At 70.7% G+C, this 57,042-nt stretch carries 53 protein-coding genes, 1 tRNA gene and 1 pseudogene (1 of these 55 only partly in view); 21 read left to right on the forward strand and 34 right to left on the reverse strand.

Annotated features, from left to right (window positions below; translation table 11 throughout):
• From ASE15_RS04365 to ASE15_RS04385, 5 genes and pseudogenes are all read left to right on the forward strand, one after another.
• A pseudogene (locus tag ASE15_RS04365) lies at window positions 1–181 on the forward strand (thioredoxin-disulfide reductase); the annotation flags it as partial.
• Window positions 178–501, forward strand: a complete 324-nt coding sequence (gene trxA, locus ASE15_RS04370; RefSeq protein ID WP_056761829.1) for a thioredoxin — start codon at window positions 178–180, stop codon at window positions 499–501. The pseudogene ASE15_RS04365 and the gene trxA, both read left to right, overlap by 4 nt.
• Entirely contained in the window at window positions 498–1,619 is a 1,122-nt protein-coding gene (gene arsB, locus ASE15_RS04375; RefSeq protein ID WP_056761832.1) for an ACR3 family arsenite efflux transporter, read from the forward strand. Before trxA ends, arsB begins: the two co-directional genes overlap by 4 nt.
• A complete protein-coding gene (locus tag ASE15_RS04380) occupies window positions 1,616–2,626 on the forward strand; it encodes a metalloregulator ArsR/SmtB family transcription factor (RefSeq protein ID WP_056761834.1) in 1,011 nt (336 codons plus the stop codon). The genes arsB and ASE15_RS04380 overlap by 4 nt, the downstream gene beginning before the upstream one ends.
• A 24-nt stretch (window positions 2,627–2,650) precedes the next feature.
• Window positions 2,651–3,097: an arsenate reductase ArsC gene (locus ASE15_RS04385; RefSeq protein WP_056761836.1), complete on the forward strand. Its 447-nt coding sequence runs from the start codon at window positions 2,651–2,653 to the stop codon at window positions 3,095–3,097.
• A gap of 54 nt (window positions 3,098–3,151) precedes the next feature.
• Here the strand turns inward: ASE15_RS04385 and ASE15_RS04390 are convergent, their stop codons facing one another.
• Together ASE15_RS04390 and ASE15_RS04395 are read right to left on the reverse strand one after the other, a co-directional pair.
• Complete coding sequence (locus ASE15_RS04390) at window positions 3,152–3,658, reverse strand: GNAT family N-acetyltransferase (RefSeq protein WP_056761838.1); 507 nt, start codon at window positions 3,656–3,658, stop codon at window positions 3,152–3,154.
• Window positions 3,655–5,085: an FAD-dependent oxidoreductase gene (locus ASE15_RS04395; protein ID WP_056761840.1), complete on the reverse strand. Its 1,431-nt coding sequence runs from the start codon at window positions 5,083–5,085 to the stop codon at window positions 3,655–3,657. Before ASE15_RS04395 ends, ASE15_RS04390 begins: the two co-directional genes overlap by 4 nt.
• Window positions 5,086–5,160: 75 nt before the next feature.
• Between ASE15_RS04395 and ASE15_RS04400 the strand changes: the two genes are divergently transcribed.
• From ASE15_RS04400 to ASE15_RS04410, 3 genes are all read left to right on the forward strand, one after another.
• Entirely contained in the window at window positions 5,161–5,544 is a 384-nt protein-coding gene (locus ASE15_RS04400) for a metalloregulator ArsR/SmtB family transcription factor (RefSeq protein ID WP_056761843.1), read from the forward strand.
• A 33-nt stretch (window positions 5,545–5,577) separates the two neighbouring features.
• Window positions 5,578–6,099, forward strand: coding sequence for a hypothetical protein (locus tag ASE15_RS04405; RefSeq protein ID WP_056761846.1), 522 nt, complete (start codon window positions 5,578–5,580; stop codon window positions 6,097–6,099).
• Between the two features lie 187 nt (window positions 6,100–6,286).
• A complete protein-coding gene (locus ASE15_RS04410) occupies window positions 6,287–6,862 on the forward strand; it encodes a recombinase family protein (RefSeq protein WP_056761848.1) in 576 nt (191 codons plus the stop codon).
• Window positions 6,863–6,972: 110 nt separating this feature from the next.
• Here the strand turns inward: ASE15_RS04410 and ASE15_RS04415 are convergent, their stop codons facing one another.
• From ASE15_RS04415 to ASE15_RS04425, 3 genes are all read right to left on the reverse strand, one after another.
• Window positions 6,973–7,578, reverse strand: a complete 606-nt coding sequence (locus tag ASE15_RS04415) for a hypothetical protein (RefSeq protein WP_056761851.1) — start codon at window positions 7,576–7,578, stop codon at window positions 6,973–6,975.
• 409 nt (window positions 7,579–7,987) lie between these two features.
• Window positions 7,988–9,085, reverse strand: a complete 1,098-nt coding sequence (locus ASE15_RS04420; RefSeq protein ID WP_056761853.1) for a tRNA-dihydrouridine synthase — start codon at window positions 9,083–9,085, stop codon at window positions 7,988–7,990.
• A 154-nt stretch (window positions 9,086–9,239) separates the two neighbouring features.
• Entirely contained in the window at window positions 9,240–10,136 is an 897-nt protein-coding gene (locus ASE15_RS04425; protein WP_056761856.1) for a helix-turn-helix domain-containing protein, read from the reverse strand.
• Between the two features lie 155 nt (window positions 10,137–10,291).
• On the opposite strand from ASE15_RS04425, the gene ASE15_RS04430 reads away from it, so the two are divergent.
• The 3 genes from ASE15_RS04430 (at window position 10,292) to ASE15_RS04440 (ending at window position 12,759) form a co-directional block, all read left to right on the forward strand.
• Window positions 10,292–11,137 (forward strand): SDR family oxidoreductase, encoded by an 846-nt coding sequence (locus ASE15_RS04430; RefSeq protein ID WP_056761858.1) that lies wholly within the window; start codon window positions 10,292–10,294, stop codon window positions 11,135–11,137.
• 235 nt (window positions 11,138–11,372) lie between these two features.
• On the forward strand, window positions 11,373–12,350 hold the full coding sequence (locus ASE15_RS04435) for an aldo/keto reductase (RefSeq protein WP_056761861.1): 978 nt from the start codon (window positions 11,373–11,375) through the stop codon (window positions 12,348–12,350).
• 28 nt (window positions 12,351–12,378) lie between these two features.
• Complete coding sequence (locus ASE15_RS04440; protein WP_056761863.1) at window positions 12,379–12,759, forward strand: DUF2255 family protein; 381 nt, start codon at window positions 12,379–12,381, stop codon at window positions 12,757–12,759.
• Window positions 12,760–13,243: 484 nt separating this feature from the next.
• Here the strand turns inward: ASE15_RS04440 and ASE15_RS04445 are convergent, their stop codons facing one another.
• The 13 genes from ASE15_RS04445 to ASE15_RS04505 all read right to left on the reverse strand — a co-directional run bounded on the left by ASE15_RS04445 (window position 13,244) and on the right by ASE15_RS04505 (window position 25,976).
• Window positions 13,244–13,951 (reverse strand): zeta toxin family protein, encoded by a 708-nt coding sequence (locus tag ASE15_RS04445; RefSeq protein WP_056761865.1) that lies wholly within the window; start codon window positions 13,949–13,951, stop codon window positions 13,244–13,246.
• 254 nt (window positions 13,952–14,205) lie between these two features.
• Entirely contained in the window at window positions 14,206–15,543 is a 1,338-nt protein-coding gene (locus ASE15_RS04450; protein ID WP_082618212.1) for a site-specific integrase, read from the reverse strand.
• A 391-nt stretch (window positions 15,544–15,934) separates the two neighbouring features.
• Window positions 15,935–16,011: transfer RNA gene (locus ASE15_RS04455), tRNA-Pro, on the reverse strand.
• Window positions 16,012–16,388: 377 nt separating this feature from the next.
• On the reverse strand, window positions 16,389–17,975 hold the full coding sequence (gene der / locus ASE15_RS04460; RefSeq protein ID WP_056651616.1) for a ribosome biogenesis GTPase Der: 1,587 nt from the start codon (window positions 17,973–17,975) through the stop codon (window positions 16,389–16,391).
• Window positions 17,976–18,066: 91 nt separating this feature from the next.
• Window positions 18,067–18,750, reverse strand: coding sequence for a 1-acyl-sn-glycerol-3-phosphate acyltransferase (locus ASE15_RS04465; protein ID WP_056761870.1), 684 nt, complete (start codon window positions 18,748–18,750; stop codon window positions 18,067–18,069).
• The gene (gene cmk / locus ASE15_RS04470; protein WP_056761873.1) at window positions 18,747–19,547 is read right to left on the reverse strand and encodes a (d)CMP kinase; all 801 of its coding nucleotides are present in this window, start codon (window positions 19,545–19,547) and stop codon (window positions 18,747–18,749) included. The genes ASE15_RS04465 and cmk overlap by 4 nt, the downstream gene beginning before the upstream one ends.
• Window positions 19,544–19,906, reverse strand: coding sequence for a chorismate mutase (aroH, locus tag ASE15_RS04475; protein ID WP_056651607.1), 363 nt, complete (start codon window positions 19,904–19,906; stop codon window positions 19,544–19,546). The genes cmk and aroH overlap by 4 nt, the downstream gene beginning before the upstream one ends.
• A 90-nt stretch (window positions 19,907–19,996) precedes the next feature.
• Complete coding sequence (locus ASE15_RS04480) at window positions 19,997–20,944, reverse strand: pseudouridine synthase (RefSeq protein WP_082608944.1); 948 nt, start codon at window positions 20,942–20,944, stop codon at window positions 19,997–19,999.
• Window positions 20,941–21,735: an SMC-Scp complex subunit ScpB gene (locus ASE15_RS04485; protein ID WP_157277146.1), complete on the reverse strand. Its 795-nt coding sequence runs from the start codon at window positions 21,733–21,735 to the stop codon at window positions 20,941–20,943. Before ASE15_RS04485 ends, ASE15_RS04480 begins: the two co-directional genes overlap by 4 nt.
• Before the next feature lie 11 nt (window positions 21,736–21,746).
• A complete protein-coding gene (locus ASE15_RS04490) occupies window positions 21,747–22,844 on the reverse strand; it encodes a ScpA family protein (protein ID WP_157277149.1) in 1,098 nt (365 codons plus the stop codon).
• Between the two features lie 31 nt (window positions 22,845–22,875).
• The gene (locus ASE15_RS04495; RefSeq protein WP_056761924.1) at window positions 22,876–23,703 is read right to left on the reverse strand and encodes a ParA family protein; all 828 of its coding nucleotides are present in this window, start codon (window positions 23,701–23,703) and stop codon (window positions 22,876–22,878) included.
• Between the two features lie 200 nt (window positions 23,704–23,903).
• Window positions 23,904–24,926, reverse strand: coding sequence for a site-specific tyrosine recombinase XerD (gene xerD, locus ASE15_RS04500; RefSeq protein ID WP_082608941.1), 1,023 nt, complete (start codon window positions 24,924–24,926; stop codon window positions 23,904–23,906).
• 51 nt (window positions 24,927–24,977) lie between these two features.
• Window positions 24,978–25,976, reverse strand: coding sequence for a heme o synthase (locus tag ASE15_RS04505; protein WP_255354245.1), 999 nt, complete (start codon window positions 25,974–25,976; stop codon window positions 24,978–24,980).
• Window positions 25,977–26,391: 415 nt separating this feature from the next.
• Here ASE15_RS04505 and tkt point away from each other — a divergent pair, with 415 nt between their 5' ends.
• The 5 genes from tkt to pgl all read left to right on the forward strand — a co-directional run bounded on the left by tkt (window position 26,392) and on the right by pgl (window position 33,268).
• Window positions 26,392–28,554: a transketolase gene (gene tkt / locus ASE15_RS04510; protein WP_056761876.1), complete on the forward strand. Its 2,163-nt coding sequence runs from the start codon at window positions 26,392–26,394 to the stop codon at window positions 28,552–28,554.
• 96 nt (window positions 28,555–28,650) lie between these two features.
• Window positions 28,651–29,784, forward strand: a complete 1,134-nt coding sequence (tal, locus tag ASE15_RS04515; protein WP_056761926.1) for a transaldolase — start codon at window positions 28,651–28,653, stop codon at window positions 29,782–29,784.
• A 181-nt stretch (window positions 29,785–29,965) separates the two neighbouring features.
• Window positions 29,966–31,507 carry a glucose-6-phosphate dehydrogenase gene (gene zwf, locus ASE15_RS04520; RefSeq protein ID WP_056651600.1) on the forward strand — a complete coding sequence of 514 codons (1,542 nt, stop codon included), beginning with the start codon at window positions 29,966–29,968 and terminating at the stop codon, window positions 31,505–31,507.
• A gap of 67 nt (window positions 31,508–31,574) precedes the next feature.
• Complete coding sequence (gene opcA, locus ASE15_RS04525; RefSeq protein ID WP_056651597.1) at window positions 31,575–32,492, forward strand: glucose-6-phosphate dehydrogenase assembly protein OpcA; 918 nt, start codon at window positions 31,575–31,577, stop codon at window positions 32,490–32,492.
• Complete coding sequence (gene pgl, locus ASE15_RS04530) at window positions 32,489–33,268, forward strand: 6-phosphogluconolactonase (protein ID WP_056761878.1); 780 nt, start codon at window positions 32,489–32,491, stop codon at window positions 33,266–33,268. Before opcA ends, pgl begins: the two co-directional genes overlap by 4 nt.
• A 203-nt stretch (window positions 33,269–33,471) precedes the next feature.
• Here the strand turns inward: pgl and ASE15_RS04535 are convergent, their stop codons facing one another.
• The 9 genes from ASE15_RS04535 to uvrC all read right to left on the reverse strand — a co-directional run bounded on the left by ASE15_RS04535 (window position 33,472) and on the right by uvrC (window position 43,169).
• Window positions 33,472–33,822, reverse strand: coding sequence for an RNA polymerase-binding protein RbpA (locus tag ASE15_RS04535; RefSeq protein WP_056651591.1), 351 nt, complete (start codon window positions 33,820–33,822; stop codon window positions 33,472–33,474).
• Window positions 33,823–33,897: 75 nt separating this feature from the next.
• Complete coding sequence (gene secG, locus ASE15_RS04540) at window positions 33,898–34,140, reverse strand: preprotein translocase subunit SecG (RefSeq protein ID WP_056651589.1); 243 nt, start codon at window positions 34,138–34,140, stop codon at window positions 33,898–33,900.
• Between the two features lie 262 nt (window positions 34,141–34,402).
• Window positions 34,403–35,200, reverse strand: coding sequence for a triose-phosphate isomerase (gene tpiA / locus ASE15_RS04545; RefSeq protein ID WP_056651586.1), 798 nt, complete (start codon window positions 35,198–35,200; stop codon window positions 34,403–34,405).
• A gap of 44 nt (window positions 35,201–35,244) precedes the next feature.
• Window positions 35,245–36,444, reverse strand: coding sequence for a phosphoglycerate kinase (gene pgk / locus ASE15_RS04550; protein WP_056761880.1), 1,200 nt, complete (start codon window positions 36,442–36,444; stop codon window positions 35,245–35,247).
• Between the two features lie 131 nt (window positions 36,445–36,575).
• Window positions 36,576–37,580, reverse strand: a complete 1,005-nt coding sequence (gene gap / locus ASE15_RS04555; RefSeq protein ID WP_056651581.1) for a type I glyceraldehyde-3-phosphate dehydrogenase — start codon at window positions 37,578–37,580, stop codon at window positions 36,576–36,578.
• A 433-nt stretch (window positions 37,581–38,013) separates the two neighbouring features.
• Window positions 38,014–38,994 carry a DNA-binding protein WhiA gene (gene whiA / locus ASE15_RS04560; RefSeq protein ID WP_056651577.1) on the reverse strand — a complete coding sequence of 327 codons (981 nt, stop codon included), beginning with the start codon at window positions 38,992–38,994 and terminating at the stop codon, window positions 38,014–38,016.
• Between the two features lie 61 nt (window positions 38,995–39,055).
• Complete coding sequence (gene yvcK / locus ASE15_RS04565; RefSeq protein WP_157277150.1) at window positions 39,056–40,009, reverse strand: uridine diphosphate-N-acetylglucosamine-binding protein YvcK; 954 nt, start codon at window positions 40,007–40,009, stop codon at window positions 39,056–39,058.
• Window positions 40,010–40,020: 11 nt separating this feature from the next.
• A complete protein-coding gene (rapZ, locus tag ASE15_RS04570) occupies window positions 40,021–40,959 on the reverse strand; it encodes an RNase adapter RapZ (protein ID WP_056652225.1) in 939 nt (312 codons plus the stop codon).
• Window positions 40,960–40,979: 20 nt separating this feature from the next.
• Window positions 40,980–43,169, reverse strand: coding sequence for an excinuclease ABC subunit UvrC (gene uvrC / locus ASE15_RS04575; protein ID WP_082608940.1), 2,190 nt, complete (start codon window positions 43,167–43,169; stop codon window positions 40,980–40,982).
• A gap of 108 nt (window positions 43,170–43,277) precedes the next feature.
• On the opposite strand from uvrC, the gene ASE15_RS04580 reads away from it, so the two are divergent.
• Complete coding sequence (locus ASE15_RS04580) at window positions 43,278–43,763, forward strand: OsmC family protein (RefSeq protein ID WP_056651572.1); 486 nt, start codon at window positions 43,278–43,280, stop codon at window positions 43,761–43,763.
• A 31-nt stretch (window positions 43,764–43,794) separates the two neighbouring features.
• Here ASE15_RS04580 and uvrA read toward each other — a convergent pair whose 3' ends face one another.
• Window positions 43,795–46,806 (reverse strand): excinuclease ABC subunit UvrA, encoded by a 3,012-nt coding sequence (uvrA, locus tag ASE15_RS04585; protein ID WP_056651569.1) that lies wholly within the window; start codon window positions 46,804–46,806, stop codon window positions 43,795–43,797.
• A 228-nt stretch (window positions 46,807–47,034) separates the two neighbouring features.
• Between uvrA and ASE15_RS04590 the strand changes: the two genes are divergently transcribed.
• Together ASE15_RS04590 and ASE15_RS04595 are read left to right on the forward strand one after the other, a co-directional pair.
• Window positions 47,035–47,742 (forward strand): MBL fold metallo-hydrolase, encoded by a 708-nt coding sequence (locus tag ASE15_RS04590; protein WP_056761885.1) that lies wholly within the window; start codon window positions 47,035–47,037, stop codon window positions 47,740–47,742.
• Between the two features lie 46 nt (window positions 47,743–47,788).
• Complete coding sequence (locus ASE15_RS04595; RefSeq protein ID WP_369800558.1) at window positions 47,789–48,097, forward strand: YciI family protein; 309 nt, start codon at window positions 47,789–47,791, stop codon at window positions 48,095–48,097.
• Between the two features lie 156 nt (window positions 48,098–48,253).
• On the opposite strand, the gene ASE15_RS04600 is transcribed toward ASE15_RS04595, so the two are convergent.
• The 3 genes from ASE15_RS04600 to uvrB all read right to left on the reverse strand — a co-directional run bounded on the left by ASE15_RS04600 (window position 48,254) and on the right by uvrB (window position 52,658).
• The gene (locus tag ASE15_RS04600; RefSeq protein WP_056761895.1) at window positions 48,254–49,267 is read right to left on the reverse strand and encodes a TerC family protein; all 1,014 of its coding nucleotides are present in this window, start codon (window positions 49,265–49,267) and stop codon (window positions 48,254–48,256) included.
• Complete coding sequence (locus tag ASE15_RS04605) at window positions 49,267–50,265, reverse strand: TerC family protein (RefSeq protein ID WP_056651560.1); 999 nt, start codon at window positions 50,263–50,265, stop codon at window positions 49,267–49,269. Before ASE15_RS04605 ends, ASE15_RS04600 begins: the two co-directional genes overlap by 1 nt.
• 296 nt (window positions 50,266–50,561) lie before the next feature.
• Window positions 50,562–52,658 carry an excinuclease ABC subunit UvrB gene (gene uvrB, locus ASE15_RS04610; protein ID WP_056761897.1) on the reverse strand — a complete coding sequence of 699 codons (2,097 nt, stop codon included), beginning with the start codon at window positions 52,656–52,658 and terminating at the stop codon, window positions 50,562–50,564.
• A 252-nt stretch (window positions 52,659–52,910) separates the two neighbouring features.
• On the opposite strand from uvrB, the gene ASE15_RS04615 reads away from it, so the two are divergent.
• Window positions 52,911–54,314, forward strand: a complete 1,404-nt coding sequence (locus ASE15_RS04615) for a choice-of-anchor A family protein (protein WP_056761899.1) — start codon at window positions 52,911–52,913, stop codon at window positions 54,312–54,314.
• Between the two features lie 152 nt (window positions 54,315–54,466).
• On the opposite strand, the gene ASE15_RS04620 is transcribed toward ASE15_RS04615, so the two are convergent.
• From ASE15_RS04620 to ASE15_RS04630, 3 genes are read right to left on the reverse strand one after another with little or no spacing between them, the layout of a single operon-like run.
• Entirely contained in the window at window positions 54,467–55,102 is a 636-nt protein-coding gene (locus tag ASE15_RS04620) for a hypothetical protein (RefSeq protein ID WP_056761901.1), read from the reverse strand.
• A complete protein-coding gene (coaE, locus tag ASE15_RS04625; protein WP_056761903.1) occupies window positions 55,099–55,716 on the reverse strand; it encodes a dephospho-CoA kinase in 618 nt (205 codons plus the stop codon). The genes ASE15_RS04620 and coaE overlap by 4 nt, the downstream gene beginning before the upstream one ends.
• 16 nt (window positions 55,717–55,732) lie before the next feature.
• Entirely contained in the window at window positions 55,733–56,197 is a 465-nt protein-coding gene (locus ASE15_RS04630) for a MarR family winged helix-turn-helix transcriptional regulator (protein ID WP_056651544.1), read from the reverse strand.
• A 150-nt stretch (window positions 56,198–56,347) separates the two neighbouring features.
• On the opposite strand from ASE15_RS04630, the gene ASE15_RS04635 reads away from it, so the two are divergent.
• A protein-coding gene (locus ASE15_RS04635) for an ABC transporter ATP-binding protein (RefSeq protein WP_082618217.1) crosses the window boundary here: on the forward strand, window positions 56,348–57,042 show its start. 1,240 nt of this gene lie beyond the right edge of the window; 695 of the gene's 1,935 nt are visible here — the first part of the coding sequence; the start codon lies at window positions 56,348–56,350; its stop codon lies beyond the right edge, outside the window.

The raw sequence follows: 57,042 nt of genomic DNA on the forward strand, positions 1-57,042 counted from the left end.
CGCCGTCGACCACACCTACCGCCAGGCCATCACCGCGGCCGGCTCCGGCTGCTCCGCGGCACTCGACGCCCAGCGCTACCTCACCGAGCTCGCCGACGATGTGGGCCTGGCCGAGGTGGCCGGGACCCCCGACGTCCCGAAGCCTGACGACCTGCCCGCCGCACTGGAGAAGATTCGATGAGCACCGTGACCGTCACCGACGAGACCTTCGAGCAGGTGGTGCTGGGCTCCCCGATCCCGGTCCTGGTCGACATCTGGGCGACCTGGTGCGGGCCCTGCCTGCAGATCGCCCCGATCCTCGAGCAGCTCGCGACCGAGTACGAGGGGCGGATCACGATCGCCAAGCTCGACGCGGACGCGAACCCGGCGACCGTGGCGGCAGCTGGTGTCGTCTCGATCCCGACCTTGAACATCTACTCAGGGGGCGAGCTGGTGAAGTCGATCGTGGGCGGACGCCCCAAGCCGGTGCTGGTCGCCGAGATCGAGGAGGTCCTGGCATGAGCCGCACCGCGGCTCCGGCCACCACCGCGAGCGTCCAGGGCGCCGGACGTCTGTCGACGCTCGACCGGTGGCTGCCGGTGTGGATCGGTCTCGCGATGGTCGCCGGCCTGCTGCTGGGCCGGTTCGTCCCGGCCCTGTCGGACGTGCTGGCCTCGATGGAGGTCGGGGGGATCTCGGTGCCGATCGCGGTCGGCCTGCTCGTGATGATGTACCCGGTCCTGGCCAAGGTCCGCTACGACAAGGTCGCCTCGGTCACCGGGGACAAGAAGCTCCTGGTCTCGTCCCTGGTCCTGAACTGGCTCGTGGGCCCCGCGCTGATGTTCGCCCTGGCGTGGATCTTCCTGCCGGACCTGCCCGAGTTCCGCACCGGCCTGATCATCGTGGGCCTGGCCCGGTGCATCGCGATGGTGGTCATCTGGAACGACCTGGCCTGCGGGGACCGGGAGGCCGCGGCGGTCCTGATCGCGATCAACTCCGTCTTCCAGGTCCTCGCGTTCTCGCTGCTGGGCTACTTCTACCTCACGATCCTGCCCGGTTGGCTGGGCCTGGACACCGCCGGGCTCGACATCTCCATGGGGCAGATCGCGCTCAACGTCCTGGTCTTCCTCGGGATCCCGCTCGTAGCCGGGTTCGCCTCACGTCTGATCGGTGAGCGCACCAAGGGCCGGTCCTGGTACGAGGACACGTTCCTGCCCGTGATCGGCCCCTGGGCCCTGTACGGGCTGCTGTTCACGATCGTGCTGCTCTTCGCCCTGCAGGGCGAGGCAGTGACCTCCAACCCGCTCGACGTCGCCCGCATCGCCCTGCCGCTGCTGGTGTACTTCGCCGTGATGTGGGGCGTGGGCATCGTCACCGGCAAGGCCCTGCGCCTGGGGTACCCGAAGTCCACGACCCTGGCCTTCACCGCGGCCGGGAACAACTTCGAGCTCGCCATCGCGGTGGCCATCGCGACGTTCGGTGCCGCCTCCGGCCAGGCCCTGGCCGGTGTCGTCGGGCCGCTCATCGAGGTCCCGGTCCTGGTGGGCCTGGTCTACGTCTCCTTGTGGATCGCCCGCCGCTGGTTCGCCGTCGACCCCTACGCCACCCCGGTGGCCGAACCCGAGAAGGTGACCCCATGACCACCGCTCCCCTGCCCTTGACGGTGCGCGACGCGGACTGCGGACCGCAGATCGAGTCCCACGCCATCGGCGCCGGCATCGCCACCGTCGTGGCGACCGCGCTCAAGGCCCTGGCCGAGCCGCTGCGCCTGCGCATGCTGTCCTTCATCGCCACCGCCCCGGCCGGCGAGGCCTGCGTCTGCGACCTGGCCGCCTTGACCGACGTGTCCCAGCCGACCGTCTCGCACCACCTCAAGGTGCTGCGCGACGTCGGGGTCCTGGCCTCCGAGCGGCGCGGCACGTGGGTCTGGTACCGCATCACCCCCGGCTACAAGGCGGCCGTGACCACCCTGCTGGACTCCTTCGCCCCCGCCGCCCTCGAAGCCTCGGTCGGTCAGGAGGTGCTTCGCGGGCTCGAGGACGTCGACCCGGCCCTGGACCACCTGGCCACCGAGCTCGCGACCACGTTCCCCGGCGTGCGCTTCGACGTCGTCCAACGCATCGTGCGCGAGTCATACACCGACCTGGCGCGCTCGGCGAAGGTCTCCGCTCACCTGGTCACCCTCACCGAGCGCTTCGCCCGCCAACGACTCGCCGACATCACCCGCGAGCCGACGGGCCAGCCTCAGGTGCTGTTCGTGTGCGTCGCGAACGCCGGCCGCTCCCAGCTCGCCGCGGCCCTCGTGCGCCACTACGCCGGTGACCGCGTCACGGTCCGCTCCGCCGGATCCACCCCCGCCGCCGAGATCCACGCCGGGGTCCGCGCAGCCCTCGACGACCTGGGCACCGCCCACGACGCGTTCCCCAAACCGTTGACCGACGACGCGGTCCGCGCGGCCGACGTCGTGATCACCATGGGCTGCGGCGACGTGTGCCCGGTCCTGCCCGGCAAGCGCTACGAGGACTGGCTCGTCGGCGACCCCGCCCTGGCCTCGCCCACCGGGGTCGCAGCGATCCGCGACGAGCTCGACACCCGGGTCCGCGCCCTGCTCACCGACCTCCTACCCGACCTCACCCTGCCCGCCTGACCACACCACCTCCCGGAGAACCTCATGACCACCCAGAACACCCCCGTCGAGAAGCCGTCCGCCCTGTTCGTCTGCGTCCACAACGCAGGCCGCTCCCAGATGGCCGCCGGGTTCCTGCGCGCACTGTCCGGCGGGGCCGTGGAGGTCCGCTCGGCCGGGTCCATGCCCGCCGACCAGATCAACCCCGTCGCCGTCGAAGCCATGCTCGAAGCCGGGATCGACATCCGCACCCAGACCCCCAAGGTCCTGACCACCGAAGCCGTCCAGGCCTCCGACGTCGTGATCACCATGGGCTGCGGCGACGTCTGCCCCATCTACCCCGGCAAGCGCTACGAGGACTGGAAGCTCGAAGACCCCGCCGGGCAGGGCATCGAGTCCGTGCGCCCCATCCGCGACGAGATCCGCACCCGCATCCTGACCCTGCTCACCGAGCTCGGCGTCGAGCCCGTCGAGATCCCCGCCACCGCCTGACCCCAGACGCACCGAAGGGCCGGACGCATACGCGTCCGGCCCTTCGTCATGCGTTCACTCGGTGGCCAGAGCCTTCTGCAGCAACGTGGTGCCCAACCAGCGGTCGAACTTGCGGCCCACCCGCTCCAGGCGCCCTGCCGGGGTGAACCCGGCCCGCTGGTGCAGGGCAAGAGAAGCCGCGGTCTCGGCGTCGGCGATCACCGCGACGACCTCCCGCGCCCCAGCGGCCTGGGCGTGATCGAGGACCTCGGCCAGGAGCCGGGTGCCGATCCCTTGGCCGGTGACGGCCGGGTCGAGGTAGATCGTGTCCTCGACCGTGTGCGCGTACGCCGGGCGCGGGCGCCAGGGGCCCACGTAGGCGAACCCGATCAGGCGCCCCTCGAGTTCGGCGATGAGGAACGGCCACCCCGCCGAACCCAAGTCCTCGACCTTCTGCGCCCACACGACCGGCCCAGGCGCGGTCAGTTCGAACGTCACGGTGGAGGTGGTGACGTAGTGGTCGTAGATGCGAGCGAGCCCCGCCGCGTCGGCGGGGCTCGCTGCGCGCAGGTTCAGGCTCACCCGCAGGTGCTCGCCGGCGCCGGCTCGTCGCCGGAGCGCCCGTGGACGACGCCGGTAGCGAACCCGGACCCGGCCGGTGCCCCGACCCCGAGCGTGACGAGCTGGGGCTCGGCGGCTCCTGTGCCGCAGCACGAGCCGCCGACCTCGTCGTCGGTCTCCAGTGCCAGGTCGGTCGAGCACACACCGGTGGCGGGCAGGTTCAGCTGGACCAGGTCCGCCGCGGCCCGGTCGCCCGCGAGAGCGGCGGCGATCGAGCGGACCTGCTCGTACCCGGTGGCGAGCAGGAACGTCGGGGCCCGCCCGTAGGACTTCATCCCGGCCAGGTAGAACCCGTCGTCAGGGTGCTGGAGCAGCTTCTCCCCGTGCGGGGGAACCGTGCCGCACGAGTGGAAGTTCGGGTCGATGAGCTCGGCCAGATGGCGCGGGGACTCCACCACCGGGTCCAGGTCCAGGCGCACCTCACGCAGCATGTCCAGGTCCGGGCGGAACCCAGTCGCGTTCACGATCGCGTGGACGTCCAGGTCCAGCACCTCCTCGCGCGAACGGCCCAGGACCCGCACCGTGTCCTGGCCGGGCACGAGCTGTTCGATCGAGATCCACTTCACCAGGGTCAGCCGGCCCGCCTCCACGGCGGCCTGCAGGCGGGTGCCCAGCAGCCCGCGCGCGGGCAGCTCGTCGTCGGCCCCGCCGCCGAACAGGCGCCGCGCAGAACCGCCCCGGATCGCCCAGGTCACCGTGGTGCCAGGCTCGGACTCCGCGAGCTCGACCAGGGACAGCAACGTGTTCGCCGCCGAGTGCCCCATCCCGACCACCAGCGTGTGCCGGCCGGCGAACCGCTCCCGCTGCGAGCCCAGGACATCAGGCAGGGGGCCGGTGATGAAGCCCTGCGCCTGGTCCTCGCCAACCGCTGGAAGGCCGCTGGTGCCCAGCGGGTTCGAGGTCGTGAACGTCCCGGACGCGTCAATCACCGCACGGGCCAGCACGTCCTCGACGTGCCCGTCCGCACCCACGGTCCGCACCCGGTACGCGCGCCGCTCCCGGCCCAGGGACCGGGTCTTGTCCGCACCGTCACGGGCCACGGCCAGTACACGGGTCCCTGTCCGCAACCGCGAGGCGATCGCCGGGATCGCGGCCAACGGCACCAGGTACTCGTCCACGAGATCGCGCCCCGTGGGCAGCTGGTCCAGGTCCGGGGCCCTCCATCCGGTGGGCTCGAGCAGTCGGCGCGCAGCCTCGTCGATGTCGTAGCGCCACGGCGAGAACAACCGCACGTGTCCCCACGACGCCACCGCCGCGCCCGGCCCGTCGCCCGCCTCGAACACGACCGGCTCCAGGCCCCGCTCCAGCAGGTGGGCGGCCGCGGCCAGCCCCACCGGTCCCCCACCGATCACTACGACCGGAAGTTCCGCACGTACGACTTCGCTCATCACCACTCCTCGCATCGACAACCATCAATGACTCGCATGCTGACAACGTATCCATAAACTTCGATACGTGGCAAGATGGTGTCCATGACCACGACGACGGACCTGCCCCTCGCACCAGCCGGCACGGCTGGCACTGCCTGCTGCGCGCCGCTGGTCCGCCAGGCCGCCGACCCCCAGACCGCGCGCGACCTCGCGCGCACCTTCAAGGCCCTGGCCGACCCCACCCGGGTCCAGCTGCTCTCGATCGTCGCCTCCCACGACGGCGGCGAAGCCTGCGTGTGCGACCTCACCGAGCCCGTCGGCCTCTCCCAGCCGACCGTCAGCCACCACCTCAAGATCCTCGTCGACGCCGGCCTCCTCACCCGCGAGCAGCGCGGACGCTGGGCCTACTACTCCCTGATCCCCGGCGCCCTGACACAGCTCGCGACCACCCTGACCGAGACCACCGCCAGCAGCTGACTCGCACGAGCGCCGCGTCTCCCGGAGGCGGCAATGATCGACATCCCCGGACTACCGGTACCGGACGCGGGCCCCATCTTCGACGTGGCACTGGCCGTTCACATCGCCGCAGGGATCACCGCTGTGCTCGCCGGGCTCTTGGCGATGCTCTCGCACAAGGGCGGGGGGTGGCACATCGGGGCAGGGCGCGTCTTCCTCGGCGGGATCATCGCCCTCTTCGGATCGATGCTCGCCATGGTGGTGATCCGCTGGCCGGCCACGATCCACCTTGCCGCACTGGGAAGCATCGCTTTGGCCGCCGCGCTGCTCGGTTGGCGCAACCGGCGGCGCGGCGCCAGCGACGGTGCGCACATCGCATGGATGGGCCTGGCGTACATCACGATGCTGACCGCGTTCTACGTCGACAACGGACCGCATCTGCCAGTGTGGGAACGACTTCCGGACTGGTCATTCTGGTTGCTGCCAACAGCAATCGGGGCACCACTCACGGTCTGGGCAATCAGGCGCCACCGCCCACACCCATCGACCGATCCGACGACCACCCCTGTTCACTGACCACCGGCCACTCGGCTGCCCCGCTCCTGCCGGAAGCTCCCAAGGTTCTTCGACGTCGCAGAACCGACCGTTTGTCAGGCACCACCACCGCGGCAGCGACACGCCGACAGAACGTGTCGCAGAACTAGTGCCCGAAAACCCCCGGTGTCGCAGAACGCGCCCCGGGGGTTTTCGCTACCGTCACCCCATGGCTCACACCTACGGCTACGCCCGCGTCTCGACGACCGCGCAGAACCTCAACGCCCAGATCGATGCCCTCACCGGGCCCGGTGGCGTCGACGAGCGCGACGTCGTCGTGGAGAAGGCCTCCGGCACCCGCGAGGACCGCCCCGAGCTCGCACGAGTGCTCGCCGGCCTCCGCGAGGGAGACACCCTCGTCGTCACCAAGCTCGACAGGCTCGGCCGCTCCGCCGCACACGTCGCCCGCCTGGTGCGTGACCTCGACGAGCGCGCCGTCATCCTGCGATCGCTCTCCGAGACGCTCGATACCTCGAGCGCGGCTGGGCGCCTCATGGTCCACGTCCTCGCGGCTGTCGCGCAGATGGAAGCCGACCTCGCCCGCGAACGCACCCTCGACGGCCTCGCTGCCGCACGAGCACGCGGCCGCGTCGGCGGCCGTCCTACCGTCATGACGCGCGAGCGTATCGATGCCGCCCGCGTCGCGCTCGCCGGCGGTCAGTCCCGCGCTGCCGTCGCACGAGCTATCGGCGTCTCCCGAGACACCCTCTACCGACACCTGGCCACCCTTGAGCACGGCGCCTAGCTGCTGCATCCCGCCTGTAGTTTCGGTGGCCCTGCGCAGCGCGAGCCCGTCACCGGAGTGCATCGGCCCCAACGCAAGGGGCTGCGCTGGGGCCGATGGTTCCTCGAGGATCAGGCGACGGCGTCACCCGGCGAGAGAAGGTAGCGAAGTCCGGCCACCTCGGCGTTCAGGCCGGGGTCGAGGCGTTCGAGTCGCTTCCGCTCGCTGGTGTGGATCGCGGCACGGGGCAGGTCCACCAGCACCGCGATCATGTCGGGGTAGGCGCGCTCGATCACTCGGAGAGTCCCGTTGAGAGCAAAGTCCTCGAGCGGGGTCTTGTTGCAGTATACCAAGACGACCTCGACACGTCCGTCCGCCCGCTGATCCGCGAACTGCGGGCGCACACGCACTTCCATGGACCCGATCTGGACCGTGGCCGGCGTGATCGGAACCGGAGTGGACGTGGCCCATCGGGGGACCACCGTTTCGGCCCAGGCCCGAGCGATCACCCCGAACGAAGTGCGACGGTCCTCTCGGGCGTTCGCTGCAGCTGCCGTGAGCGCCGCTCCGTCCCGGGTCGTGTTGCGGTCCTTGGTGGCGGCCTGCTTGATGGGCATCCAGTAGTCGAACCCGCCCGCAGAGTCGAGCATCGAGCGGATCAGGGTCCCGCGCTTCAGCGGCGGGGTGTTGAGGTAGTTGGTGATCCCGGTGAGAGTCAGGGAGTCGAGCTTTGCCATAGTGCCTCCGTGGTGCACAAGGCGTCGCGTTGCAAGAATCACAGGCTCCTCAGTGCGCGGACCCCGACAAACTTGTGTGAGGATGAGGCCAAGTTCGAGTTCAGCAGAACGATGGCCACTCACAACGACGCATCCAGTCAGTGGCCGGCAGGGTCCCGGTTGCCGCCGGGACCCATCTTGCCGTTCGGGCCATGTGACCCGAGCTGACGCTTTCGAGTGTAGATCGAGGCACTGACACCTCTCGGCGTGTCGCCGTCCAGATGCTCTGACGCAATGCCAACCGCTTGTCAGGTATCACCGATGGAGATGGCACCAGGAATATCGACGGTTTCGAATACGGGAGCCCGCCAGGTGTCCGTCTGGATTGGTAGCTTCCTCTGTCAGGCGGCCGCAGCCGAGAACACTGGCCCTACGGCGTACCAGGTGTGTGGTCCTCGGATGTGTCGTCCATGACCGTCTCGGGCCAGTTCTCGCGCAGGTATCGGAGGAGGGGGGCGCTGGCTCCGAGCTCGGTCAGTCGAGTTGTGCTCGTGGGTGGTGGTGCCGGGGTCCATGTCGGATCGGCCATGCCCTGGGGCCAGTTCGGGTGGTGGATGGCTGCGTGTCCCAGGGCGACGATGTCTGCACCCTGTGTCAGAGCGAACTTCGCGTCCTGCGGGCTCCATAGCTTTCCCGCGACGACGAGACGGAGCTCGGAGGGGATCGCGGCCCGGATGAGGCGGAGGGGGTGGGTATACGGGGGCTCGGCCGATGTGGCGAGCGCGTTGCGCAGTGACAGGTGCAGGTAGTCGATCCCGTCCTGCGCGATCCAGCCTGCGATGGTCGCCGTCTCTTGGGGAGTGATACCTCGCCGTGGGTCCTCTGCGGAGAGCCGAACGCCGACGGCGAAGTTGGATCCGACCGCGGACCGGACGGTCTGTACGAGCGATCGCAAGAAGCTGGCCCGGGCGTTCAAGTCTCCGCCCCACTGGTCTGTGCGGGTGTTCTCCGTCGGGCTGATGAACTGTGCGGGGAGGTAGCCGTGTGCGGCATGGATCTCGATTCCCTGCAGGCCTGCTGCCTGTACGCGGAGCGCTGCGAAGCGGTGCGCGTCGATGAGGTGCTCGATGTCGCGGTCTGTCGCTGACCGCCAGCTGCTTCCTGCTGATGCAGAGATTCCTTGTGTGTGCGCGATCTCGGGAGTGAAGCGAGAACCGCCGTGGATGAGCTGCACGATGCCGGGTGTGCTTGTCGGGGCCAGGGCTGTGGCGAGCCGTGCAAGCGGCGCGATGTGGTCGTCGGAGTAGACGCCAGCCTGTCCCTCCCAGACTCTGCCCTCTGGCGAGACCGCGTAGCCGCCGGTGATGATGGTGCCGAAGCCGCCTACGGCTCGGCGAGCGAGCCAGGCGATCTCGACGTCGCTAAGCCTTCCGTCGGAGTGGCTCTGCTTGTTGGTCATCGGGGCCAGTGCAATGCGGTTGGCCGATCGGAACGCGCCCCAAGAGATGGGCGCTGCGAGGTCTGTCATAGTGCGGTTGTTCTCCTGGAGTTCGTCAGGGTTGGGCAGGCTTGGGCGCACCCGGCCGGGGTGCGCGCACACCTAACCCCAGGGGTGCGTGGCTCGCCGTGCGCTTGGAACTCGCTGTCGGCGTGAGCGGATTGTGAGCCCGCCCTCGATATGGCTACGGGCCTTCGCGCGGTTCTGCTGTTGTCGTGGCGGTTTCGCGGTGGGTGACTGACCAGCTCGCGAGCATGGTCAGTGCGTCGGCGGTGGTGCTGGTGGGGGGTGCGCTGTAGGCGATGAGTTGGAGGCCGGGGCTTGAGGCGAGAGCCATCGCCTCGTAGTTGAGGTCGAGGTCACCGACGACCGGGTGGGTAATGCTCTTGATCCCGGTGCTGTGCTGTCGGACGTCGTGTGATGCCCAGAGGGCTCGGAAAGTCTCGTTCTTGACCGAGAGCTCGCCCACGAGGTCGCTGAGGACGCGGTCGTGGGGGGACCGTCCTGCTTCAGAGCGCAGGAGCGCGACGGTCTGCGCGGCGGCCTCGTCCCAGTCGCGGTAGAAGTCCAGGGCCCGGGGTTCGAGGAAGACGAAACGGCCGAAGTTTGCGGGGCGCTGGGGCTGGACGTAGAGCTCGGAGAACACTGCTCGGCCGAGTGCGTTGGTGGCGAGCAGGTCGAGCCGGCCGTTCTGGACGAACGCCGGGACGTCTCGCATGGCGTCCAGGAGCTGTTGGACGGACTGCGGGACCTTCTCCGCGCGTGACGGGCCGCGCCTGCGGCGGGGGTGTGCGCCGTCGTTCGCGGCTCGCACGAGGTCATAGAGGTGGCTACGTTCAGCATCGTCGAGGTCGAGGGCCCGGCTGATGCCGTCGAGGACCGACTCTGAGACTCCCTTGGCGTTCCCGCGCTCGAGGCGGACGTAGTACTCCACGCTCATCCCGGCCAACAGCGCCACCTCTTCGCGGCGCAACCCCGGAACACGGCGCCGACCGCCGAAATCGGGGAGCCCGGCCTCGGCGGGCGTGCGCCGGGCGCGCCTGGACGTCAGGAACTCGCGGATGTCGGCGGAGGTGTCCATGCACCGAACCTACGACAGGAATCCGCGCCTAGGGGGGTACTGCCATTAACCGTATAGGTGGGGTCTGCCTGGCCCCCAGGAGATGTTCTTGACTGGATCTCATCACACCACCGAGACCGGCGAACAAGGCCGATCCGCACCCTGGAGGAGATCACATGAGCACGCAGAGTTCCGTCTGGTTCATCACCGGTGCCGGCCGCGGCATGGGTATCGACATCGCCCAGGCTGCCCTGGCCGCTGGGCATTCTGTAGTGGCCACCGGGCGCGACGCGAGCCGTGTGCTCGCCGCGATCGGCGAGCACGAGAACCTGCTGACCGTCTCGCTCGACATCACCGACCCAGCCGCGGCTGAGGCCGCCACGGCAGCAGCGGTCGAGCGCTTCGGGCGCATCGATGTGCTGGTCAACAACGCCGGCAACTTCTACGCCGGGTACTTCGAGAACATCAGCGACGCCCAGTTGCGCGCTCAGATGGAGACCAACTTCTTCGGTCCCCTCAACGTCACCCGCGCCGTGCTGCCTGTCATGCGCCGCCAGCGCTCAGGCCAGGTCATCACCGTCACCTCGATGGCTGGCCTCATCGGCCAGGAGTTCTGCGCTGCCTACGCCGCCTCGAAGTTCGCCCTCGAGGGCTGGATGGAGTCGCTGCGCTTCGACCTTGAGCCCTTCGGCATCAAGACGATGGCCGTCGAGCCCGGCTTCTTCCGCACCGAGCTCCTGGTCGAGGGCTCATCGACCATCTGGCCCGAGCTCGAGATCGAGGACTACGCCGAGCGCACCGCCACGACCATCGAGGCCTGGAAGGCCATGAACGGCCAGCAGGGCGGCGACCCCAAGAAGCTCGCCCAGGCTCTCGTGATCCTCTCCGACTCCGGCGACCTGCCGCTGCGCTTCATCGCCGGCGCCGACGGCATGGCCAGCGAGGAGCAGAACCTCGCCACCATCCAGTCCCAGATCGACGCCCACCGCGAGCTCTCGGCATCCCTCACCTACGACGCCTGAGCGCCCCTGCTGGTCGCGTCCAACCCCGCGGCGGGCGCGACCAGCACCCCGCACTGACGCCTGCCCTCGGACGTCGCCGACGGCGTTGCGTTCATGGTCACCCGATCCAGCCGCACATCGATCGGCGAGCTGTGGATCGTACCCACCGACCAGGCCTGATCACACGCCCCTTCGGACGCCCCACCCGTGGCGACAGGACCCACCACGACCTCACACGACTGAGAGAAGTCCCCTGATGAAGAATGCACACCTGGCAGACCTCGAGGTCTCCCGAATCGGTCTGGGTGCCATGACCATGGCCGGTACCTACACCTCCGAGGGCGCCTTGGATGATGCCGAGTCGATCCGCACCATCCACCGCGCCCTCGATCTCGGCGTTACGCACATCGACACGGCCGAGATCTACGGGCCGTTCCTCAGCGAGGAGATCGTCGGCCGTGCGATCGCCGGCCGTCGCGACGAGGTCGTCCTCGCCACGAAGTTCGGCCTGTTCTCCCATGCGGCAGGTGGGCGCAATGCAAACAGCAGCCCGCAGAACATCCGTATCGCCGTCGAAGGCTCCCTCCAGCGTCTTGGCACTGATCACATCGACCTGTACTACCAGCACCGCGTCGACCGCAGCACCCCGATCGAAGAGACCGCAGGCGCCGTCGCCGAGCTGATCGCCGAAGGTAAGGTCCTGCACTTCGGGCTCTCGGAGGCTTCACCGGAAACCATCCGCCGCGCCCACGCCATTCAGCCCGTCACTGCACTGCAGACCGAGTACTCCCTCTGGACCCGTGACGTGGAGGCCGAGATCCTCCCTCTCTTGCGCGAGCTCAGCATCGGCCTGGTGCCCTACTCCCCGCTCGGCCACGGCCTGCTCACCGGCCAGATCCGCACTGTCGACGACTTCGCCGATGACGACTGGCGCAAGACCAACCCGCGATTCACCGGGGAGAACTTCCGCCGCAACCTCGCTCTCGTCGATGAGGTGAAGGCCATCGGTGCTGAGATCGACGCGACGCCCGCGCAGACCGCACTGGCATGGCTGCTCACCCGCGGCGAGGACATCGCCCCCATCCCGGGAACTCGCCGCGTGAACCGCGTCGAGGAGAACACCGCAGCCGACAGCATCGAACTCACCACCGACCAGATCCACCGCCTCGACACCCTGCAGCCCGCCGCTGGCGCACGACACGACGACGCCAACATGGCCTCGATCGACCTCTGACCACCGCACCACCCGAGAGAGAGACACCATGACCGCCTGGACCACAGACCAGCTCCGCACGATCATCGAACACGAAGACCTCTTCGTCTCCCCGTTCCGCGAAGACGGGGTCACCTACGGCACCCCCACCCAGACCTGGGCCCTGGTCGTGGACGGCAAGGTCTACGTCCGCGCAGCCAACGGCAAAGACTCACGCTGGTACCAGGCCGCGATCACTCAGAAGGCCGGGCGCGTGCGCGTGGACGGCGTCGACTACGAGGTCACCTTCGAAGACGCCGGCAGCGACGACGAGGCCGCGATCGACGCTGCCTACGAGGCCAAGTACGGCAGCGCCGAAGAGAGCTTCGCCGTGCCGATCATGCAGGGCGAAGGCCCCAAGGGCGCTTCAGTCCGCGTCTCGCCCCGCTGACCAGCCCGCAGCACCACCACAGCGCTGGCGCTGGGACCACGACACGGAGGCTGTCGGTCTCAGCAGCCGGGGCACCGCTCGGCGCATCCGAGCACCGTGTGCCGTTCCGAAGCGCGAGGAATACTGAAGGTCTCGAATATCGGATCCCGCCAGGTGCGCGGCCCGACGTCCCGGTCGAGGAAGCCCAGCCGCCGACGCGACCGCCCGTCGACGGGGACTGAGACAGCTCAGGTGTTCAAGGTAGGCAACGAAGCCAAGTCAGGTGTTCAAAGTCTGGCCTCAACCAAGTCCGCTCCGCCCGCGGCAGCCGCCTCACACGCGCCCAACGCTCCCGGATGCGATGAGGTTCGGTCGCGTCGCTCAGCCTTGGTCCTCGTGGGTTGCTGGGCGTCGCCAAGCGCTACGATCCCCCTGACGACGCCCCGGCTGCTCCCCCTGCCTGCCGGGGCGTCGTCGCGTCCCGGGACGGGCGGGGATCGCTCGTCTACTCGCGTTCGGTCTGCGGGCCTCGCGCGCCGCCTCGGTGCGGGGTTGGCCGGGTGCTGGTGCCGAAGCTCGTGGCGCTGCGGGTGCGCGCGGTGATGAGGCTGTGGTCGACGAGGTCTCCCCCGCGTTGGAAGCGTCCCTTGTCGGTCTCCACGCGCATGGGCGTGTTCTCGGCCTCTGTCCAGAAGCGGCGGTAGCGGACTACGGCCGGGCACGAGGTGGCGAGGGCGGCCGCGGACTCCTGGGAGCGGGAGCGCCCGTCGGGGCCGTTGAAGACGTCGCGGGCGTAGATGCTCGGGACCCAGCGGCCGCCGAGCCCGTCGCCGGTCACGACGGCGCCCTCGTAGGACTGGCGCCAGCGCTGGGCGATGCGGGCCTGGGAGAGCTCGTAGGGCACCTCGACGTCCACGACCTCGACCTCGTACCCCACGGCCGCCAACTTCTCACCGAGCTCGACCGCGGGTGCCGGCTTGGACAGCACGGAGTCGATCACAACGTTGGTCCCCTCTCGCAGGGCCTCGTCGCGCAGCACGCGCGCCAGGTGCGAGGACTCCTCGTGCACGAGGGCAGCGAGGTCGAGGGGGAAGAACGGCTCGCCGGCTTCCTCGCGCTCACGCACGCCGTCGGGCTTGAGGAAGTTCTCATAGCTGCCGTCGGCCAGGGCCTCGCGCAGCGGCTTCGGGCGAGCCCGCTCGACCCAACCCAAGCGCACACGGCGCTGCTGACGATCGCTCGTCTACCCGCGTTCGGTCTGGGGCCTCGCGCGGCACCTCGGTGCGGTACCCGACGGGTGCTGGCGCTGAAGCTCGAGACGCTGCGGGTGGGGGCGGCGATGAGGCAGTGGTCAGCGAGGTCTCCCCCTCGCAGGAAGCGTCCCTTGTCGGCCACGCGCATGGGCACGTTTCTCGGCCTCGGTACAGAAGTGGCGGTAGCGAACCACGGCCGGGCACGAGGCAGCGGTCAGGCATCATCTTTCGGTGGATCAGCCTGTTCGACGATGTCCTGCAGTACGCCGAGAACGTCCGGGGCGGTGTGCACGCCTTCGATGTAGTAATTCGCTGTAACAGCTTCGGTGTTCCCCAGGACAGCGGCGGCGGTGGCGACCTCGTACCCACCCGCCCGGAGGGCGGTGGCGACGGTGGCTCGCAGCGTGTGCGGGTGCAGCGACCTCGGGTCGATCCCAGCTGCTTCGAGCGCTTGCTTCAGGTAGCGTCGTGCGTTCTGAGTCTGCCAGTGGGTACCGACTCTGGTCCTGAACACTGGGTCATCCGGGTCGGCGTTGTCGGGCCGCAGAAGCCGTAGCGATTCGACGGTGAACGGCGGAACGGTGATGCTGCGCATTCCGCGCTCGGACTTCGTGACCTCCTGGCGAACCGACTGGTAGCCAACCTGTACCATGGTCGCCACCACCGTCACTGTCGACCGCTCCCCCGGCCCTGTCGCAAGGTGCACGTTCCCCCACCGCAATGCGAGTGCCTCCCCGATTCGCATCCCGGATCCAAGGAGCAGATCGACCAGCACGGCCAGATTGAGGGACGGGGCGGGCCCGAGACGCCTCGCCGAGTCAGCACGCCATCGGCGCGCGGCGTCCCGGAGAGCGTGGATCTCGTCCGTGGACAACGCCCGGGGCTGGCTCCTTCTCTTGGGTGGGACAGTGGTTCGCTCGGCAACGTTCACACCCTCGATCGCACCCATGCGGATCGCGTAGTCCAGGATCCGCTTGACGAGGGACCTGCACTTGCGGCGCTTGTCATTCAGGGAATGTTCCGCACCGTCGGCACCACGGATGGACGCCAACCACTGTTCCAGCAGCGGAGTGGTCAGGTCACGCAACCTGAGTTGCCCGATGACGGGCACCACGTCGACACGCAGCAGCCGTAGGTCCTGCTCCACTGTCTGAACCCGCACCCGTCCACCAGGGGCGTGAGCCTCCTCCATGCGCAAGGTGACCCACAGGCGGGCCACCGTCTCGAACAATGTGTTCGCAGTCAGGTCTGTGACGCTGTCCGCGCGTCCGCTGTTGGAGTAGAACTTCCTCGCCCACGCGGTGATCGCGGTGGCCGGCGAGTCTTCGGTTACCTGGATGCGACGCACTATCCCGTCGCCATCGCTTCCACGGGCATCGACCCTCCAGCGCCCGTTCGCGGTCTTCTTCGGGACCAGGGCGCCGTGCGTGCCGGGTAAACGCTGAGGTCTTCCACCATTGTGCATCATGACGACCGCCGGATCAGGTCCAGCGGTCGATCGCCGCCAGACATCGAAACGAATGTGGGCTCCATCGTGGCCGAGTACGACCATGTCTGGCCGTCGTCCTGCCGGTACCGCAACCTACTCCCGACACGTGGAGCACGCGGACTCGCCCTGGATGCGTGGAAGGGGTGGCTGGCACGGCGGGCCGAGCCCTGGTGGGCGGCGAGGTCGCTCACGGTCAACAGACGGTTGCTACGGGCCATGCCGTCTCTATGCGGCGGCCCGATGGCTCCCATCACCGCGTGTCGCCACGAGCGAGCGCAGGGACCGTCGGCCTCGCACTGGATGCCGCACCGTGCGGAGAGCCGCACGTCCAAGTTTGTGGAGACGTCGCCGCCGTCCTAGCACTGCTATGACGTGACGCCATGTGCCATTTGTGGAAGCTTCCAACGACGAAGCCCAGGTCGGGAGGTGAAAAACACCTCCTGACCTGGGCTTTTGGTCGGGCTGACAGGATTTGAACCTGCGACCCCTTGACCCCCAGTCAAGTGCGCTACCAAGCTGCGCCACAGCCCGTGAGCCCCGGAGGGCTTCACCAGCCCTTCAGGGCCGAGAGAAACAATACCCCACTTTGGGCGCACTCCGTGCATCGTCGCTGGTGAGTGGCCTGGATCACGCGTTCCCGGTCGGCTCCCCCGGCCCGTACAGCCGGTTCCGAGCCGCCGCCCAGCGCGCCGACAGCAGGCTCTCAGCGACCGGTCGGTCCGCACCCAGCGCGGATTCCGCCCCGCGCGTCAGCCGCGACCGGTCCCCCTGCTCCCAAGGAGCACCTCTGAGCGCCCCGCAACGCCCAGGAGGGCCGCGCGCGCCTTCCGGCACGCACGGCCCTCCCGTGGATCGCTCGACGCCTCACGCGCCCGGCAGGAGCCCCGCCGGGGCCCCGCGGGTCGACGTCAGCGCTTGCGCTTCTCGCGCACGCGCACCGAGATCTCGATGGGCGTGCCGTCGAACCCGAAGGTCTCGCGCAGACGACGCTCGATGAAGCGGCGGTAGCCGGCCTCGAGGAAGCCCGTCGCGAAGATCACGAAGCGCGGCGGGCGCGTGGAGGCCTGGGTCGCGAACAGGATGCGCGGCTGCTTGCCGCCACGCAGCGGGTGCGGGTGGGCTGCGACGAGCTCGCCCAGGAACGCGTTGAGACGTCCCGTGGGGATGCGCTTGTCCCAGGACTCGAGCGAGCGCTCGAGCGCGGGCACCAGGCGGTCGGTGTGCCAGCCGGTGCGGGCCGACACGTTGACGCGCGGTGCCCACTGGACCTGGACGAGGTCCTGCTCGATCTCGCGCTCGAGGAACGGACGACGGTCCTCGTCCATGAGGTCCCACTTGTTGTACGCGATGACGAGCGCACGGCCCGCGTCGACGACCTGGGAGATGACGCGCGTGTCCTGCTCGGTGAGCGGCACCGACGCGTCCACGAGCACGACCGCGATCTCGGCCTTCTCGATCGCGGCCTGGGTGCGCAGCGAGGCGTAGAAGTCGGCGCCCTTGGTCTGGTGCACGCGGCGACGGATGCCCGCGGTGTCGACGAACCACCACGGGATGCCCTTGAGGAGCACGAGCTCGTCGACCGGGTCGCGCGTGGTGCCGGCGACCGAGTCGACGACCACGCGGTCCGAGCCCGCGACCTTGTTCAGCAGCGAGGACTTGCCCACGTTGGGGCGCCCGACGAGCGCGACGCGGCGCGGGCCCGAGGGCAGGACGACCGCGTGCTCGGACACGAGCGGCAGGGCCTTCATGGCGGCGTCGAGCAGGTCGCCCGTGCCACGGCCGTGCAGGGCCGAGACGGGGTGGGGCTCGCCGAGCCCCAGGCTCCACAGCTCGGTCGCGTCGGACTCGCCGCGTGCGCCGTCGACCTTATTGGCGCACAGCACCACGGGCTTGCCGGACTTGCGGAGCAGGCGCACGACACGCTCGTCCGTGGCCGTGGGGCCCACGGTCGCGTCGACGACGAACACGACGGCGTCCGAGAGCGCGATCGCGACCTCGGCCTGCTCGGCGACGCGCGCCTCGATGCCGGCAACGTCGACCTCCCAGCCGCCCGTGTCGACGAGCGTGAACTGGCGCCCGGCCCACTCGGCCGGGTAGGAGACGCGGTCGCGCGTGACGCCGGGCTTGTCCTCGGTCACGGCCTCGCGGCGGCCGAGGATGCGGTTGACGAGCGTGGACTTGCCCACGTTGGGGCGTCCGACGATCGCGAGGACGGGCAGGGGCGCCGGAGGGGCTTCGCCGTCCAGGTCCTCGCCGTCCGCGGACAGGAGCGCGAGGTCCTCGTCGGCGAGCTCGTAGTCCGCGAGGCCGGCGCGCAGCGAGCGCTCGCGGCTGTCGTCGTCCTGCTCGTCGTCCTCGGAGGGGACGTAGGGGTCGGTCGAGTCTTCAGGCTGCCCGACGACGTCGCTCGCCTGGTCGATCGTCTCACCGGGGGTCTGCGACACCTCGTCGAGGGATGCCTGGGCATCGGGCTGTGCGTGGTCGGGTGTGGTCATGGGGACCATTCTCCCAGCAACCGGGCAGTTCTCCGAACGAGGAGCCCGTGCGACACGCCCGGAGTGCACGACGTCACGCGGACGGGGCGTCTCAGCGTCCGGGGCGCTCGGGCCCGTCGACCGGCAGCGCGATGCCCGAGCGGTCCACGGCGGACGTCACGAGCGTCGCGAGAGCCGACCGGATCTGCTCGTTCGCGGCGTCCATGGCCGCCTTGCCGCGCACGCCGTCGGGCTTCTCGACGACGACGGGCGCACCGAACTCGACGTACAGGCGGCGGCGGAACCCCGGGATCCGGCTCAGCCGGTCTCCCGTGCGGCGCGTGCCCAGCACCGCGACGGGCACGACGGGCGCGTGGCCGTTGAGCGCGAGCCAGGCCACGCCCGCGCGCGCCGAGGTCGCGTCGCCGCGCCCGCGGTTGCCCTCGGGGAACACACCCACTCCCCCGTCGCGGCGCAGGACCGCGAGCGCCGTCACGAGGGCCGCGCGCCCGCCGGTCCGGTCGACGGGGATCTGTCCGGCCGCGCGCAGGATCCAGCCCACGGGCCCGACGAACATCTCCTCCTTGACCAGGACGTGCAGGGGCCGGGGCGCGACGCCCAGCACGAGCGGCCCGTCGACGAGGCCCGTGTGGTTGGCCGCGAGGAGCACGGGTCCGGTGGTCGGGACGCGGTCCGCCCCGACCACCCGGGTGTTCCAGATCACGCGCGCGAGGAAGCGCCCCACCCAGCGGGACCAGGCGGGCCCGGCGGGAGAGGGGACGTGCGGGGTGCTCACCGAGCGGGCCCCTCGCCCCCCGTGACGGCGTCGGGCCTCGTCGCGGCGGGAGCCATGACCTGCTCGACGACGTCGAGCACGGCCTGGATCGTCTGCTCGAAGTCGAGGTCGGACGAGTCGACCGTGACGACGCCGTCGGCGGCGACGTGGAACTGCGAGACGGTCGAGTCGTCGCGGTCGCGGCGCAGGACCTGGTCCCTGGTCGCCTCGACGGCGGCCGCGTCGGCGGCGCCGTGGACCTCGAGCGAGCGGCGCGCCAGGCGCGCCTCCTCGCTCGCGGTCAGGAGGATGCGGACGTCTGCGTCGGGGGCCACGACGGTCGTGATGTCGCGCCCCTCGGCCACGATGCCGCGCCCGCCCGAGAACGACGTGTCGGCCGCATCGGCCGAGGACGCCGACGACTCCGCGGCGATGATCGCGCGCTGCAGGCGACGCAGCTCGGCGCGCACCGCGAGGTTGGTCGCGACCGCGCTCACGGCCGTCGAGATCTCGGTGGTCCGGATCGCCTCGCCCACGTCGGTCCCGTCGACGTGCACGCTCGGCGCGGCGGGGTCGATCCCCATGACGAGCGGCATGACGTCGACGGCCGCGGCCACGGCGGCCTGGTCGGCCAGGTCGACGCGTTCCTCGAGGCACCACCAGGTCGCCGCGCGGTACATCGCACCGGTGTCCAGGTAGGCGGTACCGAGGCGGCGAGCGACGGCGCGCGAGACGCTCGACTTGCCCGATCCCGAGGGGCCGTCGATCGCGACGACCAGCCCGCGGGCGGCGGCGGTGGCCTGCGGCTCCCCGCTCACTGCGCCAGGTCCTTGCGCAGCGACGTGGCCCCGTGCAGGTATACGTGCTGGACGTCGGCCCGGGGCACGTCGAGCTCCGCGTGGGCCATGAGGCGCACGACGCGGGGCAGCGCCCCGGGCACGCCGATCTCCACGGCGCACATGAGGGGCACGTCGCCGAGCCCCATCTCGCGCGCCGCCGCGGCCGGGAAGTCGGCCACGAGGTCCGGCGTGCAGGTGAAGAAGATCGAGATGAGCGACGCGGTGTCGACCTCGTTGGCGTCGAGGACGGCCTGGACGAGCTCGCGCGTGCGCTCGAAGAGGTGCTCACGCTCGTCGACGTCGAGCTGCGTGGCGCCCCGGATGGCCCGGACGGGCATGGGTACTCCTTCGTACGGGAGGGTCGGGTCGGGAGTCCGCCGTCCCGGGCTCGCGCGGTGACGCGGCGCCCGGGACGGCGGGGAGGCGTGCTAGAGGCCGACCTCGCTCATGAGGGTGCCGAGCTCGGTGCGGCCCAGGACGCGCGTCGCGCCGGGGCGCAGGTTGCCCAGGTGGATCGACCCGATGCGGGTGCGCACGAGCCGGGTCACGGGGTGACCGATCTCCTCGAACATGCGGCGCACGATGCGGTGACGCCCCTCGTGCAGGACGACCTCGACCATGCTGGCCTGCGGGGTCGTGTCGACCACGCGGTAGCGGTCGACCTTGGCCGGGCCGTCCTCGAGCTCGATGCCGTGGAGCAGCTTGTTCGCGACGTTGCCCGCGACACGGCCCTCGACCGACACGAGATAGGTCTTGGAGACCTCGTACTTGGGGTGCGAGAGCCGGTTGGCGAGCTCGCCGTCGTTCGTCAGGAGTAGCAGGCCCTCGCTGTCGGCATCGAGACGCCCGACGTGGAACAGGCGCTCGGGGCGCGTCGCGACGAACTGCGTGAGCGCGGGGCGCCCCTCGGGGTCGTGCATCGTGGAGACGACGCCCAGCGGCTTGTTGAGCGCGATCGTCACGAGCGACTGGTCGAGCTGGATGCGCATGCCGTCGACGTGGATGACCGCGGACTCGGGGTCGACGCGGACGCCGAGCTCGCGCACCAGGACGCCGTCGACCTCGACGCGGCCCGCGGCGATCAGGTCCTCGCACGCGCGGCGCGAGCCCAGGCCTGCGGTCGCGAGGACCTTCTGGAGGCGCACGCCGTCGGCGACGTGCACGTCGCGCTGGGGGCCCTTGGGCGCGACCGGGCGGCGCGGGGGCTTGCTCTTGCCCGCCTGCGCGTCACCGGCCCACCCGCGGCCCGCCCCGGTGCGGGGGGCCGAGGACCGCTGACCTCCCGACCGCCCACCGCCCGGTCGACCGGTGCCCGAGGTGTTCTCGGACCGCTGTCCTCGGGCGGCCGGACGGCCACCCTCGCGTGCGCTGCTCATGATGTTCCTTCGTCGTTCGTGCTGGGTCGAGCGTCGTCGGGCAGGGCCGGCGACCGCGGCTGTGCGCGGTCGCTCCCACCCTCGGACGCTCCGAGTGTGCTGTCGGCGGCGTCGAGGATGGAGTCGACGTCCGGCAGGTGCGGCGCGAGGGCGGGGAGCTCGTCGAGGGACGAGAAGCCCATGCGCTCCATGAAGTATCCCGTGGTTCCGTACAGGACCGCACCCGTCGAGGGATCCTGGCCGACCTCCGCGACGAGCCCGCGGGTCGTCAGCGTCCGTACGACGCCGTCCACGTTCACGCCGCGCACGGCCGAGATCTGGCCGCGCGTGACCGGTTGACGGTACGCGATGACGGCGAGGGTCTCCAAAGCGGCCTGCGTCAGGCGCGCGGTCTGGCCCTCGAGCAGGAAGCGCCCGACGACGTCGGCGAACACGGGCGCCGAGTAGACGCGCCACCCGCCGCCCGCCTGGCGCAGCTCGAACCCGCGGGGGCGACCGCCGAGCTCGCCGCGGTACTCGGCCGACAGCTCGGCGAGCAGGTCCTCGACCTCGCGCTGCGGGAGCCCGAGCGCCGTGGCGAGCTGCACCGCGGGGATCGGCTCGTCGGCGACCATGAGGACGGCCTCGAGGGCCGCGAGTGCCCCGCCCGGGACGTGGGCCAGGTCGAGCGTCGTCTCGTCGGCCTCCGTGCCGGGGACCGCGGCGCTCCCCGTCGGGGAGCCCGGTCCCGCCTGGTCGTCGTCCTGGTCGCCCGAGGGGGCGGCCGGACTGTCGACGGTGCTGTACGTCATGCTCTCCTCGCTCATGCTCCGGTCCGGTCCTGCCCTGGCTCCGCCCCGTCGTGGGGCGGCTGGGCATCATCACCGCTGTCGTGGGTCGGGCGAACGGCACCGACGGCGCCGTCCTCCCCGACAAGTTCGTCGAGCTCGTCGAACTCGCCGCCCACGTCGTCGAGCACGGCGTCGAGAGATCCGCTGCTGGCGCCGTCGTCGTCGCCCGTGGCGCCGGTCCACCGGACCGTGAGCTCGCCGAGCGCCTCGACCTGCTCGAACGCGACGAGCCCCTCGCGGAACAGCTCGAGCAGCGCGAGGAAGCGCGCGACGACGACGATCGTCTCGCCCGCGTCGGCGACGAGGGTCCGGAAGGACGCGGCGCCCTCACGCCGCAGGAGCCCGACGACGATCCCCGCCTGCTCGCGCACGCTCACCGCGGGCGCGTGCAGGTGGGTCAACGACACCCCGGGCGGGGGCGCCTTGGGCTCGAGCGCCCTGGCAGCGAGCGCCGCGAGCTGATCGGGCCCGAGCTTCCACACGAGCTCGGGCAGCAGGGCCGCGAGATGGGGCTCGAGCTGGACGACGCGCGGGAAGCGCCGCCCCTCGGTCGCGAGCCGTTCGGCGATGACCGCCGAGACCTGCTTGTACGCGCGGTACTGCAGCAGCCGGGCGAACAGCAGGTCGCGGGCCTCGAGGAGCTCGAGGTCCTCGGCGCTCTCGACGTCCCCCGTGGGCAGCAGTCGCGCGGCCTTGAGGTCCAGGAGCGTCGCGGCCACGAGCAGGAACTCGCTCGCGGTGCCCAGGTCCCAGCCGGGGTGCCCGCCGCGCCCCCGCCGGCGGCGAGTCGAGGCGCCCGCGGGCGCGCCGTCGTCGGGCCCGCGGGGCTCCGAGGCCTGGGCGCGCTCCGCCGCCTCGGCCTCGCGCGCGAGGCGTTCGGCCGTGCGGATGTACGCGATGAACTCGTCCGTCACCTGCGCGAGAGCGATCTCGGTGATGTCGAGCTTGTGCTTGGCGATGAGCGAGAGGAGGAGGTCGAACGGACCCGAGAAGTTCTCGAGGTGCACCTCGAAGGCCGGGTTGCCGTACCGGTCCGTGCTGGGCGGCGCGGGTGCCGGGGGCTCCTGCAGGTGAGCGACCGGGGCGGCTGCCTGCGCGGTGTCAGGCAGCGTCGCCACGGGCGACCAGCTCGCGGGCGAGCTGACGGTATGCCGTCGCCCCCGGGTGGGTCGGGGCGTACACCGTGATGGGCTCGGCAGCCACGGAGGCGTCCGGGAACTTCACGGTGCGCCCGATCACGGTGTGCAGCAGCTTGTCGCCGAAGGCCTCGTGGACGCGGGCCACGACCTCGCGCGAGTGCAGCGTGCGCGAGTCGAACATGGTCGCGAGGATGCCGTCGATCTCGAGGCGCGGGTTGAGCCGGTCGCGCACCTTCTCGATGGTCTCGACGAGCAGCGCCACGCCGCGCAGCGCGAAGAACTCGCACTCGAGCGGGATGAGCACGCCGTGCGCGGCCGTGAGCGCGTTGACCGTGAGCAGGCCCAGCGAGGGCTGGCAGTCGACGAGGATCACGTCGTAGTCGTCGAGCACGGGACGCAGGACCCGCGCCAGGACCGACTCGCGTGCGACCTCGCCCACGAGCTGGACCTCGGCCGCCGACAGGTCGATGTTCGCAGGGAGCACGTCCAGGTTCTCGACGTTCGTGGGGACGATGACCTCGCGGATGTCCGCGCCACGCTCCATGAGCAGGTTGTAGACCGTGCGGTCGAGCTCGTGCGGGTTCACGCCCAGGCCCACCGAGGCGGCGCCCTGCGGGTCGAAGTCCACCAGGAGGACCCGGCGGCCGTACTCGGCCAGCGCGGCCCCCAGGTTGATGGTCGTGGTCGTCTTGCCGACCCCGCCCTTCTGGTTGCACATCGCGATGATGCGTCCGGGGCCGTGCGTGGGGAGCACCTCCGGGACGGGGAAGTCGGGGACCGTGCGCCCCACGGGATCGACCCGCGGGAAGCTGTCGGGCGCGACGTCCGCACCGCCGTCGACGACCCCGGGTCCCGCACCGACGCGCGCGTCGAACGGTTCGGTGGCGTCCTGTGTCTCGCTCGGGGCCTGGCTGCTCACGTCGGCCACGCTACCCCAGCGTCCCCGCGAGGACGCGAGCACGCGCCGGAGTGGCGCGATCCGGCGCGACGTCAGCCGAGCGCGCGCGGGTGCGCCGAGGCGTACACCTCGCGCAGCGTGTCCCGGGTCACGAGCGTGTAGATCTGGGTCGTCGTGACCGAGGCGTGGCCCAGCAGCTCCTGGACCACGCGCACGTCGGCGCCGCCCGCGAGCAGGTGGGTCGCGAACGAGTGCCGCAGGGTGTGCGGCGAGATGCGCTCGGGGTGCTCGAGCCCGGCCCGCTCGGCCGCGGTCCGCAGGACGGCCCACGCGCTCTGGCGGCTCAGCCGGGCACCGCGCGTGTTGAGGAAGACCGCGGGCGTGCCGCGGCCCGTGGCGGCCAGCGCGGGACGTGACCGCACGAGGTAGGCGTCGAGCGCGCGCACCGCGTACGACCCCACGGGCACCACGCGCTCCTTGCCGCCCTTGCCGAACAGGCGCACCGCACCGGTCTCGAGGTCCAGGTCGTCGACATCGAGGCTCACGGCCTCGGAGATGCGGGCCCCCGTGGAGTAGACGAGCTCGAGCAGCGCGCGGTCGCGCAGCGGCGCCGGCCCCTCCCCCGCCCCGGCGGCCTCGAGGATCGCCTCGACCTCGTCGGTGGAGATGGCCTTGGGCAGCCGCTTGCCCTGCGCGGGGGGACGCACCTCGGCCGACGGGTCGGTTCCCGTGTGCCCCTCGAGCGCGCAGAAGCGGTGCCACCCGCGCACCGCGGCCACCGACCGGGCCGTCGACGACGGCGAGAGGAGCGCGGCGCCGTCGGCCCCCGTGCGGACCGTGGTGACGTACTCCGCGACGTCCGCCGCGCTCACCTCGGCCGGCTCGGTGCGGCCGCGCGCCGCGAGGTACGCGGCGTAGCGGGCCAGGTCGCGCCGGTAGGCCGCGACCGTGTTCGGGGAGAGCCCACGCTCGACCGTGAGGTGTGCGAGGTACTCGCGCACGGCGCGCTCGAGGGCGGCAGGCAGGGGCGGAGCGGGAGGCGTGGCCTCCGGGCCGGGGGGACCGTCCGAGGGCCCGACGGCGAGCGCGGGCTCACCGGCGGCGACGCGCGTCATCGCGCGCCGGCCGCTCGTCGGACGGTCATCCCGTGCGTCCCGGCCAGGCCGTCAGAAGGGGAGGAAGACGTCGACCGCGACGGCGACGAACAGCAGGGTCAGGTACGTGATCGAGGCGTGGAACACCTTCATGGCACCGAGCTTGCCCTTGGTCGGGTCGTTGGCCCGGCGCAGCATGGTGATGCACAGGGCCAGGAACCAGGCGCCGAGGCCGATCGCGACCACGCCGTAGACCCACGTCATGGGAGCGAGCCACCACAGCGCGAGCGACGAGGCGATCATCGCCACGGTGTAGCCGATCATCTCGCGCGCGACCTTGCGGTTGTCGGCGACGACCGGGAGCATCGGCACCCCGGCGTTCGCGTAGTCCTTCTTGAACTTGATCGACAGCGGCCAGTAGTGCGGCGGCGTCCAGAAGAAGATCACGAGGAACAGCGCGACCGCGGACCAGCTGAGCGAACCGGTGACCGCCGACCAGCCGATGAAGACCGGCATGCAGCCCGCGATGCCACCCCACACGATGTTCTGGGGCGTGCGGCGCTTGAGGATCATGGTGTAGCCCACGACGTAGATCGCGATGGCCGCGAACGTGAGCCAGGCCGAGGGGGCGTTGACGAGCCACGCGAACCACACGAGCGCGATCACGCCGAGCGCGGTCGCGAAGACCAGTGCGGCACGCGGGGTGATCTCCCCCGTGACGAGCGGTCGCCGCTTGGTGCGGTTCATGAGCTCGTCGATGTCACGGTCGATGTAGCAGTTGAAGACGTTGGCCGACGCGGCGGCCAGCGTGCCGCCCACGAGGGTCTTGACGACGAGCCACAGGTCCGGGAGCCCACCCTGGGCCAGGATCATGGTGGGCAGCGTCGTCACGAGCAGGAGCTCAATGATGCGCGGCTTCGTCAGGGCGACGTACGCGCCGATCGTGCTGCGGACCCGCGCGACGGCATGGCCGTCGGTGGAGACCCGGGCCTGCCCGGCGACCGAGGAGGTCGCGGCAGGGCGAGACGGGATACCCGTCTCGTCGATCGGTGCCTGGCTCGTGGTGTGCACGCGCTTCGGTGTTCCGTTCTGGCGAGGAATGCTGGGGGGGCGTCGTCCGGCAGCCGGTGCGTGTCTGCTCCGACCCGCTGGACATCCGTCCCATGCTACGTCGCCCGCCCTCGCGCCGCTGCCCTGCTCGCCCGAACAAAAGTGTGAGATCCGACCGAAATCCACGAGATGGTCGCGCGACGTGCCCGCTCGGGGCGCACGTATAGGCTGGGCGGAGCAACCGACGGCCTGGTGCCCCGGTGCGACCCGAGGCGACCTGACCTCGCGGTGCGCGCCGTCGCGACCGGCCGGTCCGCCGCTCCGCCCTCGGTCCCCCTGTGAGTCACCGGGTGCGCGCGAAGGAATAGTTCAACGGTTGATCCGAGTTGAATCGACGAAGATCCGGGGCGCAGACTCCGGACGGGAAAGAGGTCCGGTGAACGCGTTCGTTCCTGCCAACCAGCCCCTCGAGTGGTCCCCCCTGGACGACCAGGCTGTCAAGACCATCAAGGCTCTCGCAGCCGACGCCGTCGAGAAGGTCGGCAACGGCCACCCCGGGACGGCGATCTCGCTGGCCCCCGCCGCGTACCTGCTCTTCCAGAAGGTCATGCGCCACGACCCGGCCGACTCGCACTGGGTCGGTCGCGACCGCTTCGTGCTCTCCGCGGGCCACTCGTCGCTGACGATCTACCTCCAGCTCTTCCTCGCCGGCTACGGCCTGGAGATCGAGGACATCGAGGCGCTGCGCACCTGGGGCTCCAAGACCCCCGGCCACCCCGAGTACAAGCACACCAACGGTGTGGAGATCACCACGGGCCCCCTCGGCCAGGGCCTCGCGTCCTCGGTCGGCATGGCCATGGCGGCCCGCCGCGAGCGCGGCCTGCTCGACCCGTCGACCGCGCCGGGCGAGAGCCCGTTCGACCACCACGTCTACGTCATCGCGTCCGACGGCGACCTGCAGGAGGGCGTGACCTCCGAGGCCTCGTCGCTCGCGGGCCACCAGCAGCTCGGCAACCTCATCGTGATCTGGGACGACAACAAGATCTCGATCGAGGACGACACCGACATCGCGTTCACCGAGGACGTCCTCGCGCGCTACGCGGCCTACGGCTGGCACACCCAGAAGGTCGACTGGACCCAGGGCGGCACGGGCTACGCCGAGAACGTCGACGAGCTCGCCGCGGCCGTCGCCGCGGCCCAGGCCGAGACCGGCAAGCCCTCGATCATCGCGCTGCGCACGATCATCGGCTGGCCCTCGCCCACCAAGCAGAACACCGGTGGCATCCACGGCTCGGCCATGGGCGCCGACGAGATCCGCGGCCTCAAGGTCGAGCTCGGCCTGGACCCGGAGAAGTCGTTCGACGTCTCCCCCGAGGTCCTCGCCTACACGCGCGCCGTCGGCGAGCGCGGTGCCGAGCTGCGCGAGCGCTGGGACACCGCGTTCGAGGCCTGGAAGATCGCGAACCCCGAGGGCGACGCCCTCCTCGAGCGCCTCACGGCCCGCGAGCTCCCGGCCGGCTGGACCGAGTCGCTCCCCACGTTCGAGGCCGGCAAGGACGTCGCGACGCGCGCGGCCTCGGGCAAGGTCCTCTCGGCCCTGGCCGACACCCTGCCCGAGCTCTGGGGCGGTTCGGCCGACCTCGCGGGCTCGAACAACACGACCATGGACGGCGAGCCCTCGTTCGTCCCGGCCGAGCACGCGACCAAGAAGTTCCCGGGCCACGAGTACGGCCGCACGCTGCACTTCGGCATCCGTGAGCACGCCATGGGCTCGATCCTCAACGGGATCGTGCTGCACGGCGGCACGCGCGCCTACGGCGGCACGTTCCTCACGTTCTCCGACTACATGCGCCCCGCGGTCCGTCTCGCGGCGCTCATGGAGATCCCGTCGACGTTCGTCTGGACGCACGACTCGATCGGCCTGGGCGAGGACGGCCCCACGCACCAGCCCATCGAGCACTTCGCCGCGCTGCGCGCGATCCCGGGTCTCGACGTCGTCCGCCCCGCGGACGCCAACGAGACCGCGTGGGCCTGGCGCACGATCCTCGAGCACGACGACCGCCCCGCGGGCCTCATCCTGACCCGTCAGAACGTCCCGACGTTCCCGCGCGGCACGGACGGCTTCGCGGACGCCTCGGGCACCGCGAAGGGCGGCTACGTGCTGCTCGACACCGAGGGCACGCCCGACGTGATCCTCATCGGCACGGGCTCCGAGGTCCAGCTCGCGGTCGAGGCGCGCGAGCAGCTCGCCGCCGACGGCATCGCGGCCCGCGTGGTCTCGCTGCCCAGCCGCGAGTGGTTCGACGCGCAGAGCCCCGAGTACCGCGAGAGCGTGCTCCCGGCAGCCGTCAAGGCCCGCGTCTCGGTCGAGGCGGGCATCGCCCAGGGCTGGCGCGACCTGGTCGGCGACGCCGGCCGTTCCGTGAGCCTCGAGCACTACGGCGCGTCCGCGGACTACAAGATCCTCTACCGCGAGTTCGGGATCACGTCCGAAGCCGTCGCCTCGGCCGCCAAGGAGTCCATCGAGGCGGCCCGTACGGGTGCCGCACCGGGTAGCGAGGCCATCCCCTCGGTCGGCGGCACTGGCGACCAGCGCTGACCATCCGTAGATTCCAGGAGGGGGCGGCTCACGTCCGCCCCCTCCTGGGACGTCCGTGAGGACGGCCGCCAGACGACGAGAGGGAGAATCGTGTCCGTGCACCACAGCGCAGCACCAGCACCCGTCCGCGAGCTGTCGGAGGCAGGTGTCTCCATCTGGTTGGACGACCTCTCCCGAGAACGCCTGCGCAGCGGTGGCCTCGCCGACCTGATCGGCTCGCGCGCCGTCGTCGGCGTCACGACGAACCCCACGATCTTCGCGGGCGCGCTCTCGAAGGGCGACGCCTACGACGCGCAGCTCGCCGAGCTGGCCGCGGCCGGCACCGACGTCGAGGCCGCGGTCGAGCGCATCACCACGGACGACGTGCGGGCCGCGGCGGACGTCCTGCGCCCCGTCTACGACGCGACCGACGGCGTCGACGGCCGGGTCTCGATCGAGGTCGACCCCCGCCTGGCGCGCGACGCCGACGCGACCGTCGCGACCGCCGTCCGGCTGTGGCGCACGGTCGACCGCCCCAACGTCCTCATCAAGATCCCCGCCACGGTCGAGGGCCTCGACGCGATCGAGCGCACCCTGGCCCAGGGCATCAGCGTCAACGTGACGCTCATCTTCTCGCTCGAGCGCTACCGCCGGGTCATGGACGCGTTCCTGTCCGGGATCGAGCAGGCGCGCGACGCCGGCCACGACGTGACGCGCATCGCGTCGGTCGCGTCGTTCTTCGTCTCGCGCGTCGACGCGGCGGTCGACACCGCGCTCACCGCGGTCGGCTCCCCCGAGGCGCTCGACCTGCGCGGACGCACCGCGGTCGCCAACGCGCGGCTCGCGTACGAGGCCTACGAGCAGGTCCTCCAGAGCGACCGCTGGCGCGCCCTCGCCGCGACCGGCGCCCACCCCCAGCGCCCCCTGTGGGCCTCGACGGGCGTCAAGAACCCCGAGTACCGCGACACCCTCTACGTCGACGAGCTCATCGCTCCCGACGTGGTCAACACCATGCCCCAGGCGACCCTCGACGCGTTCGCCGACCACGGCGTCGTCCTGGGGAACACCGTCGCGGGCACGTACACGGCCTCGCGCTCGGTCCTCGAGACCGTCGAGTCGTTCGGCGTCTCGCTCGCCGAGGTGACCGAGCGGCTCGAGGTCGAGGGCGTCGAGAAGTTCGAGACCAGCTGGACGGATCTCCTCCAGACCGTCGCGGACGGTCTCGCCCGGGCCGGCGGCGCACCCGCATGACGCGGGCACGCTCCCGGACCGCCGCGGGTGCTGGGGGTGCTGGCGCTGCTGTCGTCGCCACTGCGGCACCGATCATGGACGCCCCGCGACCGCCCCTCGCGTACCACCTAGGCTTCACCTCGGTCCGCAGGACGGACCTTTCGACCATTCCAGCCCACGCCGACGAGAACGGTGACATCAGTTGAGACCGGCAAAGATCAGCGCAGAGCACAACCCGCTGCGCGACCCGCGTGACCTTCGACTCCCCCGCATCGCCGGGCCCAGCGGCCTGGTCATCTTCGGCGTCACGGGCGACCTCGCCCGCAAGAAGCTCATGCCCGCCGTGTACGACCTCGCCAACCGCGGTCTCCTGCCGCCCGGCTTCGCGCTCACGGGCTTCGCCCGCCGCGACTGGGAGGACCAGGACTTCGCCAAGGTCGTGCGCGACGCCGTCGAGCAGTACGCGCGCACCCCGTTCCGCGAGGCCACGTGGAAGCAGCTCGCCGAGGGCATCCGGTTCGTCCAGGGCGAGTTCGACGACGAGCAGGCCTTCGAGCGCCTGCGCACCACGGTCGAGGAGCTCGACAAGGAGCGCGGCACGGGCGGCAACCACGCGTTCTACCTCTCGGTCCCCCCCAGCGCGTTCCCCCTGGTCTGCGAGCAGCTCTCGCGCTCGGGGCTCTCCCGCTCGGGCGAGGACGCATGGCGCCGCGTGGTCATCGAGAAGCCGTTCGGCCACGACCTGACCAGCGCACGCGAGCTCAACGACGTCGTCTCCAAGGTCTTCTCGCCGGACTCGGTCTTCCGCATCGACCACTACCTGGGCAAGGAGACCGTCCAGAACATGCTGGCGCTGCGGTTCGCCAACCAGCTCTACGAGCCCATCTGGAACGCGAACTACGTCGACCACGTCCAGATCACCATGGCCGAGGACATCGGCATCGGTGGCCGCGCGGGGTACTACGACGGGATCGGCGCGGCGCGCGACGTCATCCAGAACCACCTCATCCAGCTCCTCGCGCTCACCGCGATGGAGGAGCCCGTCTCGTTCGACGCCGAGTCGCTGCGCGCCGAGAAGCTCAAGGTGCTCTCTGCCGTGCGTCTTCCGCGCGACCTGGGACGCCACACCTCGCGCGGCCAGTACTCGGCCGGGTGGCAGGGTGGCGAGGAGGTCGTCGGGTACCTCGAGGAGGACGGCATCTCGCCCGAGTCCACGACCGAGACGTTCGCCGCGATCCGCGTCGACATCGACAACCGCCGCTGGGCCGGGGTGCCGTTCTACCTGCGCACGGGCAAGCGCCTGGGCCGACGCGTGACGGAGATCGCGGTCGTCTTCAAGTCGGCGCCGCACCTGCCGTTCGAGTCCTCGGCGACGTCCGAGCTCGGCAAGAACGCGCTCGTGATCCGCGTCCAGCCCGACGAGGGCGTGACGATCCGCTTCGGCGCCAAGGTCCCCGGCACCGCGATGGAGGTCCGCGACGTCACCATGGACTTCGGCTACGGCCACGCCTTCACCGAGTCCTCCCCCGAGGCCTACGAGCGCCTCATCCTCGACGTCCTCCTGGGCGACCCACCGCTCTTCCCGAGCCACGAGGAGGTCGAGCTGTCCTGGAAGATCCTCGACCCGATCACGGCGTTCTGGGAGTCCAAGGGCGCCCCGGAGCCGTACCGCTCCGGCACGTGGGGCCCGGCCTCGGCCGACGACATGATGGCTCGCGACGGACGCACGTGGCGGCGTCCGTGACCGCGACCGCACCGATCTCCCGCCTGCCCCGGATCCCTGCCCGGACCTCGAACTGGAGCACCACCTCATGATCATCGATCTCCCCGAGACGACGACCAATGCGGTCAACAAGCGCCTCGTGAAGCTGCGTGACGAGGGTGGCGCGGTCGCCCTCGGACGTGTCCTGACCCTCGTGGTCCTGGCCGAGGAGGCCGACGTCGAGGACGCGGTCGCCGCGGCCAACGGCGCCTCGCGCGAGCATCCCTGCCGTGTCGTGGTCGTCGCCCCGGCCAACAAGCGCTCGACGGCGCGCCTCGACGCCCAGATCCGTATCGGCGGCGACGCGGGGGCCAGCGAGGTCATCATCCTGCGTCCCTCGGGGCCGCTCGTCGCGCACACCGACACCCTCGTGATGCCGCTCCTGCTCCCCGACGCCCCGATCGTGGCCTGGTGGCCCCGTGAGACGCCCGACAACCCCTCGGCGGACCCGGTCGGCCAGATGGCCCACCGCCGCATCACCGACGCGGTCAACGCAGGCAAGTCGCTCCAGACGCTCCAGCACCTGAGCAAGAGCCACCACCCGGGCGACACCGACCTCGCGTGGACCCGCGTCACGCTGTGGCGCGGGCTCATCGCGGCAGCGCTCGACCAGCCGCCCTACGAGTCCGTGACGGCCGTCGAGGTCGAGGGCGAGGAGCACCACCCCTCGGTCGACATCCTCGCGGCGTGGTTGGCCCAGCAGCTCCGGTGCCCGGTCCGGCTCGTCCGCCGGCGCGGCGTCGAGGGGATCACGAAGGTGACCCTCGAACGCAAGGGCGGCGCCGTCGTGCTGTCCCGGCCCGACGGGCGCATCGTGACCCTGACGCAGCCCGGCCAGCCGGACCGTCGCATCTCGCTGCCGCTGCGCCAGCTCGAGGAGTGCCTCACCGAGGAGCTGCGCCGGCTGGACCCGGACGAGGTCTACGGCGAGGTCCTCACCAAGGGCCTGGCGAGGATCGGCGAATGACGACCGACGTGGAGACCGAGACCCGCGCGCACGGGGCGCGCCTCGTCGTCGTGCACCCCGACGCGGGCGTGCTCGCCGAGGCCGTCGCCTCGCGCCTGCTGACGCGCATCCTCGACATCCAGTCCGTGCGCACCCCCGTCCACGTCGTCCTCACGGGCGGCACGGTCGGGATCCGTTCGCTCGCGGCCGTCGCGGCGCACCCCGTGCGCGACGCGGTCGACTGGACCGGCGTGCACTTCTGGTGGGGCGACGAGCGCTTCCTGCCCACCGGAGACCCCGAGCGCAACGAGACGCAGGCGCGCGAGGCGCTCCTCGACCACCTCCCGACCCTGCCCGCGCAGAACGTGCACGTCATGGCTGCGCCGGGCGAGGGCGTCGGGTCCCCCGAGGAGTCGGCGGCGCTCTACGCCGACGAGCTCTCGCGCTTCACGCCCGACGGCGCCACGCACCTCGCGTTCGACGTCCTCCTGCTGGGCATGGGGCCGGACGGGCACGTCGCGTCGCTCTTCCCGGGCAACGCCGGGCTCGCGGCCCAGGGGGCCACGACGGGAGTCCACGACTCCCCCAAGCCGCCGCCCGAGCGCGTGTCGCTGACGTTCTCCGCCATCCAGGCCGCGCAGGAGGTCTGGGTCGTCGCCGCGGGCGCCGAGAAGGCTCCTGCCGTGGCGTCCGCCCTGGCCGGGGATCCCGTCGAGACCACGCCCGCCGCGGGGGCGATCGGCACGCGGCGCACGCTGTGGCTGGTCGACCTGGCGGCGAGCAGCACCTCGTCCTGAGGTCCGGGACCGTCGGGTGCGGCCCGGCGGTCCCGGACCATCGGAAGGGGGCGACCCGATCGCCCACGCACAGCGGGGCCCGTCCGACGACCGGACGGGCCCCGCTGTGCTGTGCTGCTCATGACGACGTGCACGCCGGACGCCGGACGGGCACCTTCCGGTCACTGCCGGGGCGCGTCGCGCCCACCACCGGACCGGCAGGGCTAGCGGCGGCTACGACGGGCGCGCAGCGCGGCGAGCGCCTCGTCGAGGAGGGCCACGCCGTCCTCGTCGCTGCGGCGCTCCTTCACGTACGCGAGGTGCGTCTTGTAGGGCTCGTTGCGCAGCGCGCTCGGCGGGTTCGCCTGGTCCTGCCCCCCGGGCAGACCGCAGCGCGGGCAGTCCCAGGTCTCCGGAGTGACGATCTCCACCTCGGAGGAGAAGCTGGGGCGCGTCTCGTGCCCGTTGGCACACCAGTAGGAGACCCAGATGCGCGGGGCGACGTCGCCCCGTTCCGTCTCTCCGAGCGGGCCTGCCCCGACGCGAGACCCCTTGATAGCACTGCCACCAGCCACGACTTCACTCCCCCGACTTCCGACCGGACCGTGAGCCGGGCCGGTTCCACTCCCCTGCCGCCGGAGCGGCGAGGGTCAGCTGACCTTCTGGATGAGCCCCAGGAGGATGATCACGACGGTCCAGGTGATCGCGAACGTGATCGTGATGCGGTTCAGGTTGCGCTCGGCCACGCCGGAGCTGCCGGCGCTGCTCGAGATGCCGCCACCGAACATGTCCGAGAGGCCGCCGCCCTTGCCCTTGTGCATGAGCACGAGCAGGGTCAAGAAGCCGCTGGTGATGACCAGCAGGATCTGAAGAATGATGCGCAGCGCGTCCACGAGTACGTCCTTGGCTCTTTGGGTCCACGTCGAGAAGTCGAGAGGGACCGCACGGGTGTCCTGGACCGACCTGCGGGTGCAGGTGCGGCACAGAGGACAAGGGTAGGTGACGAGGGGCCGTTCCGACGAACCGTTCCGCACTGCGGGCCACGTCGCCCGGTCGTGCAGGGAACCGGCGCTCGTCCGCTCGGCTCCGACCACCGCACCAGCGGTGGCCGCGCTGCCGGGGCGCGCGTGCGGCGCGACCCGGCAGCGAGGGGAATCAGGCCCCGGTCTGGTGCGACTGGAAGCGCGCGATCTTCGCGAACTCCTCGGGGTCGAGGCTCGCGCCACCGACCAGTGCACCGTCGACGTCCTGCTCCTTCATGAGCTCGGCGATCGACGAGGACTTGACCGAACCGCCGTACAGGACGCGCACGGCGTCGGCGACCTCGGCCGAGTAGAGCTCGGCGAGGCGGGCACGGATCGCGCCCGCGACCTCCTGAGCGTCCTGCGGGGTGGCGACCTCGCCCGTGCCGATGGCCCAGACGGGCTCGTACGCGATGACGACCTTGGCGGCGTCCTCGGCCGAGAGGCCCTCGAGAGCGCCGTCGACCTGCGCGAGCGTGTACGAGACCTGCTCGCCGGCCTTGCGGATCTCGAGCGCCTCGCCGACGCAGATGATCGGGATCAGGCCGTGGGCCAGCGCGGCCTTCGACTTGGCGTTGACGAGCGCGTCGTCCTCGCCGTGGTACTGGCGGCGCTCCGAGTGGCCGATCGCGACGTAGGTCACGCCCAGCTTGCTCAGGAACACGGGCGAGATCTCGCCCGTGTAGGCGCCCGAGACGTGCTGCGAGACGTCCTGCGCGCCGTAGGTCAGCTCGAGCTTGTCGGCGTCGACGAGCGTCTGCACGCTGCGGAGGTCCGTGAACGGTGCGAGCACCGTGACCTCGACGGCCGAGAAGTCGTGCTTGGCGTCCTTGAGGGCCCAGGCGAGCTTCTGGACCGTGTGGATGGCCTCCTGGTGGTCCAGGTTCATCTTCCAGTTGCCCGCGATGAGCGGGGTACGTGCATCAGTCATGGTGTGTCTACCTTCTGTGAGCCGTGAGGCTGCGGTGGTGGGGGTCAGGCCTCGAGGACTGCGAGCCCCGGGAGGGACTTGCCCTCGAGGAACTCCAGGCTCGCGCCGCCACCGGTCGAGATGTGGCTGAAGCCGGCCTCGTCGAAGCCGAGGATGCGCACGGCTGCGGCGGAGTCGCCACCACCGACGATCGTGAACGCACCGTTCGCGGTCGCGTCGACCAGAGCCTGCGCGACGGCACGCGTGCCGCCCGAGAACGCCTCGAACTCGAAGACGCCCGCGGGGCCGTTCCAGACGACCGTCTTGGCGTCGACGATCTTGCTCGCGAAGAGCTTGGCCGACTCGGGGCCGATGTCCAGGCCGATCTTGCCGTCGGGGATCGCGTCCGCGGGCACGACCTCGTAGGGCGAGTCGGCGGCGAACGAGTCCGCGGCGAGGATGTCGGTCGGCAGGACGATCTCGACGCCCGCCTTCTCTGCGTCCGCGAGGTAGCCCTTGACCGTCTCGATCTGGTCCGTCTCGAGGAGCGAGTTGCCCACCGAGTAGCCCTTGGCCGCGAGGAACGTGAAGACCATGCCGCCACCGATGAGCAGGCGGTCCGCCTTGGTCAGCAGGTTGGCGATGACACCGAGCTTGTCGGAGACCTTCGAGCCGCCGAGCACGACGACGTAGGGGCGCGCGGGGTCCTCGGTCGCCTTCTTCAGGGAGTCGACCTCCTTGAGGACGAGCTCGCCCACTGCGGACGGCAGCACCTTGGCGATGTCGTAGACCGAGGCCTGCTTGCGGTGCACGACGCCGAAGCCGTCGGAGACGTACCCGTCCGCGAGCTCTGCGAGGTCTGCGGCGAGCGCCTCGCGCTCGGCGTCGACCTTCGAGGTCTCGCGAGCGTCGAAGCGGATGTTCTCGAGCAGCGCGACCTCGCCGTCGCCGAGCGCGGCGACCGTGGCGCGGGCGGACTCGCCGACCGTGTCGGCCGCGAGCGTCACCGGGGCGCCGAGGAGCTCACCGAGGCGGGCCGCGACGGGGGCGAGCGAGTACTTGGCGTCCGGCTCACCCTTGGGGCGCCCGAGGTGCGCGGTCACGACGACCTTCGCACCGGCGTCGGTCAGACGCTTGAGCGTGGGGAGCGCGGCGCGGATGCGGCCGTCGTCCGTGATGGTCGTCCCGTCGAGGGGGACGTTGAAGTCCGAGCGGACGAGCACGCGCTTGCCGCGCAGGTCGCCGAGAGAGTCGATGGTCTTCATGAGCACACTCCTGGTCTGAACAGGTCGAAACAGGTCACGTCACACATGACTGCGTCCGCGTGCATGGGCGGCCAACAGGGCCGGCCACGCACGCGGACGCAGAATTCACCTCACGTCACGAAGGACGGAGATCAGAGACGAGCACCCACGTACTGCGTGAGCGAGACGAGCGAGCTGGAGTAGCCCCACTCGTTGTCGTACCAGGCGACGACCTTGACCAGGTCGCCGCTCACCTTGGTGAGCTTCGAGTCGAAGATCGAGGTGTGCGGGTCCGTGACGATGTCCGACGAGACGATGTCGTCGTCGACGTACTTGAGGACGCCCTTGAGCGGGCCCTCGGCAGCAGCCTTGACCGCGGCGTTGACCTCCTCGACCGTGACCTCCTTCGAGGCGGTGAAGGTGAGGTCGGTGGCCGAGCCCGTGATGACGGGGACGCGCATCGCGAAGCCGTCGAGCTTGCCCTTGAGCTCGGGGAGCACGAGAGCGACGGCCTTGGCCGCACCGGTCGAGGTGGGGACGATGTTCTGCGCGGCCGCACGGGCGCGACGCAGGTCCTTGTGGGGGCCGTCCTGCAGGTTCTGGTCACCCGTGTACGCGTGGATCGTGGTCATGAGACCGCGCTCGATGCCGATCGCGTCGTTGAGGGCCTTGGCCATCGGGGCGAGGCAGTTCGTGGTGCACGACGCGTTGGAGATGATGTGCTGCGTCGCGGGGTCGTACTGCTCGTGGTTCACGCCGACGACGAACGTGCCGTCCTCGTTCTTCGCCGGAGCGGAGATGATGACCTTCTTGGCGCCGGCCTCGATGTGGGCCTTCGCCTTGGTGGCGTCGGTGAAGAAGCCGGTCGACTCGATGACGATGTCAGCACCGAGCTCGCCCCAGGGCAGGTTCGCCGGGTCGCGCTCTTCGAGGGCGCGGATGGCCTTGCCGTCGACGATGATGTTGTTCTCGTCGAAGTCGACGCTCAGCGGGAAACGACCCAGGACGGTGTCGTACTTCAGCAGGTGCGCGAGCGTCTTGTTGTCCGTGAGGTCGTTGACACCCACGATCTCGATGTCCGCCCCCGACGCAATGATGGCGCGGAAGAAGTTACGTCCGATACGACCGAAGCCGTTGATACCGACGCGGATGGTCACAATGCCCTCCTCAGGGCGCGCCGGTGTTCCCGACGCACACGGTTGATGCCGAACGATCACGTACTACGGCGTACGTAGGTGGTGAACGGCGAAGTACTCCCCCACTGAATGCCTGACGGCGTGATACCCGGGAACTCGGAGGGCCTCAGCGACAGCTGCGACTCAACGGGGTCCCGAAGACCTCAGTGAAGGAGCACGTCTTTGTCACCTGACATCCCCGAGCCTATACCCAAAGCGCCCCAACACGTGACCTGAGGCCTGATCTGAGACGACCTTGCACGAAGCGTGGGAACGTGATCAAGGCCCGAGACGCACGTCACACCAGCAAGGCGGCAGCGACCGGACCGCGCCCCGGCCTGCCCGCCTCCCTCAGCGCGACGAAGGGCGCGCACCGTGCGGTGCGCGCCCCTCGTCGGCCCGGTGGGCCTGGTGCTCAGACGTCGAGCAGGTCGGGGCTCAGACCCGCCTCGGTGTCGGGGATGCCCAGCTCCGCAGCGCGCTTGTCGGCTGTCGAGAGCAGGCGTCGGATACGGCCCGCCACGGCGTCCTTGGTCAGCGGCGGCACGGCGAGCTGGCCCAGCTCCTCGAGCGACGCCTGCTTGTGCGCGAGGCGCAGCTCGCCGGCCTCGCGCAGGTGGTCTGGCAGGTCGGGTCCGAGGATCTCGAAGGCTCGCTCGACACGGGCCCCGGCCGCGACGGCAGCGCGGGCCGAGCGTCGGAGGTTGGCGTCGTCGAAGTTCGCGAGCCGGTTGGCCGTGCCGCGCACCTCGCGCCGCTGGCGCCGCTCCTCCCAGACGACCACGGTCTCGTGGGCGCCCAGCCGCGTGAGCATCGCGCTGATGGCCTCGCCGTCGCGGATGACCACCCGGTCCACCCCGCGGACCTCGCGCGCCTTGGCGGAGATGCCCAGGCGTCGCGCCGCGCCGACCAGGGCGAGCGCCGCCTCGGGCCCAGGGCACGTGACCTCGAGCGCGGACGAACGACCGGGCTCGGTCAGCGAGCCGTGGGCGAGGAACGCGCCGCGCCACGCGGCCTCGGCCTCGCCGACCCCCGCGGACACCACCTGCGGCGGGAGCCCGCGCACGGGCCGGCCACGGTTGTCGAGCAGGCCCGTCTGACGGGCGAGCGACTCGCCGTCCTTGACGACCCGCACCACGTAGCGGCTCCCCCGACGCAGACCGCCGGCCGAGACCACGATCAGCTCGCTCGTGTGCCCGTACACGTCGCTGATCGTCTGCCGGAGGCGGCGCGCGGCGATCGCCGTGTCCAGCTCGGCCTCGATCACGATGCGACCGGAGATGATGTGCAACCCACCGGAGAATCGCAGCATGGCCGAGACCTCCGCCTTGCGGCAGGAGGTCTTGTCCACCTTGAGTCGCGCGAGCTCGTCCTTCACCTGTGCCGTCAAAGCCATGGCGACATCCTCCCATCAACGAGCAACGATCGTGACCGCACTCCCCCACGAGGGTGGGCCGTCAGTGCGTCGTCGTCCCCACGTCGCCGAGGAAGCCGTCGAAGACGTCCCGCAAGGCCGCGGCGAGGCGCAGCGCGTCGTGCCGCGGGGTCCCGTCGGAACGCCCGACCTGCCGGAGCAGGAGGCGCGCGCCCATGCGCGCCGACTCGTCGGCCAGCAGCCCGATGTCCTCGACCGCGCTCGGGTCGGCGACCACGGCGTCGATCCGCAGCCCGGGCGCGTGCTTGTGCAGAGCCTCCAGGTGGTCGGTCGCCGTGAGCCCGTAGGTCTCGCCCGCGTCGCTCGAGAGGTTGAGCACGACGCAGCGCCGGGCCGCGGTCTCGTGCAGCGCGTGCGCGAGGTCGGGGACGAGCAGATGAGGCATGACCGAGGAGTACCAGGAGCCCGGGCCGAGGATCACCCAGTCCGCCGCCATCACCGCCTCGACGGCCTCGGGGCACGCGGGCGGGTCCGGCGGGACCAGGCGCAGCTGCTCGATCCGCTCGTGCGTCACGGCGACCTGGCTCTGGCCCACGATCGTCGAGAGCCCGTCCCCCGTGCGCACGTCCGCCTCGATGCCGAGCGGCACGGCGGCCATGGGCAGCACCCGGCCGCGGGCGCCGAGCAGCTTGCCGACCCAGTCGAGCCCGGCCACGGGGTCCTCCAGGAGCTCCCAGAGAGCCACGATGAGCAGGTTCCCGACCGCGTGCTGGTCCAGGTCACCGCTCGAGGAGAACCGGTGCTGCAGGACCGCGCTCCAGGTCCGCCCCCACTCGGAGTCGTCGCACAGGGCCGCGAGCGCCATCCGGAGGTCTCCCGGGGGCAGCACGCCGAGCTCGGAGCGGAGCCTCCCGGAGGATCCGCCGTCGTCCGCGACGGTCACGACCGCGGTGATGCGGTCCGTCATGAGCCGCAGCGAGGACAGCGTCGCCGACAGCCCGTGCCCTCCACCGAGCGCCACGACCGCGGGGTTGATGAGCGACACGCCTACTCCTTGCCGAGGTCTCGGGCGGTCACGGTCACGCGCTGGCCCAGCGCCCGGAGCTTCTTGGCGAGCTCCTCCGAGACCGCGACCGAGCGGTGCTTGCCACCCGTGCAGCCGACGGCGATCGTCACGTAGCGCTTCTCCTCGGCGAGGTAGCCGGACAGGACGGGCTCGAGCGCACTCACGTACCGGTCGATGAACTCGAGGGCCCCCGGGCGCGCCAGGACGTAGTCGCGGACGGGCTTGTCGCGGCCCGTCAGGTGGCGGAGCTCGGTGATCCAGTAGGGGTTCGCGAGGAACCGCATGTCGACGACGTGGTCCGCGTCGAGCGGGATCCCGTACTTGAAGCCGAACGAGACGATGTTGATCCGCAGCGCGTCCGGCGTGCCTTCGGCCACGGCTGCGCGGACCTCCCGCGCCAGGTCGTGGACGTTGAGGTCCGAGGTGTCGATGACGACGTCGGCGCGCTCCTCGACGCTCGCGACGAGCCGTCGCTCCTCGGCGATCCCGTCGAGGATCCGGCCCCCGCCCTGGAGGGGGTGGGGACGACGGACCTGCTCGTACCGTCGGACGAGCACCTCGTCCGACGCGTCGAGGAACAGGATCCGGTAGAAGACGCCGGCGTCCCGCAGGTGCTTGAGGACGTCGAGCAGATCGGTGAAGAACCCGCCTCCGCGGACGTCGACGACCGCGGCGATGCGCTGCACGCTCGACCCCGCGCGCGTCATCATGTCGACGAGCGGCACGAGCATCTTGGGCGGCATGTTGTCCACGACGTACCAGTCGAGGTCCTCGAGGACCGCGGCAGCACGCGTGCGCCCTGCCCCGGACATACCGGTGATGACGAGGACCTCGGCGTCCGAGCGCTCGGGCGCGGGGGTGGTCGCCTCGATCGCGGGGATTCCCTGGGGGACGGTCGTCGGCGAGGGTTCGGTGCTCATGCTCCCAGCATGCCAGCCGGTCATGCGGGGACGGCCCCGCTCGTCGCGGGGGGCGCCCCGGGCGTGTCCGATCCGCTCCGTTCCTCGCGCCCGACGGCGTCGCTCGCCGTCCCGGACCGGCTCGCGGTCGTCGCGGTGGTCGGCTGCCCGACGGTCGGTGACCCGCTCTCCCCTTCGGGGGCGGGCGGGGCCGGCTGCGGGTCGGGGCCGAGCGCGGCGACGACGGCTGCGGCCGTCGCGGCCCCCATGCCAGGCACGGTCGCGATCTCCTCGGCGGACGCGGCCCGTAGCCGCTTGAGCGAACCGAAGTGCGTGAGGAGGGACTTCTTGCGCGCGGGCCCGAGGCCGGGCACGTCGTCCAGGACCGAGACGGTCATGGCCTTGCCACGCTTCTTGCGGTGGTAGGAGATCGCGAACCGGTGCGCCTCGTCGCGCACGCGCTGGAGCAGGTAGAGGCCCTCGGAGCTGCGCTGCAGGATCACGGGGTAGTCCTCGCCGGGCAGCCACACCTCCTCGAGGCGCTTCGCGAGCCCGCACAGGGCGACGTCGTCGATCCCGAGCTCGGCGAGCGCCCGGGCGGCGGCCGCGACCTGGGGCGGACCACCGTCGACCACGACGAGGTTGGGCGGGTACGCGAAGCGTGCTGCGCGGCCCGCCGGGGCGTCGGCCCCGACCTCGCCCGACCGGGGGACGTAGCCTGCGGCCACGGCGTCCGCGTCCTGCGCCGTGTCCTCGTCAGCCCCCAGGTCCATCTCCACGTCGCTCGCCTGCGACCGGTCCGCGAGATAGCGCTTGAAGCGGCGCGTGATGACCTCGTGCATCGCGGCCGTGTCGTCGCGCGCTCCCAGGCCCTCGGGCCCACGGATCGCGAAGTGCCGGTACTCGCTCTTGCGCGCGAGCCCGTCCTCGAACACGACCATCGACGCGACCTGGTGGGTTCCCTGCGTCGTGGACACGTCGTAGCACTCGATGCGCAGCGGCGCGGTCTCGAGGCCCAGGGCCTCCTGGATCTCCCGCAGCGCCTGGCTGCGCGTGGTCAGGTCGCCGGCTCGGCGCGTGCGGTGCAGCGCGAGGGCGTGCTCCGCGTTCTTGTGCACCGTGGCGGCGAGCTCGCGCTTGTCCCCGCGCTGGGGCACCCGGACGTCCACCTTGGCGCCGCGGAGCCCCGTGAGCCAGGACACGACCTGCTCGGTGTCCGGAGGAAGGACCGGCACGAGCACCTCGCGGGGCACGACGCTCGACGACGGCGTGGAGGAGTCGCCCAACGACTCGTCGGCCGAGCCGTAGACCTGCTGGAGGAGGTGCTCGACGAGCTCCGCGTCCGTCACGTCCTCGACCTTCTCGACGATCCAGCCGCGCTGACCACGGATGCGCCCGCCGCGGACGTGGAAGACCTGGACCGCGGCCTCGAGCTCGTCGCCGGCCAGGGCGAAGATGTCCGCGTCGGTCGCGTCCCCGAGCACCACGGCGTTCTTCTCCATGGCGCGCTCGAGCGCGATGATGTCGTCGCGCAGGCGTGCCGCCTGCTCGTACTCCATCGCGGCAGCTGCCTCCTTCATCTTCGCCTCGACCCGGCGGATGAACTTGGCCGTGTCGCCGGCCATGAAGTCGCAGAAGTCCTCGGCGAGCGCGTGATGGTCCTCGGGGCTGATGCGTCCCACGCACGGCGCCGAGCACTTGTCGATGTACCCGAGCAGGCACGGGCGCCCGGTCTGCTGGGCCCGCTTGAAGACCCCTGCGGAGCACGTGCGCACCGGGAAGACCCGCAGCAGGAGGTCGAGGGTCTCGCGGATCGCCCAGGCGTGCCCGTAGGGGCCGAAGTACCGCGTCCCGGGGCGCTTGGCGCCGCGCATGACCTGTGCCCGGGGGAACTGCTCGCCCAGCGTCACGGCCAGGTAGGGGTAGGACTTGTCGTCCCGGTACTTGACGTTGAAGCGCGGGTCGAACTCCTTGATCCACGAGTACTCGAGCGCGAGCGCCTCGACCTCGGTCCCGACCACCGTCCACTCGACCGACGCGGCCGTGGTAACCATGGTCTGGGTGCGGTAGTGGAGGTTCGTCAGGTCCTGGAAGTAGCTCCCGAGACGTGCCCGCAGGTTCTTGGCCTTGCCCACGTAGATCACGCGACCGTGCTCGTCGCGGAACCGGTAGACACCGGGCGACGTGGGGATCTCTCCCGGGGCGGGGCGGTACGAGGACGGATCTGCCATGTCCGCCAGCCTAGGTCAGCCCACCCACACCCCGGGTGCCCCGCGACCGGACCCGTCCACCGTGACGCCCGTCACACATGCGACGGCCCGTGGCGCTAGGGTGACCGCATGGGCGCCCTTCACTCCTATGCCGCGACCGTCCGCTGGACCGGCGCAGGCCAGACCGGAACCACGACCTACACCGCGTACAGCCGCGACCACGAGATAGACCTCGCGGGTCGCCCGACGCTCCCGGGGTCCGCCGACCCGGCGTTCCGCGGAGACCCCGGTCGGTACAGCCCCGAGGAGCTGTTCGTCGCGAGCCTCTCGCAGTGCCACATGCTGTGGTTCCTGCACCTCGCCTCGGCCGCGGGGATCGTGGTGCGCGAATACTCGGACGAGGTCACCGGCACCATGCGCGTCGAGTCGGCGGGGGCCGGTCAGTTCACCGACGTCACGCTGCACCCGCACGTCGTCGTCGACGACGGGCCCCAGGTCACCGACGAGGCCGTCGCCGAGGTCCACCGCCGGGCCCACGACCACTGCTTCCTGGCCCGGTCCGTGAACTTCCCGGTGCTGCTCGAACCCGCGCCGCTGCGCACGCACGCAGCCTGACCGCCCGGCTGCGTGAGCGCGACGCCGCGCGTCAGGCGCTCTCGCGTGCGTCGTCGTCGGATGCATCCACCGACGCCTTCACGGCCGCCGAGGACTTCGAGGCCGCGGCCGTTGCTTTGCGCACCGGAGTCTTCCGAGGCGCCTTGGCAGCGGGCGCCTTGGCTGCCGCGGCCTTCTTCGGCAGCGGCGCGACCGGGATCGGGTCCCCCGGGAGCACCTCGGCGAGGAAGCGGCCCGTGTGGCTCGCGGCGACGGCCGCCACCTGCTCGGGCGTGCCCTCGGCGATGACCCGGCCTCCGCCCGATCCGCCCTCAGGACCCATGTCGATGACCCAGTCGGCGTTCTTGATGACGTCCAGGTTGTGCTCGATCACGAGCACCGAGTTGCCCTTGTCCACGAGCGACTGGAGCACCGCGAGGAGCTTGCGGATGTCCTCGAAGTGCAGTCCCGTCGTGGGCTCGTCCAGCACGTAGATGGTGCGGCCCGTCGAGCGCTTCTGCAGCTCGCTGGCCAGCTTGACGCGCTGCGCCTCGCCGCCCGAGAGCGTAGGCGCGGGCTGTCCCAGGCGCACGTACCCCAGACCGACCTCGGAGAGCGTCTTGAGATGCCGCGAGATCGTGGGCACCGCGGCGAAGAACTCCGACGCCTCCTCGATGGGCATGTCGAGGACGTCGGCGACGGTCTTGCCCTTGAAGTGCACCTCGAGCGTCTCGCGGTTGTAGCGGGCACCGTGGCAGACCTCGCACGGGACGTAGACGTCCGGCAGGAAGTTCATCTCGATCTTGATGGTCCCGTCGCCCGAGCACGCCTCGCAGCGCCCGCCCTTGACGTTGAACGAGAACCGGCCGGGTGTGTAACCCCGCACCTTGGCCTCGCTGGTCTCCGCGAAGAGCTTGCGGACGTGGTCCCAGACCCCCGTGTACGTCGCAGGGTTGGACCGCGGCGTGCGCCCGATGGGCCCCTGGTCGACGTGGACCACCTTGTCGAGGTTCTCGAGCCCGGTGATGCGTCGGTGCCGGCCGGCGACCTGCCGTGCCCCGTTGAGCTCGTTCGCGAGCACCGTGTAGAGGATCGAGTTGACGAGCGTGGACTTGCCCGAGCCAGAGACCCCCGTGACCGCGGTCAGCGTGCCGAGCGGGAAGCTCACGTCGATGCCCTCGAGGTTGTGCTCGCGCGCACCGATGACCGTGACCTGACGGCTCTTGTCCACGGGACGACGCGTCGCCGGCAGGGGGATGCTGCGGCGCCCGGCGAGGTAGGCACCCGTGACGGACTCGGGGGCCTCGAGGAGTCCCGCGTAGTCGCCCGAGTGGATCACGCGCCCGCCGTGCTCCCCCGCCCCGGGGCCGATGTCCACGATCCAGTCGGCGGCACGGATGGTGTCCTCGTCGTGCTCGACGACGATGAGCGTGTTGCCCAGGTCGCGGAGCCGGGTGAGCGTGTCGATGAGCCGCCGGTTGTCCCGCTGGTGCAGACCGATGCTCGGCTCGTCGAGGACGTACAGCACGCCGACGAGCCCCGAGCCGATCTGCGTCGCGAGCCGGATGCGCTGCGCCTCACCGCCCGAGAGGGTCCCGGCGGGGCGCTCGAGCGAGAGGTAGTCGAGGCCCACGTCGAGCAGGAAGCCCAGGCGGGCGTCGATCTCCTTGAGCACCTCGGTCGCGATGGCCTTCTGGCGTGTGCCGAGCTCGAGCGAGCCGAGGAAGGCCGCGGCCTCGCGCAGCGGCAGGCGGCAGACCTCGGCGATCGACTTGTCGCCGACCTTGACCGCGAGGACCTCGGGCTTGAGGCGCGTGCCCTGGCAGACGGGGCACGGCGTCTCGCGCATGTACGCCTCGTACTTCTCCTTGGACCACTCCGACTCGGTCTCGCCGTGACGGCGCTCCAGGAAGGTCACGACGCCCTCGAAGCCGGTCGAGTACTGACGCTCGCGGCCCCAGCGGTTCTTGTAGCGGACGTGGACCTCGTGGTTCTGGCCGTAGAGGACGGCCTGCTGCGCGCGCTGCGGCAGCGCGCGCCAGGGCACGTCCATGGAGAACCCCAGGTCCGAGGCGAGAGCGGTCAGGACGCGGTTGAAGTACTCGGAGGAGATCTGGGCCCAGGGAGCGACGGCTCCCTCGGCGAGCGACTTCTCGTCGTCCGGGATCACCAGGTCCGGGTCCACCTCGAGCCGGAACCCGATGCCCGTGCACTCGGGGCACGCCCCGTAGGGCGCGTTGAACGAGAAGGTACGCGGCTCGATCTCGTCGAGCGTGAGCTCGTGGTCGTTGGGGCACGCACGCTTCTCGGAGAACCGGCGCTCGCGCTGCGGGTCGTCGGCGTCCGCGTCGACGAGCTCGACGACGACGAGGCCACCCGCGAGGCCGAGAGCGGTCTCCACGGAGTCCGTGAGCCGGCGCTGGACGCCCTCGCGCGAGACGAGGCGGTCGATCACGACCTCGATGTCGTGCTTGAGCTTCTTCTCGAGCGCGGGCGGGTCCGTGAGCTGGACGACCTCGCCGTCGACGCGGGCACGCGCGAACCCCTTGGACTGGAGCTCCTTGAAGAGCTCGCTGTACTCGCCCTTGCGTCCGCGCACGACGGGGGCGAGGACCTGGTAGCGAGTCCCCTCCGGCAGCTCGAGGAGGCGGTCGACGATCTGCTGCGGCGTCTGGGCCTGGACCTTCTCTCCGCAGACGGGGCAGTGCTGGGTCCCGGCGCGTGCGAACAGCAGGCGGAGGTAGTCGTAGACCTCCGTGATGGTCCCGACCGTCGAGCGAGGGTTGCGGTTGGTCGACTTCTGGTCGATCGAGACCGCGGGCGAGAGGCCCTCGATGAAGTCGACGTCCGGCTTGTCCATCTGCCCCAGGAACTGACGGGCGTAGGCGGACAACGACTCGACGTACCGGCGCTGCCCCTCCGCGAAGATCGTGTCGAACGCGAGAGAGGACTTGCCGGACCCCGACAGCCCCGTGAAGACGATGAGCTGGTCCCTCGGCAGGTCGAGGTCGACGTTGCGGAGGTTGTGCTCACGGGCACCAGCGATGACAAGGCGATTGCTCACCGAAGCATCGTATGCCTCGCCCCTGACATTCGCACACCTGTTCGAGACGCGGACGGCCGGCGTCGCCCCGACCGGCGAGCCGACGGCGCGTGCGCCATGCCCCTGACCAGCACTCCGAGCCATCTGCTCGCCGTGCCAGACTTCGACGAGAGGCTCGTCACACGACCAGCCGAGCGCCGTCGGTTCAGCCACCCCGCCGGCTACCGACCAGAACAACCTGGAGGGCTCGTGGGATACACCGGAGACGTCGCGGTCGGAGGTCCGAGCGACCTGCGGGTCCTGGACGAGATCGAGGTCCGCAAGCTCGCCGTCGGGCCGTCGCACAACAACGCCTACCTCCTGACCTGCCGGAGGAGCGGAGCCCAGCTCCTGGTGGATGCTGCTGCCGAACCGGACCGGCTCGCCGAGCTCGTCCGTGAGGGCTCGCCTTCGGCCCGCCTCGACATGGTCGTCACGACGCACCGTCACCGCGACCACATCGCCGCGCTCGCGTCCCTCGTGGCGGTCACGGGAGCCACGGTCGCGGTCGGCGAACCCGACGCCGATGCCGTCACCCGTGCCACGGAGGTCGGCGTCGGCAGATCCCTGCACGACGGCGACACGCTCGTCGTCGGGCACCTCACCCTCGGGGTCGTCGCCCTGCGCGGCCACACACCTGGGTCGGTCGCGCTCGCGTACCGCGAGCCCGAGCACGCCACCGCACCCGGGGCCGTCCCCGGGCGCGCACACCTGTTCACGGGAGACTCGCTCTTCCCGGGCGGGGTGGGCAACACCGAGCAGGACCCTGGACGCTTCGCACTCCTCTACGCCGACGTCACCGAGAGGCTCTTCGACAGGTTCGACGACGCGACGTGGGTCTACCCCGGGCACGGCGCGGACACGACGCTCGGCACCGAGCGTCCCCACCTCGAGGAGTGGCGCGCACGAGGCTGGTAGCAGCGGCTGCGGACCACGGGCGGCCCGTGCCGTTCGAGGTGCTTGAATGAGCGACATGCCGATCTTCGCCGTGACCTACACGTACGCCGACAAGCCCGCCGTCCTCGACGCGTTCCGCCCCGAGCACCGTGCCTTCCTGGGCGACCTGCTCGAGCAGGGCACCCTGCTCGCGTCCGGTCCCCTCGCCCAGGACGTCGCCAACCCCGCAGGGGCGCTCCTCCTGGTCGAGGCCGCCGACGAGGCCGGAGTGGCGGCGACGCTCGACGCCGACCCGTTCGCCCGGGAGAACGTCATCACGCGTCGCACGGTCCGTCCCTGGGTTCCCGTGCTCGGCCCCTGGTCCGACCGCAACTGACCCGGGACGGCCCGCGCGGCTCCGCCTGCGGCGCCCGGACCCGCCCGGCACGACCGGGCCCGCGCTCCCGACCCAGACCGTGCAGCACGACGGCCCGCCTCCCCGAGGGGAGGCGGGCCGTGGCGTACCGGGCCGAGCGTGCGCCGGGTGAGCCGACTAGGAGGCCACGTCGACGTCGTCGGGCACGGTCTCCGTCTTGTCCTGGCCGCGCGTGCGCAGCAGGCTCGCGACCGTCGTGACCCCGAGCGCTCCCACGATCACCACGAGCGAGAGCCAGATCGGGACCGTGGGGACGGCCTCGATGTGGTGCCCGCCGTTGATGAACGGCAGCGTGTTCTCGTGGAGCGCCTCGAGGATCAGCTTGACCCCGATGAAGCCCAGGATCACCGCCAGGCCGATCGGCAGGTAGACCAGGCGCTCCAGGAGACCCCCCAGCAGGAAGTACAGCTGGCGGAGCCCCATGAGCGCGAACACGTTCGTCGTGAACACGATGAACGGGTCCTGCGTCAGACCGAAGATCGCGGGGATCGAGTCGAACGCGAACAGCAGGTCCGTGCTGCCGATCGCGAGGAACACGATGAGCATGGGCGTGAAGAGCCTCTTGCCGTCGACCACGGTCCGCAGCCTGCCGCCGTCGTACGTCTGCGACAGGGGGAGCACCCGCCGCAGCGAGCGGATCATCCGGTTCTCCTGGTACTCCTCCGGCTCGTCCCCGCCCGCGACCAGCTTGATCGCGGTGTAGATCAGGAACGCGCCGAACAGGTAGAACACCCACACGAACTGCGCGATGATCGCCGCGCCCGCCAGGATGAAGGCGCCGCGCAGCACGAGCGCCACGATGATCCCCACCATGAGGACCTTCTGCTGGTGCTCACGGGGTACGGCGAACCTCGTCATGATGATGACGAACACGAAGAGGTTGTCCACCGACAGGCTGTACTCGGTGAGCCAGCCCGCGTAGAACTCGACCGCCGGGGCGCTCCCGCCCACGAGAGCGACGAGCCCACCGAAGACCAGTGCCAGGGCGACGTAGAACGCCACCCACAGGCCGCTCTCCTTCATCGACGGCACGTGCGGGCGACGGCCCACGATCACCAGGTCGACGAGCAGGAGGACGACGAGAGACGTCAGCGACGCCGCCTCGAACCAGAACGGGAGCTCGTGCTGCATCAGTAGGTTTCCTTCTCCAGGCGACGACGGTCGCTACGGTCCTTCGCGAGGCTCGCGATCGTGGTGATCGCGAGGGTCACCACGATGAAGCCGAGCGAGACGGCGGTCGAGATCTCCGGCAGGAAGGTGATGTGCTCGCCACCGTTGATGAAGGGGATCTCGTTGGTGTGCATCGCGTGGATGAGGAGCTTGATCCCGATGAAGCCGAGGATCGCGGCCAGGCCCCACGCGAGGTAGACGAGACGGTCCAGCAGGCCGTCGATGAGGAAGTAGAGCTGGCGCAGACCCAGGAGCGAGAACGCGTTGGCCGCGAAGACCAGGAAGGTCTCCTGCGTCAGGCCGAAGATCGCGGGGATCGAGTCGACCGCGAACAGGAGGTCGGCGCTGCCGATCGCGATCATCACGATGAGCATGGGCGTGATGTAGCGCTTGCCGGAGATGGTCGTGAACATCTTGTCCTCGACGTACGCGTCCGTCGTCGGGAAGAGACGACGCGTGAGGCGCAGGACCGCGTTCTCCTGGTACTCCTCCTCGTCGTGCGACCGCGCGCTCTTGATCTGCGCGTAGGCCGTGTAGATGAGGAAGGCGCCGAAGATGTAGAAGACCCAGCTGAAGTTCTCGATGAGCGCGGCGCCCAGGAAGATGAAGATCGTGCGCAGGACCAGGGCGATCGTGATGCCGATCAGCAGGACCTTCTGCTGGTAGAGCCGCGGGACCCGGAAGCTCGTCATGATCAGGACGAACACGAAGAGGTTGTCGACCGACAGGCTCTTCTCGGTGATGTACCCGGCGAAGTACTCCCCGCCGTAGACCGAGCCGAAGTAGGCCCAGATCCCGACGCCGAAGAGGATCGCGATGCCGACGTAGCCGGCCGACCACCACGAGGCTTCCTTGAGGGTCGGGGCGTGGGGGGTGCGGACGTGACCCACGAAGTCGAAGGCCAGCATCGCGACGATGATGCCGATCGTCGCGGCCCACATCCAGACAGGAACATCCATCACACATACCTCCGGTACGTAGCACTGAGTACCGAAGGTCTCTTCCGCCCGTGGACGACCACCGACCGGCCCGAGGGCGGTCGCGAGAGGTGGCCGTGCTGGACCGGTGACACCGGGCCGACGATTGCGTCGACCGTGATGACGACATCACCGTGTTCGGGAATACTCCCCTTCAACCGAGCAAGCATAGGCCATCGCGGCCGCGAGTCGCCCACGCCTTCCACAACCGTCATGGGCGGCGGGATCATCCCGCCCCTCGAACCGGCCCGCTCCTGGGGCCGGCACGCGGATCCCCGTCAGGCGGTCGCGGAGTGCATCTGACGCAGCTCCTTCTTGAGACCCGAGATCTCGTCGCGCAGGCGCGCCGCGAGCTCGAACTGGAGCTCGGCGGCCGCCCCGTGCATCTGGTCGCTCAGCTCCTGGATCAGGTCGGCGAGCTCCCCTGCGGCGACCCCGGCGAGCCGGTTGGTGGCCGCACCCGCCTTGGCCCCGCCAGGCACGGGGGCCTTCCCCTTGCCCGGCTGGCGGTAGCCACCCGCGAGGAGCTCCTGCGTGTCGATGTCCTCGCGCGCCAGCATGTCCGTGACGTCGGCGATCTTCTTGCGCAGCGGCGTGGGGTCCACGCCGTGCTCGAGGTTGTACGCCACCTGCTTCTCGCGACGTCGGGTGGTCTCCTCGATCGCCTGCGCCATGGCCGGGGTGATCTTGTCGGCGTACATGTGCACCTGGCCCGAGACGTTGCGGGCCGCGCGCCCGATCGTCTGGATGAGCGACGTCCCCGACCGCAGGAACCCCTCCTTGTCCGCGTCCAGGATCGCGACGAGCGAGACCTCCGGGAGGTCCAGCCCCTCGCGGAGCAGGTTGATGCCGACCAGGACGTCGTACTCACCCAGGCGGAGCTCGCGGAGCAGCTCGACGCGGCGCAAGGTGTCCACCTCGGAGTGCAGGTAGCGGACGCGCACGTCCCGCTCCAGGAAGTAGTCCGTGAGGTCCTCGGACATCTTCTTGGTGAGCGTCGTGACCAGGACGCGCTCGTTGCGCTCGACCCGTTCACGGATCTCGTGGAGCAGGTCGTCGATCTGACCCGTGGTCGGCTTGACCACGATCTCCGGGTCGACCAGCCCGGTGGGCCGGATGATCTGCTCGACGACCCCGTCCGACATCGAGAGCTCGTACTTGCCCGGCGTCGCCGACAGGTAGACCGTCTGCCCGATCCGTTCGACGAACTCCTCCCAGCGCAGCGGCCGGTTGTCCATGGCGCTGGGCAGGCGGAACCCGTGGTCGACCAGGTTGCGCTTGCGCGACATGTCGCCCTCGAACATGGCCCCGATCTGGGGCACGGTCACGTGCGACTCGTCGATCACGAGGAGGAAGTCCTCGGGGAAGTAGTCGAGGAGCGTGTGCGGAGCAGTCCCGGCCTCACGGCCGTCGATGTGCCGCGAGTAGTTCTCGATGCCCGAGCACGACCCGATCTGGCGCATCATCTCGATGTCGTACGTGGTGCGCATGCGCAGACGCTGGGCCTCGAGAAGCTTGTTCTGCCGCTCGAGCTCGGCCAGCCGCTGCTCGAGCTCCGCCTCGATCGAGGTGATCGCCCGCTCCATGCGCTCCGGCCCGGCGACGTAGTGCGTGGCCGGGAAGAGGTTGACGCTCTGCTCGGAGCGCACCACGTCACCCGTGAGCGGGTGCAGGAGGTGGATGGCCTCGATCTCGTCGCCGAAGAACTCGATACGGATCGCGAGCTCCTCGTAGACCGGGATGATCTCGACCGTGTCCCCCCGTACCCGGAACGTGCCGCGCGTGAAGGCCATGTCGTTGCGCGTGTACTGCATGGTGACGAACTGGCGCAGCATCACGTCGCGCTCGACCTGGTCACCGACGTCGAGACGGACCATGCGGTCGACGTACTCCTGCGGTGTACCCAGGCCGTAGATGCACGACACCGACGCCACGACCACGACGTCCCTGCGGGTCAGCAACGAGGACGTCGCAGAGTGCCGCAGACGCTCGACCTCGTCGTTGATCGACGAGTCCTTCTCGATGTAGGTGTCCGTCTGCGCGATGTACGCCTCGGGCTGGTAGTAGTCGTAGTACGACACGAAGTACTCGACCGCGTTGTTGGGCAGCAGCTCGCGGAACTCGGTGGCGAGCTGCGCGGCCAGGGTCTTGTTCGGCGCCATGACGAGCGTCGGGCGCTGCAGCTCCTCGATCAGCCAAGCCGTCGTCGCGGACTTGCCGGTCCCGGTCGCGCCGAGCAGCACGACGTCCTTCTCCCCTGCCCGCAGGCGCTCGGAGAGCTCGGCGATGGCTGTCGGCTGGTCACCCGACGGCGTGTAGTCGGAGATGACCTCGAAAGGGGCGACGGTGCGCTGAAGATCGGTGACGGGTCGCATGTCTCCACGGTACGGCGAACCACCCACACGGACCTTGCGGCTCCGTGCCGTGCCGCGATCCACGCCGCACCCCGAGGCCGGACTTTCACCCGACAGGGGATTTGGCGTGTCGCAGCAGAGCGCCCTAGGGTGCCCGTAATCCTTGCTATCTCGTGCTATCCCCCGACAAAACGGACGTCGATGGATTCGTCCGAGCTGGATTCGTACACAGAACTTACTTTCAGGTCCTCGACCCCCACCCCGGAGACATCGATGTTCCTCAGCACGACGCGCCGGACAACCCGTCGCACCCTCCTCAGCGCGCTCGCCACGGGCGCGCTGGCCACCGGACTGATCGGTGTCGCCGGCGTACCGGCCGCCGTCGCCGCACCTCTGGCCACGACCCCCTTGTGCACGCCGTCGAGCACCCTGCCGGGGATCACGACGGGCGGCCCCGCCTTCACCGACGAGGGCGTCGCGGTCTTCGTCGGGGGCGACTACGCGGCCCGCGCGGGCGCTGCCGAGTCCGAAGGAGTGCTCCTCGCCGGAGGAACGGTCGACATCGCCACGGGCGGACTGATGAACTTCGGCCGCGCAGGCGGCGGATCGCAGATCGTCCCGCCCGGCGGGAGCGACATGATCGTCGCGGGCGCCGGCATCTCGGTCTCGAGCGGCCGCATCGACGTCGGGCACGGCATCGCCAAGGGGGGCAACGTCACGGCCACGCGCTCGATCGACGGGAGCATGGAGCTCAACGGCGGCGCCCGGAAGCCGAACAGCTCGGCACCCGCGCAGAGCGTCGCGGCCACGAGCTCACTGCTCAGCTCGACCTCGGCCGACCTCGCCGCCCTCCCCGCGACGGGTTCGCTCAGGACGAAGGACGGCTACGCCTCGCTCACGGGCGACGGGACCAGCGCCACGCAGGTCTTCTCCCTGTCGGCCCAGGAGCTCAAGAAGACGAACGGCACGCTCGTCTTCGCGAACGTCGGCGCCTCGGCTCCGATCGTCGTCAACGTCTCGGGCAGCAGCGTCGACTTCACGATGGTCCACACCGCGGCAGAGTCGATCGGCCAGCGGATCGACACCTTCGCCGCCTTGGGGGCGTGGGCGCCCCGCATCCTGTGGAACTTCCCCGACGCCACGTCGCTCGCCCTCTCGGGCAACAGCCAGACCGTCGGATCGATCCTCGCCCCGAAGTCCTCGGTCAAGGTCGTCCAGAGCACCAACACCAACGGCCGGCTCTGGGTCGGCGGTGACCTGACGTTCGGCGGGAACGGCGGCAGCGGGCTCGAGCACCACAACTACCCGTGGATCGGCCTGACGTCGCTCGGGTGCGACCCCGAGCCGCCGACGAACCTCGTCGTGCCCCCGGCCCCGGAGGAGCCCACGGTCCCCGAGGTCCCGGACGCCGAGGAGACGCCGGCCCCCGCACCGTCCGAGAGCGTCCCCTCGGAGGAGAAGACCACCACGCCCGCCGAGAAGGTCGCCGCGCCGGGCGAGACCCCCGCCTCGGGGACGGCGGGGTCCACCACTCCCCCGGCCGCGGCCGAGGCGAAGGAGGAAGGCGGGCTCGCGAGCACGGGGGCTCGCACAGCGCTCGTCGTCGCGATCTCCGTCGCGCTCCTCGGCGCCGGTGCCGGCCTCGTCGTGATGGCTCGCCGCCGCGCCACGAGCTGAGCACCGCTCTGCCGTTCGGCACCTGACACGCCACGGGCCCCAGGGTGATCCCTGGGGCCCGTGGCGTGTCCGTCGGCACAGCCGCTCGACAGCGCGGACGGCTCGTCGACGCCGGAGCCGTCGAGGTCCGGAACCGCCAGCCTTCAGCGCGCTCAGTGCTCGGCGCCCGCCGCGACACGCACCACGTCGTCGCCCACCCCGAGCGACCCGTCAAGGTCTGCCCGGGCGGTCTCGACGACGACCCGCAGGGCCGTGACGGTCGAGGCCAGCGGCAGGGACTCGCCGTCGGGCACGTGCACGAACCCCGACCGCACCCCCTCCCGACCCGACGTCCCGTGCATGAGCGCAGCGAAGGTCGCGTTGCAGACGTAGGTCCCGGCGGTGCTGGACACCTCCACGGGTATCCCGGCCGCACGCACCGCGACCAGGCTCGCCTTGAGCGGGAGCCCCGTGAACCAGGCCGCGGGCCCGTCCGCGACGACCGGCTCGTCCACCGGGGCGGAGCCCGCGTTGTCCGGGATCCGTGCGTCGATCACGTTGATCGCGACTCGCTCGAGGCGGACCGCGCTCGTCCCGCCCGCGAGCCCGACCGCGATCACGACCCGGGGCTCGTACCGCTCGATCGCGGCCCGGAGGGCGGGCCACGCCCCGTCGAACGTGCAGGGCAGCTCCACGGCGACCAGTGGCTCGTCACCGTCCCACGCGTCGCGCAACGCGCTCACGGCCTGCCAGGAGGCGTTGGTCGAGGCGCCGTCGAACGGCTCGAACCCCGAGAGCAGGATCGTCACGCGAGCTCCTCCGCGGTCTCCTGGACGATCCGCTCCCACAGCGCGTCGACCTCGGCCCGCAGCGTCTCGGGCGCTCCGCTGCCGTCGAGCGTCACGTCGGCAGCAGCGAGCCGCTCCCCGTCGGTGGCCTGCGCGGCGATGCGTGCGCGCGCCTCGTCCTCGCTCATGCCGCGGGACTCGACGAGGCGTCGGACGCGGACGTCCTCGGGGGCGACGACCACGGCCACGAGGTGGAAGGACTCGGCCTGACCGGTCTCGACGAGCAGAGGGATCGCGTGCACGACGACGGCGCGGGGGTCGCGCGCGGCCACGAGCGCCTCGCGCTCGGCCGACAGGCGACGCACCTCGGGGTGCACGATCGCGTTGAGCCGGGCCCGCGCCGCGTCGTCGCTGAAGACGATCGTCCCCAGGCGGGCGCGGTCGAGCGTGCCGTCCGGCGCGAGCACGGTCTCGCCGAACGCATCGACGACCTCGGCGAGGCCCACGGTCCCGGGTGCGACCGCGTCACGCGCGAGCACGTCGGAGTCGATGACGCACGCCCCGAGCTCGGCGAAACGGTCGAGGGCCACGGACTTTCCTGCTGCGATCCCGCCGGTCAGGCCTACGCGAAACATGGGTCCATCCTGCCAGTCATGGCCGGTGCGCACGCCCTGAGACCTGGTCCGCCTCACCGGCCACCGCGCGGAGCAGGCGCAGCAGCTCGTGCCGGTCGTCCTCGCCCAGGCGGGCCAGGAGGGTCCCTGCGCTGGTCTCGCGCTCGGCGGCGACCTGCGCGAGGGTCTGGCGGCCCGCCTCGGTGAGCTCGACGAGCGTGGCGCGACGGTCGGTCGGGTCGGGGAGCCGGCGTACGAGGCCGGCCGCCTCGGCGTCGTCGACCTTGGACGTCACGGAGCGCGGGGCGACGTCGAGCATGCCCGCGAGGGCGCTGGGGCGCTGGGGTCCGTCGCTGTGCGCGAGCGCGCGCAGCATGCGGAACTGCCCCGGGGTCGTCCGAGCACGCCCCAGCCGCTCCCCTGCCTCGCGGCGCACGCTGCGCATCGCGGCGTGCAGGAGGGTGAGGAACTCGGCGTTCTCGGCGTCGAAGTCTGTCGTCACAGGCACGAGACTAGCCGTCGTGCGACATATTGTGAACCAACTCATGGTGAGGTAGGCTCACTACCGGCGTCGAGGCTCCTCCTCCGCCGCTCCCTCCGACCCTCTGGAGGCCACGTGTCCTTCCCCTCACCCTTCGGCGGCGGCTCCGGCATGCGCACCTTCCGCCAGGACTCCTCGATCACCAAGCAGCGACTGCACCGCGGGACCGTCCGGCGGATCCTCGGCTTCGCCCGCCCCTACAAGGCGCAGCTCGCCGTGTTCCTCGTGCTCATCGCGCTCAACGCCGCGGCGGGCGCGGTCACCCCGCTCCTCTTCAAGGCCCTCATCGACGACGGCATCACTGCGGGCAGGGTGGACGTGGTCGTCCGGATCGCTCTCGTCGTCGCGCTCCTCGCCCTCGTCTCAGGAGTCCTGAGCGTCGGCGAGCGCTGGTACTCGGCGCGCGTGGGCGAAGGCCTCATCTTCGACCTGCGGACCGCGGTGTTCGACCACGTCCAGCGCATGCCGCTCGCGTTCTTCAGCCGGACCCGCACCGGAGCCCTGGTCCAGCGCCTCAACGGGGACGTCCTCGGAGCCCAGCAGGCCTTCACCTCGACGCTGTCCAACGTCTTCTCGAACCTGCTGACCGTGGTGTTCGTGCTCGCGGCGATGCTCTCCATGTCGTGGGAGCTCACCCTCATCGCGCTCGCGCTCCTGCCCGTGTTCGTCCTGCCGGCGCGCTGGGTCGGCCGCAGGCTCGCGGGCATCACGCGCGAGAGCTACGCCCTCAACGCCGACGCCGCGCAGATGATGAACGAGCGCTTCAACGTCGCGGGCGCCCACCTCGTGAAGATCTTCGGCCGCCC

This window comes from Oerskovia sp. Root22, assembly GCF_001429135.1.
Lineage (GTDB): Bacteria > Actinomycetota > Actinomycetes > Actinomycetales > Cellulomonadaceae > Oerskovia > Oerskovia enterophila.

Excerpts from the sequence above, each read along its gene's own strand:
- ASE15_RS04385 (WP_056761836.1), top strand. The coding sequence starts at position 2,651 with ATGACCACCCAGAACACCCCCGTCGAGAAGCCGTCCGCCCTGTTCGTC.
- uvrC (WP_082608940.1), bottom strand. The coding sequence starts at position 43,169 with ATGGCAGATCCGTCCTCGTACCGCCCCGCCCCGGGAGAGATCCCCACG.
- ASE15_RS04435 (WP_056761861.1), top strand. The coding sequence starts at position 11,373 with ATGAAGAATGCACACCTGGCAGACCTCGAGGTCTCCCGAATCGGTCTG.
- coaE (WP_056761903.1), bottom strand. The coding sequence starts at position 55,716 with ATGTTTCGCGTAGGCCTGACCGGCGGGATCGCAGCAGGAAAGTCCGTG.
- ASE15_RS04485 (WP_157277146.1), bottom strand. The coding sequence starts at position 21,735 with ATGACGTACAGCACCGTCGACAGTCCGGCCGCCCCCTCGGGCGACCAG.
- ASE15_RS04595 (WP_369800558.1), top strand. The coding sequence starts at position 47,789 with ATGAGCGACATGCCGATCTTCGCCGTGACCTACACGTACGCCGACAAG.
- ASE15_RS04440 (WP_056761863.1), top strand. The coding sequence starts at position 12,379 with ATGACCGCCTGGACCACAGACCAGCTCCGCACGATCATCGAACACGAA.
- pgk (WP_056761880.1), bottom strand. The coding sequence starts at position 36,444 with ATGAAGACCATCGACTCTCTCGGCGACCTGCGCGGCAAGCGCGTGCTC.
- ASE15_RS04580 (WP_056651572.1), top strand. The coding sequence starts at position 43,278 with ATGGGCGCCCTTCACTCCTATGCCGCGACCGTCCGCTGGACCGGCGCA.
- ASE15_RS04395 (WP_056761840.1), bottom strand. The coding sequence starts at position 5,085 with ATGAGCGAAGTCGTACGTGCGGAACTTCCGGTCGTAGTGATCGGTGGG.
- ASE15_RS04605 (WP_056651560.1), bottom strand. The coding sequence starts at position 50,265 with ATGGATGTTCCTGTCTGGATGTGGGCCGCGACGATCGGCATCATCGTC.
- ASE15_RS04400 (WP_056761843.1), top strand. The coding sequence starts at position 5,161 with ATGGTGTCCATGACCACGACGACGGACCTGCCCCTCGCACCAGCCGGC.
- pgl (WP_056761878.1), top strand. The coding sequence starts at position 32,489 with ATGACGACCGACGTGGAGACCGAGACCCGCGCGCACGGGGCGCGCCTC.
- opcA (WP_056651597.1), top strand. The coding sequence starts at position 31,575 with ATGATCATCGATCTCCCCGAGACGACGACCAATGCGGTCAACAAGCGC.
- ASE15_RS04615 (WP_056761899.1), top strand. The coding sequence starts at position 52,911 with ATGTTCCTCAGCACGACGCGCCGGACAACCCGTCGCACCCTCCTCAGC.
- ASE15_RS04380 (WP_056761834.1), top strand. The coding sequence starts at position 1,616 with ATGACCACCGCTCCCCTGCCCTTGACGGTGCGCGACGCGGACTGCGGA.
- arsB (WP_056761832.1), top strand. The coding sequence starts at position 498 with ATGAGCCGCACCGCGGCTCCGGCCACCACCGCGAGCGTCCAGGGCGCC.
- uvrB (WP_056761897.1), bottom strand. The coding sequence starts at position 52,658 with ATGCGACCCGTCACCGATCTTCAGCGCACCGTCGCCCCTTTCGAGGTC.
- aroH (WP_056651607.1), bottom strand. The coding sequence starts at position 19,906 with ATGCCCGTCCGGGCCATCCGGGGCGCCACGCAGCTCGACGTCGACGAG.
- tpiA (WP_056651586.1), bottom strand. The coding sequence starts at position 35,200 with ATGACTGATGCACGTACCCCGCTCATCGCGGGCAACTGGAAGATGAAC.
- ASE15_RS04430 (WP_056761858.1), top strand. The coding sequence starts at position 10,292 with ATGAGCACGCAGAGTTCCGTCTGGTTCATCACCGGTGCCGGCCGCGGC.
- ASE15_RS04415 (WP_056761851.1), bottom strand. The coding sequence starts at position 7,578 with ATGGCAAAGCTCGACTCCCTGACTCTCACCGGGATCACCAACTACCTC.
- ASE15_RS04600 (WP_056761895.1), bottom strand. The coding sequence starts at position 49,267 with ATGCAGCACGAGCTCCCGTTCTGGTTCGAGGCGGCGTCGCTGACGTCT.
- ASE15_RS04405 (WP_056761846.1), top strand. The coding sequence starts at position 5,578 with ATGATCGACATCCCCGGACTACCGGTACCGGACGCGGGCCCCATCTTC.
- trxA (WP_056761829.1), top strand. The coding sequence starts at position 178 with ATGAGCACCGTGACCGTCACCGACGAGACCTTCGAGCAGGTGGTGCTG.
- ASE15_RS04450 (WP_082618212.1), bottom strand. The coding sequence starts at position 15,543 with ATGGTCGTACTCGGCCACGATGGAGCCCACATTCGTTTCGATGTCTGG.
- ASE15_RS04480 (WP_082608944.1), bottom strand. The coding sequence starts at position 20,944 with ATGAGCAGCGCACGCGAGGGTGGCCGTCCGGCCGCCCGAGGACAGCGG.
- der (WP_056651616.1), bottom strand. The coding sequence starts at position 17,975 with ATGACCACACCCGACCACGCACAGCCCGATGCCCAGGCATCCCTCGAC.
- xerD (WP_082608941.1), bottom strand. The coding sequence starts at position 24,926 with ATGACGCGCGTCGCCGCCGGTGAGCCCGCGCTCGCCGTCGGGCCCTCG.
- ASE15_RS04410 (WP_056761848.1), top strand. The coding sequence starts at position 6,287 with ATGGCTCACACCTACGGCTACGCCCGCGTCTCGACGACCGCGCAGAAC.
- ASE15_RS04420 (WP_056761853.1), bottom strand. The coding sequence starts at position 9,085 with ATGACAGACCTCGCAGCGCCCATCTCTTGGGGCGCGTTCCGATCGGCC.
- whiA (WP_056651577.1), bottom strand. The coding sequence starts at position 38,994 with ATGGCTTTGACGGCACAGGTGAAGGACGAGCTCGCGCGACTCAAGGTG.
- rapZ (WP_056652225.1), bottom strand. The coding sequence starts at position 40,959 with ATGAGCACCGAACCCTCGCCGACGACCGTCCCCCAGGGAATCCCCGCG.
- ASE15_RS04425 (WP_056761856.1), bottom strand. The coding sequence starts at position 10,136 with ATGGACACCTCCGCCGACATCCGCGAGTTCCTGACGTCCAGGCGCGCC.